Annotated in this window: 70 protein-coding genes and 2 pseudogenes (1 of these 72 cut by a window edge); 17 read left to right on the top strand and 55 right to left on the bottom strand. The window is 33.9% G+C overall.

From position 1 onward, the window contains the following. Positions 1 to 957 carry the 5' portion of a DUF445 family protein gene (locus Q5Y73_RS09785; protein WP_305991711.1) on the bottom strand. 210 nt of this gene lie to the left of the window's left edge, so only the first 957 of its 1,167 coding nucleotides appear in the window; it begins with the start codon at positions 955 to 957; its stop codon lies beyond the left edge, outside the window. Between the two features lie 125 nt (positions 958 to 1,082). Here Q5Y73_RS09785 and Q5Y73_RS09780 point away from each other — a divergent pair, with 125 nt between their 5' ends. The 5 genes from Q5Y73_RS09780 to Q5Y73_RS09760 are packed head-to-tail and all read left to right on the top strand — an operon-like array spanning position 1,083 to position 7,248. Further along, positions 1,083 to 2,450 (top strand): YheC/YheD family endospore coat-associated protein, encoded by a 1,368-nt coding sequence (locus Q5Y73_RS09780; RefSeq protein ID WP_305991710.1) that lies wholly within the window; start codon positions 1,083 to 1,085, stop codon positions 2,448 to 2,450. Positions 2,451 to 2,459: 9 nt separating this feature from the next. Further along, positions 2,460 to 3,596 (top strand): YheC/YheD family endospore coat-associated protein, encoded by a 1,137-nt coding sequence (locus Q5Y73_RS09775; protein WP_305991709.1) that lies wholly within the window; start codon positions 2,460 to 2,462, stop codon positions 3,594 to 3,596. A gap of 3 nt (positions 3,597 to 3,599) precedes the next feature. Next, the gene (locus tag Q5Y73_RS09770; protein WP_305991708.1) at positions 3,600 to 4,979 is read left to right on the top strand and encodes a YheC/YheD family endospore coat-associated protein; all 1,380 of its coding nucleotides are present in this window, start codon (positions 3,600 to 3,602) and stop codon (positions 4,977 to 4,979) included. Next, positions 4,976 to 6,154, top strand: a complete 1,179-nt coding sequence (locus tag Q5Y73_RS09765; protein WP_305991707.1) for a YheC/YheD family endospore coat-associated protein — start codon at positions 4,976 to 4,978, stop codon at positions 6,152 to 6,154. The genes Q5Y73_RS09770 and Q5Y73_RS09765 overlap by 4 nt, the downstream gene beginning before the upstream one ends. Beyond that, positions 6,151 to 7,248 (top strand): YheC/YheD family endospore coat-associated protein, encoded by a 1,098-nt coding sequence (locus tag Q5Y73_RS09760; RefSeq protein WP_305991706.1) that lies wholly within the window; start codon positions 6,151 to 6,153, stop codon positions 7,246 to 7,248. Before Q5Y73_RS09765 ends, Q5Y73_RS09760 begins: the two co-directional genes overlap by 4 nt. A 146-nt stretch (positions 7,249 to 7,394) precedes the next feature. On the opposite strand, the gene Q5Y73_RS09755 is transcribed toward Q5Y73_RS09760, so the two are convergent. Next, complete coding sequence (locus Q5Y73_RS09755) at positions 7,395 to 7,949, bottom strand: superoxide dismutase family protein (RefSeq protein ID WP_305991705.1); 555 nt, start codon at positions 7,947 to 7,949, stop codon at positions 7,395 to 7,397. Between the two features lie 156 nt (positions 7,950 to 8,105). On the opposite strand from Q5Y73_RS09755, the gene Q5Y73_RS09750 reads away from it, so the two are divergent. The 7 genes from Q5Y73_RS09750 (at position 8,106) to Q5Y73_RS09720 (ending at position 15,400) form a co-directional block, all read left to right on the top strand. Further along, positions 8,106 to 8,918, top strand: coding sequence for a polysaccharide deacetylase family protein (locus Q5Y73_RS09750; RefSeq protein WP_305991704.1), 813 nt, complete (start codon positions 8,106 to 8,108; stop codon positions 8,916 to 8,918). Between the two features lie 63 nt (positions 8,919 to 8,981). After that, positions 8,982 to 10,040, top strand: coding sequence for an oxidoreductase (locus tag Q5Y73_RS09745; RefSeq protein WP_305991703.1), 1,059 nt, complete (start codon positions 8,982 to 8,984; stop codon positions 10,038 to 10,040). A gap of 136 nt (positions 10,041 to 10,176) precedes the next feature. Then, on the top strand, positions 10,177 to 10,503 hold the full coding sequence (locus Q5Y73_RS09740; protein WP_305991702.1) for an ArsR/SmtB family transcription factor: 327 nt from the start codon (positions 10,177 to 10,179) through the stop codon (positions 10,501 to 10,503). 533 nt (positions 10,504 to 11,036) lie between these two features. Beyond that, complete coding sequence (locus Q5Y73_RS09735) at positions 11,037 to 11,849, top strand: COG1470 family protein (RefSeq protein ID WP_305991701.1); 813 nt, start codon at positions 11,037 to 11,039, stop codon at positions 11,847 to 11,849. Between the two features lie 29 nt (positions 11,850 to 11,878). Beyond that, the gene (locus Q5Y73_RS09730; RefSeq protein WP_305991700.1) at positions 11,879 to 13,021 is read left to right on the top strand and encodes a DUF5305 family protein; all 1,143 of its coding nucleotides are present in this window, start codon (positions 11,879 to 11,881) and stop codon (positions 13,019 to 13,021) included. Continuing rightward, positions 13,005 to 14,771, top strand: a complete 1,767-nt coding sequence (locus Q5Y73_RS09725; protein ID WP_305991699.1) for a sensor histidine kinase — start codon at positions 13,005 to 13,007, stop codon at positions 14,769 to 14,771. The genes Q5Y73_RS09730 and Q5Y73_RS09725 overlap by 17 nt, the downstream gene beginning before the upstream one ends. Then, a complete protein-coding gene (locus Q5Y73_RS09720; RefSeq protein WP_305991698.1) occupies positions 14,768 to 15,400 on the top strand; it encodes a response regulator in 633 nt (210 codons plus the stop codon). Before Q5Y73_RS09725 ends, Q5Y73_RS09720 begins: the two co-directional genes overlap by 4 nt. A 92-nt stretch (positions 15,401 to 15,492) precedes the next feature. Here Q5Y73_RS09720 and Q5Y73_RS09715 read toward each other — a convergent pair whose 3' ends face one another. The 5 genes from Q5Y73_RS09715 to Q5Y73_RS09695 form a co-directional block, all read right to left on the bottom strand. Further along, positions 15,493 to 16,083, bottom strand: coding sequence for a hypothetical protein (locus tag Q5Y73_RS09715; RefSeq protein WP_305991697.1), 591 nt, complete (start codon positions 16,081 to 16,083; stop codon positions 15,493 to 15,495). Between the two features lie 102 nt (positions 16,084 to 16,185). After that, positions 16,186 to 16,770, bottom strand: coding sequence for a hypothetical protein (locus Q5Y73_RS09710; RefSeq protein ID WP_305991696.1), 585 nt, complete (start codon positions 16,768 to 16,770; stop codon positions 16,186 to 16,188). A gap of 95 nt (positions 16,771 to 16,865) precedes the next feature. After that, entirely contained in the window at positions 16,866 to 17,441 is a 576-nt protein-coding gene (locus Q5Y73_RS09705) for a hypothetical protein (RefSeq protein WP_305991695.1), read from the bottom strand. A gap of 50 nt (positions 17,442 to 17,491) precedes the next feature. Then, on the bottom strand, positions 17,492 to 18,070 hold the full coding sequence (locus Q5Y73_RS09700; RefSeq protein WP_305991694.1) for a hypothetical protein: 579 nt from the start codon (positions 18,068 to 18,070) through the stop codon (positions 17,492 to 17,494). 165 nt (positions 18,071 to 18,235) lie between these two features. After that, complete coding sequence (locus tag Q5Y73_RS09695; protein WP_305991693.1) at positions 18,236 to 18,814, bottom strand: 7TM-DISM domain-containing protein; 579 nt, start codon at positions 18,812 to 18,814, stop codon at positions 18,236 to 18,238. Positions 18,815 to 19,132: 318 nt separating this feature from the next. Between Q5Y73_RS09695 and Q5Y73_RS09690 the strand changes: the two genes are divergently transcribed. Further along, positions 19,133 to 20,248: a signal peptidase I gene (locus Q5Y73_RS09690; RefSeq protein ID WP_305991692.1), complete on the top strand. Its 1,116-nt coding sequence runs from the start codon at positions 19,133 to 19,135 to the stop codon at positions 20,246 to 20,248. Between the two features lie 82 nt (positions 20,249 to 20,330). Here the strand turns inward: Q5Y73_RS09690 and Q5Y73_RS09685 are convergent, their stop codons facing one another. The 3 genes and pseudogenes from Q5Y73_RS09685 to Q5Y73_RS09675 form a co-directional block, all read right to left on the bottom strand. After that, on the bottom strand, positions 20,331 to 21,215 hold the full coding sequence (locus Q5Y73_RS09685; RefSeq protein WP_305991691.1) for a DUF1028 domain-containing protein: 885 nt from the start codon (positions 21,213 to 21,215) through the stop codon (positions 20,331 to 20,333). Positions 21,216 to 21,445: 230 nt separating this feature from the next. After that, positions 21,446 to 21,832 (bottom strand): annotated as a pseudogene (locus Q5Y73_RS09680) (manganese catalase family protein); the annotation flags it as partial. A gap of 26 nt (positions 21,833 to 21,858) precedes the next feature. Further along, positions 21,859 to 22,002, bottom strand: coding sequence for a hypothetical protein (locus Q5Y73_RS09675; RefSeq protein WP_305991690.1), 144 nt, complete (start codon positions 22,000 to 22,002; stop codon positions 21,859 to 21,861). A gap of 235 nt (positions 22,003 to 22,237) precedes the next feature. On the opposite strand from Q5Y73_RS09675, the gene Q5Y73_RS09670 reads away from it, so the two are divergent. Further along, the gene (locus Q5Y73_RS09670) at positions 22,238 to 22,450 is read left to right on the top strand and encodes a helix-turn-helix domain-containing protein (protein ID WP_305991689.1); all 213 of its coding nucleotides are present in this window, start codon (positions 22,238 to 22,240) and stop codon (positions 22,448 to 22,450) included. A gap of 308 nt (positions 22,451 to 22,758) precedes the next feature. On the opposite strand, the gene Q5Y73_RS09665 is transcribed toward Q5Y73_RS09670, so the two are convergent. Genes Q5Y73_RS09665 through Q5Y73_RS09650 form a run of 4 tightly spaced genes read right to left on the bottom strand, consistent with a single transcriptional unit; the run spans position 22,759 to position 24,482 of the window. Continuing rightward, complete coding sequence (locus tag Q5Y73_RS09665) at positions 22,759 to 23,190, bottom strand: LytTR family transcriptional regulator DNA-binding domain-containing protein (protein WP_305991688.1); 432 nt, start codon at positions 23,188 to 23,190, stop codon at positions 22,759 to 22,761. Between the two features lies 1 nt (position 23,191). After that, positions 23,192 to 23,320, bottom strand: a complete 129-nt coding sequence (locus Q5Y73_RS09660) for a hypothetical protein (protein ID WP_305991687.1) — start codon at positions 23,318 to 23,320, stop codon at positions 23,192 to 23,194. Then, a complete protein-coding gene (locus Q5Y73_RS09655) occupies positions 23,317 to 23,835 on the bottom strand; it encodes an accessory gene regulator B family protein (RefSeq protein ID WP_305991686.1) in 519 nt (172 codons plus the stop codon). Before Q5Y73_RS09655 ends, Q5Y73_RS09660 begins: the two co-directional genes overlap by 4 nt. Next, positions 23,832 to 24,482, bottom strand: a complete 651-nt coding sequence (locus Q5Y73_RS09650; protein ID WP_305991685.1) for a hypothetical protein — start codon at positions 24,480 to 24,482, stop codon at positions 23,832 to 23,834. The genes Q5Y73_RS09655 and Q5Y73_RS09650 overlap by 4 nt, the downstream gene beginning before the upstream one ends. Before the next feature lie 215 nt (positions 24,483 to 24,697). Between Q5Y73_RS09650 and Q5Y73_RS09645 the strand changes: the two genes are divergently transcribed. Further along, positions 24,698 to 25,138 carry a hypothetical protein gene (locus tag Q5Y73_RS09645; protein ID WP_305991684.1) on the top strand — a complete coding sequence of 147 codons (441 nt, stop codon included), beginning with the start codon at positions 24,698 to 24,700 and terminating at the stop codon, positions 25,136 to 25,138. A 37-nt stretch (positions 25,139 to 25,175) separates the two neighbouring features. Here the strand turns inward: Q5Y73_RS09645 and Q5Y73_RS09640 are convergent, their stop codons facing one another. The 5 genes from Q5Y73_RS09640 to Q5Y73_RS09620 are packed head-to-tail and all read right to left on the bottom strand — an operon-like array spanning position 25,176 to position 27,161. Beyond that, a complete protein-coding gene (locus tag Q5Y73_RS09640) occupies positions 25,176 to 25,634 on the bottom strand; it encodes a hypothetical protein (protein WP_305991683.1) in 459 nt (152 codons plus the stop codon). Continuing rightward, on the bottom strand, positions 25,627 to 25,908 hold the full coding sequence (locus tag Q5Y73_RS09635) for a hypothetical protein (RefSeq protein ID WP_305991682.1): 282 nt from the start codon (positions 25,906 to 25,908) through the stop codon (positions 25,627 to 25,629). Before Q5Y73_RS09635 ends, Q5Y73_RS09640 begins: the two co-directional genes overlap by 8 nt. A 48-nt stretch (positions 25,909 to 25,956) precedes the next feature. Further along, positions 25,957 to 26,103: a hypothetical protein gene (locus Q5Y73_RS09630; RefSeq protein ID WP_305991681.1), complete on the bottom strand. Its 147-nt coding sequence runs from the start codon at positions 26,101 to 26,103 to the stop codon at positions 25,957 to 25,959. A gap of 16 nt (positions 26,104 to 26,119) precedes the next feature. Continuing rightward, positions 26,120 to 26,338, bottom strand: a complete 219-nt coding sequence (locus Q5Y73_RS09625) for a hypothetical protein (RefSeq protein ID WP_305991680.1) — start codon at positions 26,336 to 26,338, stop codon at positions 26,120 to 26,122. Next, the gene (locus Q5Y73_RS09620) at positions 26,325 to 27,161 is read right to left on the bottom strand and encodes a ParM/StbA family protein (protein WP_305991679.1); all 837 of its coding nucleotides are present in this window, start codon (positions 27,159 to 27,161) and stop codon (positions 26,325 to 26,327) included. Before Q5Y73_RS09620 ends, Q5Y73_RS09625 begins: the two co-directional genes overlap by 14 nt. Before the next feature lie 193 nt (positions 27,162 to 27,354). On the opposite strand from Q5Y73_RS09620, the gene Q5Y73_RS09615 reads away from it, so the two are divergent. Beyond that, positions 27,355 to 27,579 (top strand): helix-turn-helix domain-containing protein, encoded by a 225-nt coding sequence (locus tag Q5Y73_RS09615; protein ID WP_305991678.1) that lies wholly within the window; start codon positions 27,355 to 27,357, stop codon positions 27,577 to 27,579. Between the two features lie 653 nt (positions 27,580 to 28,232). Next, a complete protein-coding gene (locus Q5Y73_RS09610; RefSeq protein WP_305991677.1) occupies positions 28,233 to 28,475 on the top strand; it encodes a DNA-binding protein in 243 nt (80 codons plus the stop codon). Positions 28,476 to 28,767: 292 nt separating this feature from the next. Here Q5Y73_RS09610 and Q5Y73_RS09605 read toward each other — a convergent pair whose 3' ends face one another. The 36 genes and pseudogenes from Q5Y73_RS09605 to Q5Y73_RS09430 form a co-directional block, all read right to left on the bottom strand. Next, complete coding sequence (locus Q5Y73_RS09605; RefSeq protein WP_305991676.1) at positions 28,768 to 29,007, bottom strand: hypothetical protein; 240 nt, start codon at positions 29,005 to 29,007, stop codon at positions 28,768 to 28,770. Positions 29,008 to 29,009: 2 nt separating this feature from the next. Continuing rightward, entirely contained in the window at positions 29,010 to 29,792 is a 783-nt protein-coding gene (locus Q5Y73_RS09600) for a peptidoglycan recognition protein family protein (protein WP_305991675.1), read from the bottom strand. Next, a complete protein-coding gene (locus tag Q5Y73_RS09595) occupies positions 29,792 to 30,196 on the bottom strand; it encodes a phage holin family protein (RefSeq protein WP_305991674.1) in 405 nt (134 codons plus the stop codon). The genes Q5Y73_RS09600 and Q5Y73_RS09595 overlap by 1 nt, the downstream gene beginning before the upstream one ends. Before the next feature lie 71 nt (positions 30,197 to 30,267). Then, entirely contained in the window at positions 30,268 to 30,561 is a 294-nt protein-coding gene (locus Q5Y73_RS09590) for a hypothetical protein (RefSeq protein ID WP_305991673.1), read from the bottom strand. 43 nt (positions 30,562 to 30,604) lie between these two features. Continuing rightward, complete coding sequence (locus Q5Y73_RS09585; RefSeq protein WP_305991672.1) at positions 30,605 to 33,004, bottom strand: phage tail protein; 2,400 nt, start codon at positions 33,002 to 33,004, stop codon at positions 30,605 to 30,607. Positions 33,005 to 33,052: 48 nt separating this feature from the next. After that, complete coding sequence (locus Q5Y73_RS09580; protein ID WP_305991671.1) at positions 33,053 to 33,190, bottom strand: XkdX family protein; 138 nt, start codon at positions 33,188 to 33,190, stop codon at positions 33,053 to 33,055. Continuing rightward, complete coding sequence (locus Q5Y73_RS09575) at positions 33,190 to 34,050, bottom strand: hypothetical protein (RefSeq protein ID WP_305991670.1); 861 nt, start codon at positions 34,048 to 34,050, stop codon at positions 33,190 to 33,192. Before Q5Y73_RS09575 ends, Q5Y73_RS09580 begins: the two co-directional genes overlap by 1 nt. A gap of 2 nt (positions 34,051 to 34,052) precedes the next feature. Continuing rightward, positions 34,053 to 39,179: a hypothetical protein gene (locus Q5Y73_RS09570; RefSeq protein WP_305991669.1), complete on the bottom strand. Its 5,127-nt coding sequence runs from the start codon at positions 39,177 to 39,179 to the stop codon at positions 34,053 to 34,055. Between the two features lie 12 nt (positions 39,180 to 39,191). Next, positions 39,192 to 40,013, bottom strand: coding sequence for a phage tail domain-containing protein (locus tag Q5Y73_RS09565; RefSeq protein WP_305991668.1), 822 nt, complete (start codon positions 40,011 to 40,013; stop codon positions 39,192 to 39,194). Further along, positions 40,013 to 43,597, bottom strand: a complete 3,585-nt coding sequence (locus Q5Y73_RS09560; RefSeq protein ID WP_305991667.1) for a hypothetical protein — start codon at positions 43,595 to 43,597, stop codon at positions 40,013 to 40,015. Before Q5Y73_RS09560 ends, Q5Y73_RS09565 begins: the two co-directional genes overlap by 1 nt. Further along, complete coding sequence (locus Q5Y73_RS09555) at positions 43,598 to 43,819, bottom strand: hypothetical protein (RefSeq protein WP_305991666.1); 222 nt, start codon at positions 43,817 to 43,819, stop codon at positions 43,598 to 43,600. Positions 43,820 to 43,860: 41 nt separating this feature from the next. Then, on the bottom strand, positions 43,861 to 44,286 hold the full coding sequence (locus Q5Y73_RS09550) for a hypothetical protein (protein WP_305991665.1): 426 nt from the start codon (positions 44,284 to 44,286) through the stop codon (positions 43,861 to 43,863). 50 nt (positions 44,287 to 44,336) lie between these two features. Then, positions 44,337 to 44,852 carry a hypothetical protein gene (locus Q5Y73_RS09545; RefSeq protein ID WP_305991664.1) on the bottom strand — a complete coding sequence of 172 codons (516 nt, stop codon included), beginning with the start codon at positions 44,850 to 44,852 and terminating at the stop codon, positions 44,337 to 44,339. 10 nt (positions 44,853 to 44,862) lie between these two features. After that, on the bottom strand, positions 44,863 to 45,237 hold the full coding sequence (locus Q5Y73_RS09540; RefSeq protein ID WP_305991663.1) for a minor capsid protein: 375 nt from the start codon (positions 45,235 to 45,237) through the stop codon (positions 44,863 to 44,865). Continuing rightward, positions 45,238 to 45,639 (bottom strand): HK97 gp10 family phage protein, encoded by a 402-nt coding sequence (locus Q5Y73_RS09535; RefSeq protein WP_305991662.1) that lies wholly within the window; start codon positions 45,637 to 45,639, stop codon positions 45,238 to 45,240. Beyond that, a complete protein-coding gene (locus Q5Y73_RS09530) occupies positions 45,639 to 45,950 on the bottom strand; it encodes a hypothetical protein (RefSeq protein WP_305991661.1) in 312 nt (103 codons plus the stop codon). Before Q5Y73_RS09530 ends, Q5Y73_RS09535 begins: the two co-directional genes overlap by 1 nt. Continuing rightward, entirely contained in the window at positions 45,947 to 46,483 is a 537-nt protein-coding gene (locus Q5Y73_RS09525) for a head-tail connector protein (RefSeq protein ID WP_305991660.1), read from the bottom strand. Before Q5Y73_RS09525 ends, Q5Y73_RS09530 begins: the two co-directional genes overlap by 4 nt. 11 nt (positions 46,484 to 46,494) lie before the next feature. After that, positions 46,495 to 46,758, bottom strand: a complete 264-nt coding sequence (locus Q5Y73_RS09520; protein WP_305991659.1) for a hypothetical protein — start codon at positions 46,756 to 46,758, stop codon at positions 46,495 to 46,497. Between the two features lie 80 nt (positions 46,759 to 46,838). Then, entirely contained in the window at positions 46,839 to 47,987 is a 1,149-nt protein-coding gene (locus Q5Y73_RS09515) for a phage major capsid protein (RefSeq protein ID WP_305991658.1), read from the bottom strand. 2 nt (positions 47,988 to 47,989) lie between these two features. Then, positions 47,990 to 48,715, bottom strand: a complete 726-nt coding sequence (locus tag Q5Y73_RS09510) for a head maturation protease, ClpP-related (RefSeq protein ID WP_371320190.1) — start codon at positions 48,713 to 48,715, stop codon at positions 47,990 to 47,992. Between the two features lie 22 nt (positions 48,716 to 48,737). Beyond that, a complete protein-coding gene (locus tag Q5Y73_RS09505; RefSeq protein WP_305991657.1) occupies positions 48,738 to 49,955 on the bottom strand; it encodes a phage portal protein in 1,218 nt (405 codons plus the stop codon). A gap of 15 nt (positions 49,956 to 49,970) precedes the next feature. Beyond that, on the bottom strand, positions 49,971 to 51,710 hold the full coding sequence (locus tag Q5Y73_RS09500) for a terminase large subunit (RefSeq protein WP_371320183.1): 1,740 nt from the start codon (positions 51,708 to 51,710) through the stop codon (positions 49,971 to 49,973). Next, positions 51,685 to 51,999 carry a P27 family phage terminase small subunit gene (locus tag Q5Y73_RS09495; protein ID WP_305991655.1) on the bottom strand — a complete coding sequence of 105 codons (315 nt, stop codon included), beginning with the start codon at positions 51,997 to 51,999 and terminating at the stop codon, positions 51,685 to 51,687. The genes Q5Y73_RS09500 and Q5Y73_RS09495 overlap by 26 nt, the downstream gene beginning before the upstream one ends. A 102-nt stretch (positions 52,000 to 52,101) precedes the next feature. Next, on the bottom strand, positions 52,102 to 52,236 hold the full coding sequence (locus Q5Y73_RS09490) for a hypothetical protein (protein WP_305991654.1): 135 nt from the start codon (positions 52,234 to 52,236) through the stop codon (positions 52,102 to 52,104). A gap of 3 nt (positions 52,237 to 52,239) precedes the next feature. After that, positions 52,240 to 52,515 carry an HNH endonuclease signature motif containing protein gene (locus Q5Y73_RS09485; RefSeq protein ID WP_305991932.1) on the bottom strand — a complete coding sequence of 92 codons (276 nt, stop codon included), beginning with the start codon at positions 52,513 to 52,515 and terminating at the stop codon, positions 52,240 to 52,242. Between the two features lie 45 nt (positions 52,516 to 52,560). After that, positions 52,561 to 52,782, bottom strand: a complete 222-nt coding sequence (locus tag Q5Y73_RS09480; RefSeq protein ID WP_305991653.1) for a hypothetical protein — start codon at positions 52,780 to 52,782, stop codon at positions 52,561 to 52,563. A 160-nt stretch (positions 52,783 to 52,942) separates the two neighbouring features. Next, complete coding sequence (locus Q5Y73_RS09475) at positions 52,943 to 53,077, bottom strand: hypothetical protein (RefSeq protein ID WP_305991652.1); 135 nt, start codon at positions 53,075 to 53,077, stop codon at positions 52,943 to 52,945. A 22-nt stretch (positions 53,078 to 53,099) separates the two neighbouring features. Next, on the bottom strand, positions 53,100 to 53,342 hold the full coding sequence (locus Q5Y73_RS09470) for a hypothetical protein (RefSeq protein WP_305991651.1): 243 nt from the start codon (positions 53,340 to 53,342) through the stop codon (positions 53,100 to 53,102). A gap of 51 nt (positions 53,343 to 53,393) precedes the next feature. Beyond that, positions 53,394 to 53,855, bottom strand: a complete 462-nt coding sequence (locus tag Q5Y73_RS09465; protein ID WP_305991650.1) for a hypothetical protein — start codon at positions 53,853 to 53,855, stop codon at positions 53,394 to 53,396. A 30-nt stretch (positions 53,856 to 53,885) separates the two neighbouring features. Further along, positions 53,886 to 54,119 carry a hypothetical protein gene (locus Q5Y73_RS09460; RefSeq protein ID WP_305991649.1) on the bottom strand — a complete coding sequence of 78 codons (234 nt, stop codon included), beginning with the start codon at positions 54,117 to 54,119 and terminating at the stop codon, positions 53,886 to 53,888. Further along, complete coding sequence (locus tag Q5Y73_RS09455; protein ID WP_305991648.1) at positions 54,112 to 54,261, bottom strand: hypothetical protein; 150 nt, start codon at positions 54,259 to 54,261, stop codon at positions 54,112 to 54,114. The genes Q5Y73_RS09460 and Q5Y73_RS09455 overlap by 8 nt, the downstream gene beginning before the upstream one ends. Positions 54,262 to 54,378: 117 nt before the next feature. After that, entirely contained in the window at positions 54,379 to 54,564 is a 186-nt protein-coding gene (locus Q5Y73_RS09450; RefSeq protein ID WP_305991647.1) for a hypothetical protein, read from the bottom strand. Positions 54,565 to 54,698: 134 nt separating this feature from the next. Then, positions 54,699 to 54,917 (bottom strand): hypothetical protein, encoded by a 219-nt coding sequence (locus Q5Y73_RS09445; protein WP_305991646.1) that lies wholly within the window; start codon positions 54,915 to 54,917, stop codon positions 54,699 to 54,701. A gap of 375 nt (positions 54,918 to 55,292) precedes the next feature. Beyond that, positions 55,293 to 55,754 (bottom strand): hypothetical protein, encoded by a 462-nt coding sequence (locus tag Q5Y73_RS09440; RefSeq protein ID WP_305991645.1) that lies wholly within the window; start codon positions 55,752 to 55,754, stop codon positions 55,293 to 55,295. Positions 55,755 to 55,952: 198 nt separating this feature from the next. Next, a complete protein-coding gene (locus tag Q5Y73_RS09435) occupies positions 55,953 to 56,423 on the bottom strand; it encodes a hypothetical protein (protein ID WP_305991644.1) in 471 nt (156 codons plus the stop codon). A gap of 22 nt (positions 56,424 to 56,445) precedes the next feature. After that, positions 56,446 to 56,665: pseudogene (locus Q5Y73_RS09430) on the bottom strand (hypothetical protein); the annotation flags it as partial.

The raw sequence follows: 56,665 nt of genomic DNA, 5'->3' as shown, positions 1-56,665 counted from the left end.
TGCCAATAAAAAATTTATCATAACAGGAATTTGCTCTGTAATCCATTGTTTATTTTTCTGTAATATGGGCTGCAAAGGTTTCTCCATCAACTTATCTAACCAATCTTCCCAACTTATAAGACCTGTCATTTTTTCTTTTACCCAGGTTAAATTGTCTTTTTCATTTGAAAATTGATCAATCCACTCAGAAAGATCTTTTTTCTCCCAATCACTAATTTTATGATATAGGAACTGATACAATGTATGGTTGACTGTCGGAGAATCTAGCTGTTCTAATACAACTCCCTTTACTTTTGCTGATATTTTTTGCCCATCCATAAATAAACCGGCTAATGACATCAATCCACCAGCTTGCTCCATAAACTGACTGGTTAATGTTTGCAGCATTCGATCGCCACGTTCTGTATGCAACTCTCTGCTGATTTCGATCAAAATATAATCTGCTGCTGTCTGAGCCCATTTTTCCTTTTGCTGCTCATTCCAACTGGGGATTAGATCTACAAATGTTTTGGATGACCACTGTTTCTCAATCCATAACCATTCAATTCCCTTATTAGCAAGTCCATTAATCCAATCCGCACTATTTTTCTTCCACTCCTCCACCTGTTCCTTAGACCAATACCGCAATGCTATATCCTCAAGATTCATCTCTTGCTCCAAAAAATGATGAAACCATTCACTGCATTTTAATTCTGCTCTTCCTTTAAATTCAGGGCTGCTTACCAGCTGGCTTAACCCTTCTGATGTAACAAGATAATCACCAACAACTCTTCCCAGAGAAGTAGCAATCTCACCCTTTCGTTTCGGAATTAAACCAGGAGTAAAAGGAAGCTTTTTTTGAAACAAATATATTGCTTTACGTGGATAAAAAAGCATTTTAATTGCCAAGTAATTCGTTAATCCACCAATACAAGCTCCAATAATCATACTAGCAAATAATAACATAAATACATCCATACTCTTCCCCCATTTTTCTACAAATCAGCATTAACCTACCTTCATTCAATCACCAAGGGTTCTATGTCCTCATATGATAACTTATATTCCTGTATCGAATCATTGGTGTCGGAAGGGGATTCATCATGATTAATAAGAACATCACAATTTATATACAGAATGAAACTTCATTGTTTTATGACCAATATTTAATTTTGCTCAGTGAGCCTATTATTAAAAAAGAAAAGATTCCAATAAATCAACAAATCAATCTTAAATTTGGCACAAAAGGTTTATTAGTAAAAGTGCTACCGTCTAAGCGAAACAATGCATTAATTATAAATGAGCTGCTAGCTAAAGAATTAGGCTTAAATCATAAATCTAAAGTAAGAGTCAAATATAGTCCTTTTACATTAACCATTGGTCCTTTTATCGGAGTATTACTAAATCAACACTCAAAACAATCACCATCCAGACCTTTTGGATCAAATACTTCTTTTTGTCAAGAGCTTTCTGAAGCAGGTAAACAACAAGGAGCAGTTGTATGTTTTTTTACACCAGAAGATATTATATTAGATTCAAATGAAATTAGTTGCATGGTTTATTTCAATGGTTGGAGTAAAAAAAAATTACCTTTTCCCAATATTATTTACAACCGCTTAAACAGTCGTAAAATTGAGAATAAATCAAGCGTACAACATTTTATAAAAGAAGTAAAATCCAAACAAAATGGTCAAGTATTTAATGAAAAGTATTTAAATAAAAATCAAGTATTCTCTGTGTTGTCAAAAGATGCATCCTTGCATAAATATTTACCTGAATCTCATTTATTAAAAAACTATTCCATGCTGCGCTCGATGTGCAACAAGTATAGAACTGTCTTCTTAAAGCCATCACTAAGCAGCTTAGGAAAAGGAATCATTCGTATTACGAGGCAATCTGATCACACTTATGTTTGCCATTTTACAAATGTAAATGGCACACATTCTGAAAAATTAAACAGTTTAAAAAAAGTATTCTCAAAAATATCAGGCAAATTAAAATCTAGAAAATATCAGATCCAAAGAGGAATATCTCCGATAACAGTAAACAATCGTCCTGTAGATTTTCGTGCGTTAGCACAAAAAAATTTGAATGGAGAATGGGAAGTTACTTCAGTTGTAGGACGCATTGCTAGTGATAATCAATTTGTTTCAAATATAGCACGTGGCGGAACTTTAAGTTCAGTAAAAGAAGCTTTAGTGAAATCCTCCCTACCAAATCATGAAATAAAACGTACACTCTACCAACTAAATCAAGCCGCGTTAAAAATAGCAGAAGGCTTAGATGCACAAATCTTACACCATTATGCAGAGTTAGGGATTGACTTAATCGTTGATCGCTATGGAAATGTATGGATGATTGAAGTGAATTCTAAGCCCTCAAAAAACGATAACACGTTTCTGAATGATAACAAAATCAGACCGTCTGTCAAAAAAACCATTCAATATGCTCATTATTTAACTTTTGAATGAGGTGATAAAGTGAATTCTCATACCATGGGGATTATGGTAACTGATCTAAATACAGCAACATCTAACAAAGACCAAACCTTTTACAAAAATCTATGCAAATTTGGTCAGAAGTTAAAAATCACTATATTTATTTTTGCAATAAATCAGATCAATTGGGAAGAAAATCTAGTTGTAGGCGCCATCTACACAAAAAACGAAAAATGGATAAAAAAATTTTATTCTATTCCTAGCCTTATTTATGATCGTTGTTTTTTTAAAACTAAAGAACAGTATTTATTATATCGCACGCAATTAAAAAAGCTATTCATGTTGCAAAAGGTTCAATTTCTGGGAAACCGTTTAATGGATAAATGGAGTGTGTTTCATGTTTTAAAATCAGAACCATTTATGAAAAAGTATTTACCTAAAACAGAGCTTTATCATAACCCTTGGAAGTTACAGCAAACGTTTCTTAATCAAAAACAGTTCATTCTAAAGCCTATTAGTGGAAGTCAAGGGAAGGGCATTCTCCACGTTGAAAAACAAATCCATATGAAAAACGATCAGGAAAAGTCATCTAATCAAGAAAGTTATGTAGTAAAAGGTCGTGACAAAAAAAACAATTGTATTAATATCACTTATAACGATTTTAGATCTTTTGTTAAACATATACAATCATTTATTCACAATCGCAAATACATTATTCAAGAGTATTTACATTTAAAAACAACTTCAAATACTACATTTGATATTCGAGCCTTAGTTCAGAAAAACGGAAGTGGAGAATGGCAATTTACTGGAATGGGAGTCAGATGTGGTCAGGATGGCAGTCTAACATCTAATCTTCATGGTGGAGGATTCGTTAAAGAAGTGCACCCATTTCTAATTAAAGAATATGGTGAAGAAAGTGCCTTTAATATGATTCAAGAGATCAATGAAATAAACAGGAAGTTACCACATATTTTAGAAAATCATTTTGGGCGTTTGAGTGAACTTGGGATTGATTTTGGTATAGACCTGTCGGGAAACATCTGGTTTCTCGAAGCCAATTCAAAGCCCGGAAGATCCATTTTTAATTCCTTTAAAGACAGTAGTCTAAAAAAAACATCAGTTCAGCTTCCCATATATTATGCTCAGTATTTGCTTAAACAACAACTAGGAGGGTAATTCATGAGTTTGACTACAGGCACGATTCATTTTACTGATAAAAAAGACACTTATATATCTAATTCTTTGATGCGAGAATTAAACATAGATGAAACAAAACCCATTAAGTTAAAACTTGGGGAAAAAAGAATTAAAACAAAAATTAAAAGAGTGAGAAAAAAAGGGAAACATTTGTTCATTCCAAAATCGATTCAACAAGCGCTCAAGTTACCAAGAAAAGGGCAAAGTTATATTTCTCTAAATCAAGATGACGAAATTGAGTTGGGTCCTTTAATCGGTATTTTATCCCTTATCCATCAACGTACTCTCCATTTACCATTTGGAAAACGAACTTATAGAATCAAAGAATATTTAAAAGGAGGTTCAAACAAAGCATTTTATTTTGCTTTCGGACTATCTGACATCAACTGGACGGATGAAACTGTTACTGCATATTTCATAGATTCTCGGAATCAATGGAAAAAGAAAGTCGTTCCTCTACCTGATGTAATTTACAATCAATTAAAAAGCCGAAGTTCCCACAAAACGAAGTCTATGCAAATGTTGCTGGATCATTTCAAAAAACATAACAAATCTATATTTAATTGGGGTTTTTTTGACAAAGGAGAAATGTATCAATTGTTAGATGGAACGTTAGAAGCGCAAAATCATTTACCTGAGACACATATCAGCACTTCATCTCAAGAAATAAAAAAAATGTTAGAAAAACATCAGTTTATATACCTAAAACCAACAAGAGGCAGTTTTGGTAGAGGAATTTCTCGAATTACTTATCATCCAAAGAATGGTTATTTTATAAGGTTTAGAAAAATAAATAAAAATCACTTGTTGCGTTTTACAAATTTTTCAAGTTTAATGAAGTTTATTAACCAAAGAAAAACACATAAAAATTATGTTATACAGCAAGGGATTCGTTTAATTGAAATAGATAAGCATCCTATCGATTTCCGCCTTCATTTGAATAAAAATGGACAAAATGAATGGGTCGTTGCTGGAGATGCTGCAAAAAAAGCTGGTAGAGGTAATGTAACTACACATGTGGAAATGGGTGGGCAAGTCATGAATTCTTTAGATACTCTTGAACAAGTATTCACTTCTTCCCAAAGCCAAGAAATATATGAAAATGCAAAACGAACAACGATTCAGTTGGCAGAAGCAATTGAACGTAAACTACCATATCTTGTTGGAGAACTTGGATTTGATATCGGAATTGATAAGCAAGGAAAAATTTGGATGATTGAGGTGAATTCAAAACCGGGACGTTCTATCTTTAAACATCCTTCATTAAAAACGCAAAGTTCAGATCAGCTTCGATACATCTTTGACTATTGCTTCTATTTAAGCAATCAGCGTAATACAAGAAGGGAAGTAAATAGAATATGAATAGAAAAAAACGAAAGTCATCCAAGGTTTCTCAAAATAAAATAAAACCAAAATCTATTATTGGTATTTTAACACTATCAAAAAAAAAGAGCGATTTTTTCGGTGCGAAACAAAACTTTATCGATATTATAGCTAAAGGTCGTCAATTCAATCAAGAGGTTTATGTCGTTACCACAAAAGATTTAAAATTAAATCAAAATAAAATCAATGGTTACTATTACGATGAAAATCAAAATCAATGGAACACAAAAAAAATACCAATACCAAGCGTTTTATATAATCGAATCTCTAATCGCAAACTCGAGTCTTTACCAGAAACAAAACGTTTAATTATAAATTGTTTAAACCATAAACACATTCATGTATTCAACCCCTTTTTTTTTAATAAATGGAGTTTATTTAAATGGTTAAGAAAATCAAAAAAAATAAAAGTATATGTCCCACTAACTCAAAAACTAATAGGGTTCAAGGAAATAAACAACTTGTTTAAAAAATTTGACACTTTATATATCAAACCTATTAAAGGCAAAGCTGGAAGTGGCATTATGAGAATTAAAAAAAATGTAGAAAGTGATTTTACCTACGAATTAAAAATACAAGGAAAAAAAACGATAGGTACCTATCAATTTAATACACTCCAAGAATTAAATAAAGAGATTAAAAAAAACATAATTGGCGGAGAGTACATCGTTCAACAAGGAATCGAATTAGCTACAAACCATGAGCATCCTTTCGATTTACGCGTTCTCGCTCAAAAAAATGGTAGTGGTATATGGAATATATCAGGAATTGGGGCAAGAGTTGCAGGGGAAAAAAGCATTACTACGCATGTACCAAGAGGGGGGAGAATTGATGATCCCCAAAAACTTTTAACCTCTTTTTTTGGTGTAGAGGAAGCAACTCAAATATTACAAAAAGTTAGAAACACAACCTTGAACATTTGTAAACAAATTGAAAAAGCGTCGACTTATCAATTAGGAGAAATGTCTATGGACTTAGGTATAGACAAGAATGGTGGCATTTGGTTTTTTGAGGCCAATTCAAAACCAATGAAATTTGATGAACCACAAATTAGAGATCAATCTCTTGTCAATATAATAAAATACAGTCAATATTTAATGAAACATAGAAAGAATACATCTACACGTAAACTTAAAAGGAGGAAGAGAAATTGAAAAACAAACCTTCTCTTGGTGTTATGACGATATATATCAACTCTAAAAAACAATTTGAGGAAAGGAGCTATTTAAAAAAATTATTGTTATATGGTAAGAAGCTGGGTTTGAATATTTTCGTATTTACACCAGAAAATGTAGATGTTAAAAATAATAAAATACATGCTTATTTTTATGATCAAAAAATAGCTAAATGGATTCGAAAATGGACTGATATTCCAGATATGATTTTTGATAGATGTAGATTTCAAGGATCACCACGTTTTAAACAGGTACAAAAATTTAGAAATAAATACCCTGATTTGATTTATTTAAACCGTCCACTTGCAAACAAATGGATTGTACATCAAAAGCTTTCAAAAAATAATAAAATTAAAAATGTACTACCTCAATGTACATTAGAAAATAAATTTGATGATGTGTTAAAATTTATGGATCAATCAAAAATAGCTTTTTATAAACCTATCAAGGGTACAGGTGGAACGGGTATTCTTAAAATAAAAAAACTGAATGATCATAAGTTCCTTATACAAGGAAGAAAACACAATCGAAAAATTATTCCATCCCAACAGGTAAATAAATCTCAACTAAAAATATTATGTAAAAGTTTAAATTCAATAAAAACCTACATGATTCAACAAGGCATTGATCTTAAATTAGATAATGGTCGAGTACATGATTATCGATTGCTAATTCAAAAGGACGAAGCTGGTCAATGGAATTTAACTGGTTGTGTTGGCAGAATGGGACCAAAAGGAAGTGTTACTTCAAATTTACATGGTGGCGGTTCGGCTCTTCCAGCTGATCAATTATTAAGTCATTGGTTTGAAAATGATCAAATTAATCGCATTAAACAAAATATGGAAGAAATCAGTCATGAAATTGTACATGAATTTGAATCTCAAGGTTATGAATTATGTGAACTTGCGTTGGACATAGCAGTGGATCATTCAGGTAAAATTTGGCTGTTAGAAGTGAATTCAAAACCAGGCAGGAAAGCATTTTCCAAAATTGGAGAAGATAAGACTTATACAAAAGCTATCGTTAAACCATTAGAATATGCACTTTGGCTATATGACAATAAGAACAATTAACTAAACATTGTTCAAAGGTGATAAATAATAGGTCATTCACTAAAGCAACTCGCCTATTTGGCGAGCCTTAAAGGCGATAAATTCTAAAAGAGCAAGTAAACATGAAGCAGAGGAACTGCTTCATGTTTTATTATTGATTTTTAGATTTACTTTATAGTTCCACAGGCTATTCTTGATCCAGAATTCCCGGATGGGTCTGATATATAATCATCGGAAAGTTGATGAATCACTATAGAAGTACCATCCTCATCTAATAATGAATGGTTTCCCTCTTCTTCTAAATTCACATGATCTACTATTAATGTTGAGTTTACCTCTCCATTTGAATCTGCCCATACATTTTTCATGTCGCCTGCGTGATAACCTTCAGGATGATTAAAACCATGTTTTTTATCAGCTGGATTAAAATGTCCACCTGCAGATTCAAATTCAGGTTTTTCACATACACCTACTTCATGAAAATGAAAACCATGCTCTCCAGGAGATAATCCATGTACATTAACTGTTAAACTAACTGCCCCATTCTCCTCCGCTAGAAGTGCTTTTCCAATTTGCTCACCTGCTTCATTTATAAATTCAACCGTTATAGGTTCACTTATCACATCTACACTTTCCATTTGATTTGATGAAACATACCAAGAAAGTAAAATGATCACTGAAAAGACCGATATAAGCATGATAATCTTACTTTTTCTAATCATATTAAATCACCTCTTTCTTCTAAACATAGTCTCCATTATCATCCAAAACCATACCTCCTTATCTTTGTATTAAGACAACAACAACTGGATAATAAAGTTAAAATAAACTCATAATAAAATGAAGTATTAAAATTAATAGAAAGGATATTGAGTACTGTGAATAAATTCACTAAAAAATGGGTTGCAAACATTTTCATTATATGGGGATTATCCATTCTAATCTGTATCTATCCAAATCAGCTAATGATTGAAGCATCAGAACAAAGCACTGCAAAGGATGGTGAACATCCAACTTTATTTACATACCCCCTACAAAAACAATACCCCGAAACTGTTGCATATTTTGGTACTGATAGCAAAAATGAAATTGTGCTTACATTTGATGATGGTCCAGATGAAAAATTCACCCCTCAAATTTTAGATGTATTAAAAAAACACAATGTAAAAGCAACTTTTTTCTTATTAGGAAAACAGGCTGAAAAACATCCTCAAATTGTAAAACGAATTCAAAAGGAAGGACATAATATTGGCAACCACACTTATAAACATTCAAACCTGCATATTAAAGGAAATAAGAAATTTCAAGAGGAAATCTTAAAAACTAGTCAAGTATTAAAACAAATTGTAGGATATGAGCCTAGGTTGTTTAGAGCACCGTTAGGAAAGTTAAATGGCAATTTAGTAGAGAGTTTAGGGGAATTGAATTATTTCGTTGTAGGTTGGTCAGTAGATTCTCATGATTGGACTACAAAATCCGTTTATCAAATCACCACAAATGTTGTCTCCTCTATCCATCCAGGCGCTATTATCCTAATGCATGGTGGTGATTATGGAGGTGTTGATTTAAGTTATAGCATTAAAGCTTTAGATCAAATTATTCCTCAATTAAAGGAAAAGGGAATGAATTTTGTTACAGTATCTGAATTGTTGCATATTAGCGACCAAAGAGAAGGTATCAGTCTGCCTTAGGACTTCACATTCTACTCCCAATACTTTAGAATATATGAAATACTTATTTACAGGGAGCAAAACATGGAGATTCATAAAAAGATTAATGTAGGATTAGTAGGTTTCGGTTTTTCGGGACAAATATTTCATGCCCCATTTATACATTGCCACTCTGGCTTTCATTTATCTAAAGTAGTTGAACGTTCACATCAGAATTCAAAAAAAATTTACCCTTATGTCGATGTTGTTCATCAGTTTGATTTATTACTTGATGACCCAACTATTGATTTAGTTATTATAGCGACTTCAAATGAGTTTCATTACAGCATGGCAAAAAAAGCATTGTTAGCAAAAAAGCATGTCATTGTTGAAAAACCTTTCACTGTAACATCCCATGAAGCAATAGATTTAATGAATGAAGCAAAAAAGAATAATTTGATATTAAGTGTATATCAGAACAGACGCTTCGACAGCGATTTTTTAACAGTTCAACATGTTGTCAACCAACATTTGATAGGCGAAATTGTAGAATACGAAGCTCATTATGATCGATATCGAAATGTATTAAAAGGTTCTTGGAAAGAAGAGAACAGACCTGGTTCGGGTATTCTTTATGATTTAGGGCCTCATTTAATTGATCAAGCTTTAACTTTGTTTGGTTTACCTGACTCCATCACTGCCGATGTATCTATGCAAAGATCGGTGTCAAAAACAACGGATTCCTTTGATATCCGATTAAACTATAAAAATCGAAGGGTTATTCTTAAAGCAGGAATGCTTGTTAGAGAACCAGGTCCTCGCTATGTCATACATGGTTCAAAGGGATCATTTGTTAAATACGGTATCGATCCTCAGGAAGAACAATTAAAAAGTGGGATGCTTCCTAGTGATGATGAATACGGAATAGAAAACTCTAAAATTTGGGGTACTATTAACACTGATATAAAGGGTCTTCATTTTAGAGGGCAGATCGAATCATCAAAGGGAAGTTATATGGAGTTTTACAACAATATACATGATGTAATTTGTAGGAAAAAAACACTTCTGGTAGACCCAAGTGATGTATTTAATAGTATTCGGATTATTGAGTTGGCTATTGAGAGCGCAAACAAAGAGAGTACGATTCCATTTTATTTTTCATAAAGTGAACTATATCCCGCTGAAAGTTAGATGACCTTATCAGGAAAAATCAGGCTGTAAGACTCCCTCTTGAAGATGGAGTCTACAGCTTGTTGATCGTGATAAGATCAAGTATAATTGATTTAAGAGGTGAAATATCATGTTAAAAGAACTTCCATTAATAGAAACTCAACTCGAAGCATCTTTTGAAAAATACGAGAAAAAGTTTAAAGCTTTAGCTGACAAAAAAAGGTTGCAGATCATGAACATACTTACAGAGCAAGGTTCTACCTGCGTATGTGATTTGGTTCCTATCGTAGGGATGCCACAATCAAAGCTGTCTTATCATTTAAAAATTCTTTTAGATGCAGATATCATTATAAAGGAAACGAAAGGTACTTGGAGTTATTACGAAATCAATATGAAAGAAGTCAATCATATATTATCTGAGGAATTATGCTGTTTATTTAAACCCGCAAACTCATGATTAAAATTTCCTAAGAAAAGCAACTTTGTCTATATTCTATGGAACTATTTTTATTACAACAGAAACTATATTTTCAAACAATATTCAACTCTAACTGGAGTCTATGCAGTACACATAACTTCAGTTTTTTTGCGTTTATCTGCTGTTATATCATGTTAAGCTCTTCATTTAATTTGTCTAATTATACTATTTCCTATCTTTTAACTGATTTTCAGGTATGATCCCCACTATATTTGACCATAATATAATTAATAAATTACCCATTGAAAACGAAAATTCTGTCCTTATGATTTTTTTTGTACAAATTTGTTTAAATAGATTTTCATTTTTCGAGTTTCAAATGGTATTTTTAGTAAAAAAAGATGAGATCATTACAATGTTCGGCAAAACAATATAAAAAAACAAAGAATATTTTTTTTAGATCATTAGTATAAATCGACAGACTTTTATAACTAGATTCTTTTATACTTACTAAGACAAAACATGATCCTAGTGTTTTATTTAAGAGATTGAAGAAAAGGAGTTCATTTTTGATGTTAAAAAAAGCACTTATATTCATACTGCTAGTTTTAGTATCCGTTTCGATCATTTCAATAGTTTCAAGTTATACAAAAGCTGAGGTAGATAATCAGGCATCATTTACAATCACGAATTCAGAAAACAGTCTTATTACAGTACCTAATTTAATAGAAAAAACCATCAATCCTGATGAAGACAAAGAGTTTAAAATCAAAGTTACAAATCATACAGATCAAACCATTAATTTTAATGATATAGACCCTGTTAAAACAGGAAATATTGAAATCTCTTTGAAAGACAAAAGCATACAATCTGGAAAGACAAAAAAACTAGAATTTTCTATTGATGTTACTGGTGAAGTAGCTGATGGTGAAGAATTTAATATTGAATTTCCCATTGAAGCCACCTGGTCAAATGGTGAAGCCAAGTTTATAACAACGATTGATCTTAAGATAGAAAAACCAGAAAAAGAGGAAAACGATGAAAATCAAGGTGATGAACAAGGGAATGAAAACGATGACAATCAGAATGATGTTGAACAAGGGAATGACAATTATAATGAACAAGGTGATGAACAAGGGAACGACAATGATAACCAGCTAGATGATGAGCAAGGGAACGACAATGATAACGATAAAAAAGATGATGATCAAGACAACGACGATGATAAAGATAAAAAAGATGATGACAAAGACAATGACAATGATAACGATAAAAAAGATGATGATCAAGACAATAACGATGAAAAAGATAAAAAAGATGATGACAAAGAAAATGACAATGATAACGATAAAAAAGATGATGATCAAGACAATAACGATGAATAAGTACTAAATTCTTATCGGGGAGAGTTGTAATGAATATTATCATCCATAAATTTAAAAACTTTCATTTTTTTCATTCTATTAAATTTAAAATCATTTTATTCGTCCTAGGATTCATTTCTATCATTTTTACAGTTTATAGCTTTTTACAACCTACTACTATTGTAGAAGAATCTATTGACAATAAAATCGTTCAATCTACAAGTTTTGAATATAAAGCAAACATTATTCCTAACATTTTATATCCTGATGGCGGAACTATAGATCCCGGAATTACAATTTTACCAAAAATCACTGAATCCATCCTAATACATATTAAATCGAGTGTATCAGTCAACCAACCAGTTGAAATCGATCATAATAATCAGGTCAAATTAGTCATAAAAGCTAAAGAATTATGGCAGAAGGAAATCCCTTTAACTTCAATTGGACAAGCATCATTAACAGAAACACCTGAAAATGAGACGCTTTTATTAAATGACGAATATAAAATAGACCTTGAAAGCATCATTTCATTTATAGAAAGTGTTGAGGAAGAAACAGGCATCAGTGTTAGCAGTTATCAATTAAACATCGTGCCTAATCTAAGTGGAGTAATTAACTACAATAGCAACGAAATTCCTTTAAACTCAGAAGCATATATTAATTTTGAATATACAACAAACAACATTAAGTTCGTCGAAAGCAATGAAGTTCTTGAAGAGGAAACACTTATAAACAAAACAGTTATTCCTCAGTATTTTCAGCTCATAAGTTTAAATATTCCTTATCCTTTGTTGCGAGTTTTCTTTTCGGTCTTATCCTTCGGTATTATCTTATACTTTCTTCTTTACATACAGAATAAACTCAAACATAGGAGAAAATCGATTTCCGAGGCCACAAAGATTGATAAAAAGTATACAAAACGGTTTATCAATGTAAAAGAAAAAGTGAACACATTAAATAAATCTATGCTAAAAATTGAATCTATGAAAGCACTCATGCAAATTGTTGATGAAAAAGATCTTCCTATTTTCCGATTTCATGATGGTATTAAAAATACTACGATGTACTTTTTGATAGATGATCAATACATATACAGCTATGATGCAAACAACTATATAGGTTATAACAAAGATAATAATGCAAAATACTCTACCAAGGGACAGGAATTTTCTTATGTACCAAAAACTTAACCCCCCTTTACATGATAAGCTGAATTTTTCTAATTCAGAAGGTTTAAAGAGTAACTACGGCACTGAGCGAATCTTGATCGTTTATCGTTATCTATCTTTATTTTTTACATCTATATTTTACTTAATTGGTACGCCTAAATCACCCATGCTGCTTAAATTAGGAGTGATTATTTCACTGTCCATCGCGGCTTTGATGATTACAAAACTATTACTTTTATATCAAGATAATAAACCTTTCATTAGATCAATGGTTTTAATAGAATCGTTTGGAATTGTCCTTATTTTAATTCCAACACAAGGTGTTGAAAGTTCATTTATCTGGTATGCTTTGAACCCTGTTATGGTTGCAGCTAGTTATTTATCACCTTTGTTTTGTTGGTTTACCTTAATGATGTATATGTGTGCTTCAACTTTAATTACCTTTAACTTTTTTAACAGTCTAGGTCTTAAAATCACAAATTTAATTATCGAAAATTCTTATCTTTATCTAGTTCTTATTCTCAGTACGATTGCAGTTCAATTATTTTCAAATTTCACTAGAGAGCTGCATGATCAAGCTATTCTATTAAAAAAACAACGTCAAAAGTTAATTTTCACAAATCAAAAATTACAAAAAGCCAATCAAAAAACAAATGAAGCCATTAAACATGTCATGTCTTTATATCAAATTGTAGAAAGTTTTACTTCACAAAAAAACCTAAACAATTTTTTGAAAGTAGTTACTGATTATACTGTTAAATTAACTAAAACACCTTGTTCATTTATCATTACCAAACAAATTGATACGGAAGAATTTTCATTTGAAATAAGGGGGAATGAATCAAAAAAGTATAAAGGTCAAATTCAAATTATTCATGAGATCCAATCAAACTGGAATAAGCACCAAAAAAATACTAATATGGTTGAAGTTACTCTATTAAAACGAAAGTTTTCTATTATTTCCATTCAATCATCAAAACATGAAGTTTTAATTGGGATTGAAAATCAAAACATCGTTCATGATGATTTAACCCCATATCAACGTGAATTGGTCTTTCTATCCAAATTATGCAAAGTAGTACTTGAACGTATACATCTTGAAGAAGTTACTTATCAATTGCTTATTTCTGGGGAACAAAACCGCATTGCTAACGAAATACATGACAATATTTCTCAAAGGTTGTTCAGCATCGTATATGCACTTCATGCCTTGAGCAAAAATTTGGACAAAATGAGTACTGAACAAATCAAAAAAGATTTTCAATTCATTATTCAGTCTACGAATGAAGCAAACAAAGAATTAAGATCTACCATTTATAATCTAAGTTCCAAAAAAAGAGGAGAAAATTTATTTGAAGCAAAGATTAAAACCTATTTAGAAGCTTTAGAAAAATTAAACCATATTGAAGTCGATTATCACTTTTTCGGAGACGAGCAAACCATCCCTGTATACATTAAAAATATAATATACAGATTAATTTGTGAATCTACTGGTAATGCGACCAGACATGGTTTATGCAGTAAACTGGGAGTTTATATCCATATCAATCAGCAAATCTATATTGAAATTAAAGATAATGGTAAAGGATTTAAAATCATCGGTAATCATTCCAATAAAAACGCTGGTATTGGAATTTACAATATGAAATCTCTGGTTCATTCATTAGGAGGAACCATTGATTTCCAAAGTCAAATTAACCAAGGAACACAAATTCAAATTACCATCCCTCAAATTCAAAAGTTAATCAATCAGGAGGTAAGCGGTGAATGAAGGTTATAATTATTGATGACCATCCATTGGTTAGAAGTGGATTATCCACAATACTATCTTTAAATGATTCCTTTGAGTGTTTAGGAGAGGCATCCGATATTATTACTTCTCTACAATTAATTAGGCAAACCAATCCAGATGTTGCTTTAGTAGACTTAAAATTAGGAAATGAAGATGGACTCGATCTTATTGGGAAGGCGCGTGATCTAGGTATACAATGTAAATTTATCGTTCTCACTTCTTCTGCAAATCAAGAAGACATTCATCGAGCCAAAGAAAGCAATGTTGACGGTTATATCCTGAAGGAGGCACTACCTGAGGAACTGTTTCATGCTATGCAAATCGTGATTCAAGGAAGAAAGTACTACGATCCAAATATATTTGAATTAATGCTTACAGACCACGATACAGACCATACATTTGATGATCTTACACCTAAAGAATTAGAAGTTTTAAAGGAGCTTGGCAAAGGATTGTCTAACCAAGAAATAGCGTCAAAATTGTTTGTGACTGAATACACAGTAAAAAAACACGTAAGCCAAGTCCTAGCAAAACTTGAACTATCTGATCGAACAAATGCAGCTCTATATGCTAATTCAAAAGGTTTAGTTACTTATGCAGTGCATTAGTAGATAACAAAAGAAAAAATAATAGTTTTCATTACATTTAAAAAGTGATCCGAGTTGATAAACTCGGATCACTTTTTATAACTATTTATATATTAATTTGTAACCGCTTCTGCACTTACTAGAATTTGAAATTCTCTCAGCCCATCCCAGTTTCCAGATTCTCCACGACGTTGGTCACGAGGATGATCCTGGATAATTTTTACATCAATAGAATTAACATCACCTGGTTGTACATTCTCAATCATAACAAAAGAATCTGTTCTACGATTATCTATTTTCTTCCACTCACCATTCACATTCACTGCGATTTCCATATTCGCATCAGCTAAGTCAGGAATACGTTGAATAAAAGAAGGTGAAAAGTCAATTTTTAAATTCACTGTATTTTCAGAATTATTTCTAACTTTAAATAAATCTAACCACGTATATTCACTATTTGGTTGTAACCCATAATCCCCAAAATACCCTTTGTCAAAATTAATTGTCAGTACTTCTGCTCCATCGTTTCTTTCATCATAATCAGTTGCGGCATGATTACCTTTCATAATTGCTAATAAGGCACTATCTGTATTTTCGATTGTAAAATTAGCATCATTTTTCACTGTTGCACTGCTAAATGCCATCGCTGCCATTACACTTGATACTGCTAAAACTGAAGCGATTAATAATATGATTTTTTTCATTGTTTTTCTCCTCCATTTTTTAAAATCTACGAATTATTACGCTTAAAAAAGTCTCCTGAGAGGTTTTAACTCAGGAGACTTTGATCATTAAAATATAATATATTACTCTACTTCAGCTTTAACAACGATTTGGAATTCTTTAATAGCATCATCGATGTTATTATCAGATTCACCATCTTGGTCTCCATGATCTTGTACAATTTTCACATCAACATCAAAGGATTCACCAGAACCAAGAGTTCCAAATTCAAAAACATCACTAGCGCCATCAACAATCTGCCAGTCCATGTTCTCTCCTAGTTTAGCCATTAACTCCATTCTTGCATCTGCTAAATCTGCTTGACCATTTTCAGAAGGTGAAAAATCAATAGATACTTTTACTGGATTTTCTGAGTTATTAGTTACTTCGAATAATTCATTCCAAGTATATTCACTATTTGGCTGTAGACCATAGTCACCATTATTCCCTCTATCAAAGTCAATAGATAATACTTCTGCACCGTCATTAGCTTCATCATGACTTACTGCTGCATGATCTTCGTTTCCAGAAATAGCTAGTAAAGCTCCACTTGTATCTACGATTGAAAAATTTGCGTCATTTTTCACTGTAGCACTACTAAATGCCATTGCTGCCATTACGCTAGATACTGCTAATAAAGATGCGATTACTAATAAAGCTTTTTTCATTTTAATATCCTCCTAGGAAATTACCATTTTTAATTTTATAAACATAACTTTATTTTAGTGAAATCTACCATACACTTAAGTATGGTACGTAGTTGTTATTCCTGCTGAGTTTCTGCACTTACAACAATTTGGAACTCTTTAATAGAATCCGGATTCCCGTCAGATGCTCCATCTTGGTCAGGATGGTTCTGGATAATTTGTACATCAATGTTTTCCATTTCTCCTGGAGCTACTCCATTAATTTTTAGTTCGTTAGTTCCATCAATTGCAACCCACCCGTTGCCTGTATTCACTTTCACTTCTAATCTAGCATCTGCTAAATCAGGTCCATCTCCTGTAGGTGCAAAGTCAATTGTCAAATCTACTGGGTTTTCTGAGTTATTCGTAATAGAGAATAAATCTAACCAAGTATACTCACTGTTTGGCTGTAAACCAAATTCTTGTCCGTCTTTCCCTTTATCAAAGTCAATAACTAAAACTTCTGCACCATCGTTTGCTTCTTCATAGTATGCTGCTTCATGATCTCCTGCTTTCATAGCTAATAATGACTCACTTGTATTTTGAATTGTAAAGTTCGCGTCATTTTTTACTGTTGCACTACTAAATGCCATTGCTGCCATTACACTTGATACTGCCAATAAAGAAGCGATTACTAATAAAGCTTTTTTCATATTAGATTCCTCCTAGGAAATTACCATTTTTATTTTTTATTTCTTAATAATTAATTCGACTCTGCACTAACTACAATCTGGAAGTTTCTTAAACCATTATCATCTCCAGATTCACCCTCTGTTTGTTCATCATGATTTTGAATGATTCTCACATCAATAGATTTAGAAGTTCCAGGATCAACATTAGGAATTGTAATAGAGTTGTCAGATCCATCTATTTGTTTCCAATTCCCGTCAATATTCACTGCGATTTCTACATCCGCATCTGTAAGATCTCTATCGTCTTCACTTTCTGAAGGTTCAAAATCAATTGTTAAATCTACTGAATTTTCGGAATTATTTGTCACTTTGAATAAATCTATCCAAGTATACTCACTATTTGGCTGTAGACCATATTCTTGTCCATCTTTCCCTTTATCAAAGTCAATAACTAAAACTTCTGCACCATCATTTCTTTCTTCATATCCAGCTGCTTGATGCTCTCCTGCTTCAATAGCAAGTAATGCTCCACTTGTATCCACGATTGAGAAATTAGCATCATTTTTTACTGTTGCGCTACTAAAAGCCATTGCTGCCATTACACTCGATACTGCTAATAAAGATGCGACTACTAATAAAGCTTTTTTCATTTTTTTCCTCCTATGAAATTTCCCATTAATATTTTTTCTTTATTTATTATAGGTAGTGACTATTATGTATAATCTTCCACCTTATAACCGATTTTTAGGTATTCTATAGAACTAGAGATGTTCTACTTTAGTAGAATTTAAATGTACTCAAAAGAGTAACATTGTCTATCTTTCCCTTGTACTTACCACAATCTCAAAATCTTGCTCTCCAAAAAATCCACCATCATGACCTTCACCTTGTACAATTTTTACATCTAAGGATCGTGAATCACCGGGATTGATATGATTAATGTACAGTTTAGAATTATTTGAGTGAGGATCACCGTTATCTCCTGAATCAATCCTCTTCCATTCTCCAGAATCCGATTTCACATACAGATCCGCATCCTTTAAGTAGGTGTAACCATTTGGAAAAAATCCAATGACGAAATCCAACTGGTTTTCAGAGTTATTCGTAACTTCAAATAAATCTTCCCAAATGTATTCACTATTAGGTTGTAAGCCAAAGTCACCTTCATGTCCTCTATCAAAATCAATTTTCAGTACTCGTGCGCCATCATTAGCTTCCTCATAATAAGCAGCATTGTGCCCTCCTTCACCTGTTGAAACAGCTAATAATGCTTCATCTGTATTTGTAATTGTGAAGTTTGCATCATTTTTCACTGTAGCACTGCTAAAGGCCATTGCCGCCATCACACTCGATACTGCTAAAAGTGATGCGATCACTAATATTGCTTTTTTCATATATTTCTCCTCCCTTCGTAAATGTTGTAGTTTGTTTTGTACCGCAGCTGCTAATAATAGTATAGACAGACCCAACATATTCCACGCCCCTCATTAGAATAGCTTTTGAGTATCTAATCGTATAAAAAAAGATTACACTTTCGTATGAGTCCATATTGTCCTATAGAGTGCAGTATCTTGATGTCGTCATACTATAAAATAGATAAATACTTTATCTATAACCCACAAAAATGAAAAGGGCCATGAGCCAAAAATGACGTAGGAAAGTTATACTTTCCTACTTTTAGAAAGTAATATTCAATAAGGAGGAAATTGATCGTGAAATGGATCTCACGTTTTGTTTATCTTGTACTTGGAATTATGATTACATTTACTCTATTTTCTGCTATTGGTTCAGCTATATTAAAACAACCAGTTTTGCTAGCAGTTATACGCTCTAATAGCATGTATCCTTTAATGGAAAGAGGGGATATGGTATTAGTAAAAAGAGTGAGGGAAGAGGATTCAGTTGAAATCGGAGATATTACCATCTTTAAAGCTGAAAAAGGTGCCCTTGCTTCTAAGGGATGGGTCATTCATAGATTAATAGAAGGAAATAGTGAAGAAGGATATATTACACAAGGGGATGCAAATGAAAGAACAGACCAGCAGGATGGTTCTACTCTAATTGAAAGGGATTGGATTGTTAACGAAACTATAAAAATAGGTGAAAAACCAATAGTTATTCCTTATGTTGGCTACCTTCCTCTATGGATTGAGGAGTTGAACTTTGAAAGCTCCAACTTGCAGCTTATCGCTGTAGGTTTAACTGTTTATGTTGTATTAAATGAAATCTTTAACCGAAGAAAGAAAAGAAAATCTAAGAAACCTAGTAAATTAGATGTTCCCCTTCTATATTTTATTAGTGGTCTAACTATTGCTGTCATGATGTTGACTACAATGGTTATGTCTAGTAAGTTTATGACGTTTAACTATAACGTGTCTGATCAAAGTAAAGGGATACTAATGGGAAGTAGTGTTGGAGTATTAAAGGTTGGAGATGAGCATACGAAAGATTTAGTAGATTTAAACAATGGAGGATTTTTTCCTCTCTTTGTATCCGTCACAAGCAAAGATGATCAATTTGAACTCAGTCATTCTTATTTTCATTTAAACCCAGGGGATGAGGTAGACACAAAAGTCACAATTCGAGCGCAAAACCCAGGAAAGTATAATTCCAAAATTCACATTGGTGTGTTCTATCCCTTTTTACCCTTAAGTCTAATCCATAAATTAGCTAATATTAGTTACTGGCTGGCTTTGGTCACCGTTTCTTTAGTACCAGGTCTCCCCGTGATGTTATTTCCACTTGTTAATGCTCGGCTTCGCAGAAAAACAATCCGAGGTGTGAATGAAAAAGTAAGAGATTTCAAAAGAAATTTAAGTTTTCAATAAACAATATGAGAAAGGTCATGAATCAGTTTGTCATGACCTTTCAAAGTATAAAAATTGATTAACAACATTCTTTTTTTCCTTCTTAATTCTTTAGTTGTCCCACTTTACTTTTCATAAACTCCAATACTTCTTTATCTATTTTCCCATTACCTAAATCACGCTCTTCAAAATTTTCTGTATGTATAAAGGTTTTAAATGCTTGATTCAACTGAACATCGCTCACTTCTTTAGAAGATAAATAATTTAATTTGGATAATAAAGAAGTAAGCTCTTCTTTTATCTTCCCTTTGATCTCTAAAATATGATTCGCTTTCGTTTTAGAAAAATATAACTGCTGCAATTTATGTAAACGAATGAGTTCTTTGATTGGTTCCGGATGATCATCCACACGCAGGTCAATATATCTGTCATTAAAACCCGCATATCCCCCTTTTTCTTTCACAACCAACAATGCTGCAGACTGCTTTCCTCGGCTATCCCCTCCTGCATTTTGCCCTGCATCTAAAGCAGTTAAAAGTCGTTCAGAAAGTTCACCTTCACTGTTATTGAAAGTTTCTACCATCATTTCCACTGTTTTTTCATTTACAAGAATATTTCCTTGTACAGCAACATTTGGACCAGCAAATCCTCCAGCCCAATCATAACAATCGTCCCCAGTAAAAGTAGCCGCATTACCATTAGCATCTACAATCCCTGCTTGTCTAGACCCACGTTCTTCATCGTCTGAAACTAATAAGTCTAATGTTTCTTGTGCACTTTTCCCACTTGCCATCAAATCCAAACCTTTAGGTCCATAAGAGGTATTAGCAAAAGATTGAGTTGCAATTGCACCAACTCCAGCCTTTGCCCATGGAACTACCGCTCCAACCCCTAAAAATTTTGATTGAACAGCAATGCCCAACTCCTTAGTTTTTGGATCAAAACCAACAATTGAAAAAGTAGCAACGATTTGATCTTTATTTTTCATATATAAAACCTCATTTCATCATCTTATTCTTTAGATTTCTACAACAATCTTTTGTCCCACATTTATACTTTCTATACTTATATCATAACGATTATGACAAGTAAAATGTGAAATTATTGATATCACAATGTGATCATAAGTTATGAAACATGAAAACTGCACCTCCGGATGTTTCTATTGGGGTGCAGTTCGTAAAGAAATCATGCCAACAACATTTTACATGTACTGTACTAAAACACTTGTTTTCTATCTCTCTCAAATTTCAAAATATCTACAGCTTCACGAAATCGCTGTGAATGAATTACTTCTCGTTCTCTTAAAAATTTCAAGCTATCTTGTAAATCCACATCATCAGTTAAGTCAATTAACCACTGATAAGTAGCTCTAGCTTTTTCTTCTGCCGCAATATCCTCGTATAAATCGGCAATCGGATCTCCTTTTGCTTGAATATAGGTTGCCGTAAATGGATTCCCAGAGGCATCGGTATAAAAAATGGCATGATCGTGTGCTACATAATGAGGAGCTAACCCTGCATCTTCTAATTGTTTAGGTGTACAATCTTTTGTTAACTTATAGAACATAGTAGCAATCATCTCTAAGTGCGCAAACTCTTTTGTACACTAATTTTATCAGTGTTGTTTTTTTATTCTACTTTTTTTGTGTAAGGTGATTGATTAATTTCTTTAATTTTTTCTAGAATAATTGCTTTAGTTACGTCTGGATAATTTCCTGCAATGATAATTTTGTCTATATCTACTTTTTCGACTATAACCTTTTTTTCTGCCATTCACAAATTCTCCTTTAATGTTTATTATGTTATTTCCATGATACACCAATCACGAACAAAAATCGAACATAAGTTCTTATGTGATTACGTTTTCAGTATAAAGCAGATCGTTTGTTCCCTGTGTACAATACCTAGAGGGAATAGATATAATACAAGTATGTTTGTTTTTCTTTTTTCCCCTAAATTATTGTTGGTGCAATAGCTAGGGGCACAGTTTTATTACAAGGAGTAACCTATGGCTCTTCGTTTCGGAAGGAGCCGCTTACCTGAACTCATAAAAGCTAATCGTACAACTCAGAGAGAGTTAGGGAAACGATTAGGATTTTCAGAATCTTTTGTCTCACAAATCATCAGCGGTAAGGCAACTCTATCACTGATAAAAGCAAAAGAAGCTTCTATGATTTTGAACTGTTCAATCGATGACCTTTACGAATGGGAACTTGAATAGGTAAGCGGTATTGAGTAGAAATTCTACTCATCCTTCCAAACGTGAACTTAATCCATCACTTAAGTTTTTTTCTTTCCTCTATACATCTCCCTCCCTCATCATATCATTAACTTTTTCTCAACTCTTTTTCAATTTTCAAAGAACACCTTTCTTACAATATTCTACAATGTTTTGGGTTTTTCTAGTAAGATATTAATATAATACCATACGAAATTTGTCGATAAGAAGAAAAAGTAGGGACCCTCGATTTTTCTTTACATTGACTTTATATTCATATATAATATGCACCAAAAAAAAGACTATCCTTTTTAATGTGATAGTCTTTTTCTTTTCTTTTTTATTCTGTCTCTATTTTTTAATATTTCTAAAAAAAATTTAGAATTAATTTCATTAACCAAATGGTCGAGTTCTTCATAATTAACTAAATAGTCTACTGATATAGCAGCAGTTGATTCCATGTTCTTAAAATGGACATTCAAATCCTCATCAATATGTTCTATCGTTTCTATATTAACCAAGTTGGAATTATCCAAGCGCCTAAACCCATATTTCTCTAGCCATTTCTGAGCAGTTTCTAGAGTGAATATTCCATAATATTCTCCTGTTATAAGATGAAATATTAGTTTTTTTCCTTCCCTGGTAACATATCTGATTTCCCTAATATCCACCTCTATAATTTCTATTTCCTCACCTTTTTTCCTTGTTCTTGTGTTATACCTTGGTGTTAGTGGGAATTTCAATTTATTTCACCAGCTTTTTAGGTCTTTTAGGGTTTCCAAAAAAACCTTTCTCAAACTTTTTATCACTTGCTTTTGAAGTTTTGTTTACAAGTAGATTCGAAACTAATCTTGCTATATCTTTTTTTCTCATTCGAACCCCTCCCTTCTAAATGATAGTAATGTGACAGCTTGTATAAAGATAGCTTTTGTAATGACCTCAATGTTCAACAGCATTGATACAAAAACAATTATAATAGCAATAAATTTGTAAGTTTTTTTCCGTTTATTGCTGATGCTTATAGTGTGAAAATTAGGCGAAAACAATATAACAATTATTAAACTGATAATATTCAACTCTAAAATTATTTTCCCTAGACTCAAGTGTGGTAATGATGACAACAACAAAGTTGAAAAGAATACACATCCAGTCAATGAGGTTAAATGTAGTCCACCTGACACTTTTCGTAATAACCAAAATGAAAACAAACCTAGTAACGTCAAATAAAAAGTTCCAGTTATATAACCAATCCCTAATGTGAAAAACACAATTAATACACTTGTTAAGTAAATAGATAGGTAATACTGTAGTGTTTCAACATCTTCTGTTTCTTCTACATTGGCTGTGTGGATCACCCTCGCAATCCTTAAAGATATTAATTCTATCATTCCCATTCACGATTTCGCGAAACATAATAAATTAGTACAAATAAAGGAATTACTATAAAAGACCAAAAAAAGTTATTAGTATAAAAAACAATAAACAAAGTAGCTGACACTATTAATATTGAAATCCACGTGATTACTATTAATTTATAATCTGTCTTATCTTTTATATAAAACGTATGAGGTGGAACTAACCAGAAGCTAAATCCTAATCTTTTTCGATACATAACATAGGCTAATACAAAGCATGAAATTTGGCTTGCTATTTGAATGAGATATATTTCTACTCCTTCTGTTGCATGTGCATGAGGCAGTTGTACTATATCTGCTAACTTTAATATAAGTATGATAATGATTTGATTAACCATAAATGCGAGATACCCGAAAACCGCAACCACTAAAGCTCGACTAGGTTTTATTTGTATAACTACAATAAAAAATATTATATACAATAGTAATTGAATCCCCATATCAATAAATGGGAATGAAAGGACTACTCGCAGAATAAATGAAGCCATCGATGCCATAGTAGCTAATATTAACATCTCTGCTATGTAATCTTTATAGGGCCATCTAAAAAATCTAAATGCAAGTAAAGTGATGCAAATTGAGTCAACAACACCTAAGGTTATGTATAGAAATATGTCCATTTTTTCCCCCAATCAATCTTATCTATATATATATTAAAATAATATCATCCAACAAATGTTTTGACCATACATATTTTGTCATAATTTGTCGAATTAAGTAGGTAAAATATTACAATGATTTTCCCATTTTTTACTACATTAAATTTGTTACATATGATGTTATAATTTTATCAATGTACTGTGAGAAAGTAAGTTTAGTAAAGAAAGGGGTTTCAATGACACAACAACTTAGAACACTCTTAACTTCATCTAGTAATATATCTATAAAAAGTGTAGTTGCGATTAAATATCCATATTGGAGAAAGCCTTTGATCATGTTACCTAGAGAATTCAATATGAATAGAAAGTCAATCACCATGAATATGATTCAAACATTTTTGGATAATGGCAAATTATCCATTAGGGATATAATGCAGATGACTTATCAAGAAATAAATGATAAACAAGACGTTGTTTCAATTAATCACTTCTTGGATGTATTTGAAAAGATAGTTGTATTACCACCTGAATCTTTTTCTGAGGATGATTATTACACTGTAAAAGACTTATGTTATATTCTTATATCGTCAGAGGAAAATATAGTTAGACGACTTGAAAGAGGAGAGTTTAAAGGATCGTTTATCACTAAAGATGGACAATGGTTAAAACCTAAATGAACTAAACCCAATCAATAATGACTGGGTTTTTATATTGCTATTTTACTTTAATAACATCACCTTGTTTAAGTGAACCGTTAAGAGCTTGATTGACTAAATTATTATCAAAGAATTGAACTATATTACCACTAGAATCGTATGCTTGGATTGCTCCTTTGTATACACTTATAATCTCATATTGATTTTCAATTGTTGAAACTGCTGCTGGATCACGTACTACAAAGTAATAAAATGCTGTAAATATAGCTACACCCCAAAACAACTTTTTAAAATTAAATTCTTCTTCGTATTCTTCTTCATCATCTTCGATTTCATCTTCATAAAATCGTTTAGATGGCTTGATTTTATAGTAGCAATACCTACAAGGGTTATAAACCGATCCTTTCCCTTTGCACACATCACATTTGCTCCCATTTGCAATACCATCTTTGCAATCTTCCTCTGGACATGGATCTATCATTTTTTGTGTATTGTTACATACTTTACATCTACCCAACTCCCCCACCTCCTAATAATTCTCTTTTTCCAGTTTGATGATCTAGGTATGGTGTGACTCTATAAAATTCATTAACGTTATATTTATCCTGTACGCTTCTCACAAATTGCGGATCGTTCAAAGCTGTAGTAATAATAAATTCAGCTAGTGAAGTGTGCCTTTGGTCACATGAAATTGATAATCTTTTTAGGTTTATGAAATCAAAATTGGAAAGGGAAACATTAACCCTATTTACCTTTTTCCCCCCTACTCCCCTACTGTCTTTTTTAAACATCGTTTTGCTCCCTCCTTAGTAATTTCAAAATTTGAAGGTGTTACAATGTTACAGTGTTACAGTAACCTCTTGGATAGGGGAGAGGTTTGGTGATTCAATCAATTTGAGTAGTTCCGTATACCCTTCATCTGTCAAATACACTGGTTTACCATCCTTTTGTATTTCTTCTAACAACCTTACTAATTGATGTTTCATTTTACATTCCTCCCAATTATAAGAATCCCATTAAAATACTTTTATCGTTGTTCTCCTCATATGTAGTAACTTCTTGTTGTTTTGGTTGATGGAAATGTATTGCATTCCCTTCCATATCACGTTGTATCAACCTTTTAACATAACCACTGAAATTAGTAAATTTCTTTGCATGTTCATTTAATTCTTTTTCATATGGATCAGCTAAATTGAATGACATACTTTTAACTTTTCGCATAAGCACCCCTCGCTAAATGATAAAATCCTACTGCATTTGCATAGACCGGATGAAGCATTCTAGTTGATGCCCCAGCTTTATATGTTGGGTTTATAACATTTACATTCCTGTAATACTTTTCAAACTCAGGTTGCAACTCTCTAGCAATACCTCCCGCAAGATATAATTCATCTTTAGAGTCCCACTTTTTTAAAGTCTCTGCTGCAATCGCTCTCGCAATAGCTTCATTACTACTTGATAAATTAGTGTTCATTCCAAAAGGTAAAGTGTCAGAATCCCTATCAATATATTTTCTGTCTTTTATAGTTGCTAAATTTACAGTTGAACTTCCTATGTCGATAATTCTTATTTTCCCTTGTTTTGGAATACACCAAAATGAGGCACTCCCTTCTGCAGCTACTTCTACATTCATTAAAACAAATGATTTTGACTCCCCATTGACTTGAATTATTTGCCTTCCAAGTAACATTTCTTTTATTTTCTGTTTTTCATCCCTTTGATGTTTTTTAATTGGTTGACCAGTAACCAGATATACTTTTTCTTTATCCGAACAGTAACGATGTAATGCTAATAAAACTCTCAATTTTCCATCTTCATGAGCCTTTGTGTCTCCCATCATAGAACCACCAAATTCACTTTCATTACGTGCCAAACTTCCTGCAAACCCTTTCCTCCCCTTATATTCAAAAATCATGTCATCATCACCAAACGATTGTTCAAGCCTCCTCTCTCTGTACTCTCCAATGTCGCTAAAAAATTTCATTGCTCCTTTTTCTCCGAACACTTTTACTTCATGGTTTCCTGCATCAATACCTAAAATCAAATCTCATCACCTCTTCTGTAATACTGAGGTAATAAACTCTCTGATTTTTCAAAGATATTTATTACTTGGTTAATACTTATGTACTGCTGCTTGTCCAAGTTGCCAAAAATTTTGGGCAAACTAGTATATTTTTTTTGAAGGTTGTCCAAAATGCTTGATAAGAAGAAAAACAATTAAAAGGGAGTTTTAAGAAATGTGGGGATTAGGTAAGTATCGGACAAAGTTTGGTAAGTGGCTTGATTCATCGCCATACAGTCAAATTGAATTTGCTAAAATCTCAAAAGTGAGTAGAGAAACAGTAAGTAAAATATGTGCCAATGATGATTACATTCCTGGTACTTCAATTAAAAAGAAGGTAATGAGAGTAGTTAATGTATCTGATCCGAATAAAAAGCCATATCATTTTTGGGATTTATGAAAGGGGAAATGTATGTGTAAAAAGAAGCTTAGTAAGAAACAAGACTTTTGCAATTTGTAAAATATTAGAAATTTGATATACTAGTATTGTACTGCATACCACCGACAAAACTAGTATGCTGTTTATGGAAAATGGTTTCACTAGGGATGAAGCCGAACCACTGACTTTTTAAGTTAGTGGTTTTTTCTTTGTCAAAATCAACCTGAAATTATTCCATTTTCTATTCCATCGGACATTATTCTCAAATAACTATTGTTAATTATAAATAGATGTGTTATAATAGTATTATCAAGAGGAAAGGAGGATAGACGGTGGTTGAACTTATAAAAGATATAGTTATAATCATCGCATCGGTGCTCGGTACATACAAGATTATACTAGACATAAAAGAGCACAAAAAGAAAAAGCGCCCCTGAGCAGAGAGACGCTTAACCCACAGGGGAGGGAAACCTCCCCACCTAATATAAGTATATCACAACCGCCTAAAATTATGAAAAAATTCAATTCTACTGATGTATTGTTCTTTATCTTGTTTATCACCGTATTAAGCAGCATAGATTTCACTAGATGGTTAGACTACATTGTCGTATCTACGGTTGGTTTATGGATCATCACATCAGGCTATAAACTGTATCTAATGAGGAAGTGACATATTGAAATACGAATTTAATTCAGAGGAAGAACTACTTGAATTTGTGAAGGATAACTTTCTATATGTAAATGAAGCTGCAGAGTTTTTGGGATGTACTAATCAGGCAATAAATCAATCAGTCAAGAATGGGAAACTTAACCCGGTCAAATCAAGTAGATCGGGTTCCCTATTTTTTAGGAAGCACTTGGAGGAACGAAAAAAGGAATTAGAGGAGTTAAGGAAGAAATACCGTCCTTATGAATGAGGATGGTATTTCTTCCACTTGCAAAAAACAGCATTATATTGTAATAAAATTGCATCCTTATAAAGAGGTTGAAATTCCTATTCAAACAAATAAAACAAAGCTCCTCCTTATATGGAGAAGCTTTTCCGTAGGTGTAAGAAAATAAACGCTTAGAAGTGATCTCACTTTTATTATATTAGGTCATTTTACACATTGACACTGAAAATAGCGGATTTATTTTGTTTTTTCATCTATAAGGTGAATCATAATCCCATTTTCCCCACCAGCTACCTAAAGCCAGTGGGGAACAAACTTACTTCTGTACTATATTCTTAGCACCACTCCATAATCCACTAGCGGCTAAACCCATAACAATACCAACTAAAATAGCTTGTTTTGGATCAGATGGAGCTACATAAACAATACCAGTAACTACACCTAAGATTAAGGATAATACTGGTTGATACTTAACACTTAAACCTATTTGTTTTGCTAACTGAACTAATGCGACTATAATCGGTACAATTGCAATATCGTATACTTGAAAATCCATAATTAATTTCCACCTTCCAATGTTTTATTTGATAATCGATCTAACAAAACGAAAATTAACCAAGGTAAGTCATTCAAAACCTCTTGAGGCTTGTCCTTCACTTTTTCTTTCCATTTATCAACTTCATCAATCAAGTCTTTTTCATTTAAGTTTTCAATAGATTGGTGAGCCATTTCTATTTGCCATTGTTTTAATTTCATGATTACTTCCTCCTTCGGTAAACAATCATAGTATTCTTTGACTACATCTTGTAATAACTGGTTATATGATTTCCCCATTTTAGATAAGGCGTTTTGTGGGTCTGTTTTCCTTTGAGGGTCTAAAATATGGTGTCCTATTATACTAGTAGTCGGATCTAGTCCAAATTTGTTGCAAATAAAAGCTAATACCCACACATAGCGTTTATATGACTCTTCATTATTTATACCCCCTCTTAGATGTGAGTAACAAAGTTCCACTCCTGCAGCTATATCATTTGCATCATCCCCAAACAATTGATTGTCTAAAGGTTTCTCATATAGCACATGCCATGCTTTTTCTGGTGTTCCAGTTAACAACGGAATACATTCATATATCCCTGTATCATCTACAAAAATATGTGCAGAAGCACTCATGACGTTGTTGGTATTCTCGTAATAAGAAATGTTTTGTAATGCTGTTGATCCGTCATTTCCTGTATCATGAGCAACAATAAACCCCACTTTCGGCATCTTGATTCCTGATCTTCTTTTTGTGCTACTAGTGAGGTATTTTTTATGAATTGAATATTTATTTTTAAAAGTCACTATTTTTCCTCCTTTCCACTCTTGTTTTTAAAAATCTCAACTGCATTCATTAGAATGGACGGAACAGGTATCCCTATCCGTCCAGCATTTTCAACTATAGAAAGTAGCTCATTTCCTAAATATAAAAAGATAGCAGCATCACGTATTAAATGTTGATCCCCTATTGCCCTATCTGTTAGATGTGCAGCTGCAACCATAATAAATATCATGATCTTTCTAGCAATTCCTTTAAATCCTTTTTTACTTTTTAGTCCCCCTTCAAGTCCTCCTGCTATAAGACCAGATAAAAAATCAATCAATACAAAAATAACTAAAACTTCAAGTAATGTATCTAATCCCCCAAACAAATAAGAACCTATAGAGCCAAGAGTTGCTATTATAGTTTTAAATATTGTACTCTCCACTTTTTCATCCACCCCCAAATAAAAAACACCCCTCAATTTGAGAAGTGTTTTAATATTTAATTTTTTATAATTTAAACCCAATCGATAACAACAAAATCTTTGCATCTTGAACAATTCATATTTTTTGCACGTGAAAGAACATTATTTCTCTCCCCACAAACTGAACACTGATAATTTCCTGCTGTTGTTGGAATTGCAAAAGGAACAAATGAGCAAAAGAAACCTATAATACCTAATGGAAAGAAAAGAAAAAGAAAAATAAATGAACCTAGTAAACAAACTGCACAAAAAAATAACTTTATAAATGTAGGTAAAAGTGTATTTTGCTTGTAAACTTCAATTCTATTAATGCTTTTAGCTTCCAAATAACACACCTTCCTTTTTTAGCTATATTATAGCATATTTTTACTATAAAGCATGCCAAGTTATTTTTAAATCAAAGTTTTCTGTGCTTGATGAAGAACGATTGTAAAACGTAAGTTTCAATGATATAGTCTCTGGTTCTTCAGGGTGCGGCATTAAGTCAGCATCATATAAATACGTGTAACTTTTACCGAACACTTTCGAATCAAGGATATACTGTGTATAGTTATCCTGCCTCCTTCCAGTGACTTGTCCAGCGTTTCCGCTTGAATCAACGTAAGTACCCCATATAGAACGCCCTAGATTATCTGCGTTATTTGCCGCCTTCCGTCCTATGACTAAATTAGCACCATACGAATAATTATCAAACTCTGAACCATCAGTTCTAGTGATTGATACACTAGCGCTTCTTTTTCCTTTTCCAAGATTTATATAATATGTCTGATAGTTTGAAGTGTTCACATTAATAATCTCGCTACCATAAGGAGTTCCACCAAAAGCTAATTCGTTGTCACTTGCTCTAATAAGCCTTTCATCCCTATACCTATTATCATGGTATATGCGTTCTTTGAATGCGGGACTTCCATCTGAATTATATGTTTTTTCAATACTTAGATCACCGTCAGGAGATTCAAAACCATATCCTACTAGCATATACCCTAATCTAAGAGAACCGTCAGGAGGATTTGATGGGTATTCCAATCCACCGCCACTGGTTCCCTCTGATTCATATTTAATTTCTAAATCAGAATTAACGTATAGCTTTCTATACTCCCAACCATCAAAATCATACATGCCACAACCAAATAATTGATTATCAAACCTTTTCCCCTGTATAACATGTTTAGATTGATTAGGCATAATAACAGCCATATCTGAAACAACAACATCAGCTCTTGGTCTTACGAATTTACTAAATGTAAGTCCTGAACGTATTCTAGTCAATCTCAGTGTATGGCTTGAATCAAATATGCTTTGCCAGTAAATTTTTGCTCCAGTCAGTTTATTTCCATTCTTCCCCGTCCACGTAACAAAAAAATTCTCTGTCAGTCTACCAATAATCCCTCCACTAAATACACGATCATGTGGTTCAATATAGAAATCTTCATCGATTGGTATTCTAATGAAATAATCCTTTCCACTATAAGACTCAGGTAATCCACTTGTATCTGCCAGAGTTAAGATTTCATCATTAAACACGTTGTTATTAGTAGATGTTACTGTGGTAGTAATTACAGGTTCCTGACTCCTGTTTTCTATGCTAATTGTTCCACCTTGGATAATACCAAAGCCTGCAATTTCCTCTAAATTTAAACCTTCTTCATTAACCACAACTTGACCATATTTATCTTTGATATAGATTTCGCCATTATCAACTTTCTTCTTTGTCTCTGAGTATTCAACATTCCTTTTATCCGAATATTCCTCAAAACTTCCCTGTCTTTTTTTCAAACTCACATAGTCATCAATGGTGCTCTCTACGAATGATGATAAAGTGATATACCCAAGCTTAGGTGCAAATGGATAACGGACATATTCAACAACTCTCGCCCCTATGGTTTGTAAATTAAGTGGTAAATGAGTGAGTGTCAATTCATCCCCTAACTCGATGTCCTCACCTTCATATCCTTGCTTGGCTAGTTCAACAAAATCAACTTGATATGAAACTTGGATCGTGTCATGTTTCCTTAAATACTTCGCCCCTTCTTCTAGCAACTCTACTGGATCGGTAATATCGTTTAACTTAACGCTTGCTATTTTTGGTTTACGGTACAAACCGATATTAGGTGAATCAATGTACTTCAGACCGTTATTTTCACTCTCAATCGTTAATCCATCTTGACCATAAATATAGAGTCTTGTAATGACATCGTTTGAAGATGATGGACTCCTAAGAGCTTTCAGATTTTTGCCATATCGGATTTCAACCCCTTTATTTATCCCTTTTTTACCTAAATAAACATTCCGATTATTAAACCATAGATCACAGTCCCATTTTTCACGAATGTTTTGTAACGCCTTTAAAACGGATATTTCAGAGATTTCAATATCTTTTGATCCAGATACGTCAACATGACTAAGAGTAAACTCAGAATCTAGTAATATTTCTTCAGCTGCTTCTTGGCAAGTGCCGGGTATTAACTCAATTGTTCGGTCAATGTATTCATCAAGCATCTCGATATATACATGTGTACATTGCACTTGATATCTAGTTGATTGATTAGATGATGGCTCAATACTTTTTATAATGTATTTTTTACTTTCACAAGTGATATACCCTTCATGTTCAAGATGGTTTGTTTCATCATCATCTAGTGGGATTTCAAAAGAAAGAAGCACCTCTTGATTAAGGCGCTCCCTCACTTCTACATTTATTGCTTTTGTTAAGTAACCTAAAGGCTTCTCTTGTCTATCAAGCACAATTAAGTATTTATCACTATCCATTTACTCACCTCACTTTTTATCCCATAAATTCTGTGTTTTATTGGATGATTACTCAACGTATTCTTCTCCAGTAATCTCTAAAAACTCAGTTTCAGTAATCCTCTCAAACTGTACATAAAGCTTCACTTGTTGGATTGTCGCCCAACCTTTCTCAAAGTACATTTTTACTCGTTCAAAGTTAGTCATTATAGCCCTCCTTGCATCAATCTAATATCAAGTTCAACAATCTGCTGTCCTAGTGTTTGATTCAAACTTTCTACCTGCATAATTTGAATGTCCTTTTCCACGATCTGCTCACCTAAAATATCAGTTTCACTTTTTGGTACAGGTCTTGATTGAATTTCAAATATGTCATTTTCATCAAACTCAGTCATATGAGTTTTAAAGCTTACTACTTCTGGAACCTGTTTTTCTTCAAAGGCAAGTTCTAGTTCTTCTGTCCATTCTTCATGATCCTCTATAATTTCAAGGGGTGGTTGATCTTCATAGGTTGTAGTAATTTCCTCAAATGTTTTGTAATAGAGTTGGTTTCCTGCTTCATCCGACTTATGGACTTCGACTTGTTGGGTTGTAAACATAGGAATCATTTGACCAGTAGGTACTTGCCCCCAATAGAGGGAATTTCCATCCTCATCTGTTTTGTGAATCTCTTCGTATTCTTCGGTTTCTTCATTATAGATTCGATCAATTACTGGATCCTCGGTGACTTCAACAGTTTCACCTCTAACCGTCTTTTCATATGTTTTTTGGTTGCCATCATCGTCAAGTTTAGGTATTTGAACCGTTTGAATCGTCATAACTGGATCGTCTGTAATTTCAGTAGTTTCTATTGTTTTTGTGAATGTTTCATTGATTTCTATTTGCGGTTGAGGAAGGAGATATAACGTATTACCTTCATCGTCAAACTTCTGATGCTGTTCGTTATGATGGATTGTTTTCGTTGCACCTTCGGTATAAACATTTTCGACTGCATATTCAAAAGGCTGTGGACTCCTATTCAGAGCCACAACCTTTTTAGTTGATCTGCTTATGATTACTTTATCCAACTTTACACCTCCTTGATTAAGATGTTGCCTTTAACTTTGTAATCTGCTGTATCAGATTCTGAGCTTGATGCCCCTGTTATAACAATTGTATCGGTTCTATAATTTGTTTTAATACGAAGATAGATTTCCCCTTCTATATTAACTAGTCCATATAGTACCCCCAAATGCGGAATAGCAGATGCCAAATCTTCAGTGTATACAGATGGTAAGTCTTTGGTTGTATCTCCTATGAAAGCATTGTTTGATAATCTATATGAATTTATAATAGGTAGCATTACAGTAGGCATAAGACCACTTGTTCCAGATGTCGGACTAGTTAATTTAATGATTTCATTCAAAAATAAATGATCGCTAATATCACTGCCTTTAGGTAAGTAGGTAGTTATTATATTCCCATTATCAGAGAAGTTTATTTCATCTTCTACATATAAGCCTGTACCTCTATTAGTCACTAGTACAAAGTCTGAAGTAGCTAATACTTTCCCCTCTTTAGTATCTAACCCTACATACGGAACATACTCATACCAAAGAGCCACATTGTCGGTCACGCCTGTTCTGTGGCTTGTAATCGGATATTCCATTTTAATTTCTTTGGTTTCCTTACGGACTTTGATTACATTAGCTTTTTGATAGTCCACTTCCTCAGATAGTTCAACATCTAGTTTGATATAGTCGGTGTATACGATGCTGTCATTATCTGCTGATGCTGGGTGAGTGCTATGGACTAAGATGTAAACTTTTTGATTGTTGGTAATTTTACGATATACATTGTAAAAACTAGATCCATCATCATCCACTCTATTAAGACTTTGTGAAATTGTAGACGGTAAATTATCTGAATTAGTTTTGTTAGTTCCTACCCACCATTCCTCAGCTATACTATCCCAAATACTCATTGTTAACCCATAAGTTAATCCATCATTATCACCTTCACCACTGGCAACCGATAAAACGGTGATTTTACGGAGTAATTCTTTTAGGTTGCTAAGTGATAGATTATCTTTTGATAAATCAAACTCAGCAATCAAGCACATTGTTTCACCAGTTATATTTGTTGACTTTGACAATAGTACACCGTTTTGCTTGCCTATGTTGTCATAGTCAAATTGTGATACTTCATCAGCATCTGAAAAGTCTTGTGGTGTAAGCGTTGATATGTCTGCTACACTTTTTGAGTATAACTTGTGAGGTATCGTTTGGTTATCCCTAATTGTTTTACCGAGATAGTTTAACGTCTGTTTAGATTTTCGTCCTGGTGTCCATGTTGGGTTAGGATTGATGCCTTTTTCTAGTTTTAGGTTTTTGAGGTACATAGTTGTTGATTGTTTTTCTCGTCCTAAAATATCAAACCTAAGTCTAGTTGTATCATTTGGACTCAACGCTGAAAATACGTACTGTGTCCATTCAGCGTTTAAATCGTACATGTCTCCATTATAACTGCTAATGTGTGAATCGTTGTAAAAAGCAAGTGCTAAGTTAACTTTTGTTGAATCCCCTTTAAGCCATACAGATGCTGTGTAATACGTGTTTGGTTCAACCTTATAGTAGTCCGTTTGTGTTCCCCCATAACTAAGCGTATCATTAGTTTCAACTTTCAATATTCCAAGTGAGTCAATGGTAATATTCTGAGCATAATTTGTAGAGAATCCATCCAAATCCACAGGAAACGCTTGATTCTGAGTCAATAAATTCTCACTCAACACTGGAAACGGTTCTTCAGGAACTAACACATCATATCCAAGTTCTGATACATCAATTTGTAATTCTAACTCTACGTAATCAGTGTAAATGGTGCTTGGGGTTACTCCGTCACTTGGATCAGTGTAGGCTAGGAAGTGGACAAAACCGTTTTGATCTATAGCATTAGATATTTTATTTGTTGAATTAGTTTCCACAATACCTATATTGAGCATAGAAACTATACTGGATGAATGTGTCGCTAAAGCTGAATTATAATCGTTTGTATCCGTTCTGAACATTTTTAGGTTTGCTGTATTACCGTTAGGATTTTCACCATAGCCGTACCATTCTATACTGAATTTATAAATTCCATCCTTTGCCCTCTGCACCTTATCCTCAATCGTCACGCAACCTTCAAAAAATCCTTCACCTAGTTTATCTTGGATGGCTCGGAGGATGTTGAAGGAGAACAGTTGTTGTGGAATTTCCCCATCTGAAGAATATTGTGTATTTGCTGTATTTGAATTTAGTTGTAATAAGTTATTATACCCTGCCCAACTATCGTTAGTAGGCATTTCAGCAGTAAATTGATCGGGAGATTTAAGGTGAATTTCACCACCTCTATATGCTTTATGAGGATTTAAGTCTGTATCGCCTTGATTTTTCCCCTCAAAATTAGCCCTAATCGTCACAATCCCATCATCATCATTTTTAACTAACTTCTGTCCATTCACTTCACCTTGTAAAACTTGTGTTGGTACATGTTCAATTCCTTGTCCTCCTGCATAGTTAACACTGTACTCAATCAAAATATCTGCTGTGTTGTCCGCTGGTACTGTGTCTATGGTGTATGTTGCTTCACTTGTTGCTAAATCTGACCATGTTCCGTTTATTCCGTCAGCTTTGACGTTTGGTGTTGATGTGTCTGCTGTGGTTTCTATTATATAAGTTCTATCAGAAGAACTAAGCCATCCGATTAACGAAGAACTAATTGTTACTGTATTTGTATTAGAATCAATAGAAACAATGCTTACATCTGCACTAGGAGTAGACCACCCAAAAGTATAAGCTTTTATCTTATCTCCAACAGTTAATTTACTGACATCATCGACAATTATTGTTGTGTTAGAAGGTGTTTCTAAGAGTTTTGCTAAAGCAGTATCTTCATCTATCACACCACTCACTATCCCATCTTTGCATTTAACCGTAATCGTATCTCCTGCTGTCCAAACACCTTCAACGCTTTGCATAACCTCAATATGAGGTAAATGCTCGTTGGATAAAACTTCTATTTTATCCGACACTTTTTGAGAGGTTTGAGCATCGGAAAGGGTACGTTTTTGGTCTGTTAGATCAAAACGTGTGTTAGTATCTTGATTTGCGTAATCGTATGGTAGATACCATTTGCCACTTGGAACAAATATTGGATTAGGTTGATTACCTTTTGTAATTTGAATATCCCAAAATTCAACGAAGTCATCACGATTAGATGAAGATTGTTTGAATAGAACATATAAATAGTCACTTACCGCTGTAAATGTATAGCTCCATTCAGAAGGAACCTGTTTATTGGCATACAAATTGTTATTTAAGTCAGTAGGTTCATTGTGTAAGCTTATTTTAGGAGTTCTTCCATTATGGTTGCTTTTTGCCGAAAATGTGTATTCCTTTCCTGCTGTTATTGGAATTTTAAATCCTCTTCCATAATAACTTTGATCGTTATTCCAAACCCTCAATCTTCCATCAATCCACGTATTTTCTAAATTACTTCCTGAACCAAAGCTAGTATTACCATAGTTAACATCGGTCATTGGTGGTGCTAAATTCTCAACCACATAAGGATAACTATCTTGCTGTACCTCAGCATAACTCGGTGCTTTCTGCAATCCAAAATACTCTTTAACCATCTCAACATTCCCGTTTTCCCCACTCAATAAACGGTTAAATTCTTCGTTCATGACTTTATTGTAATCTACACCTATTAAGCTAACTTTGTGTCTTAGGTCTATGATGTCACGTTGATCTATGATGTTGTAATATAAGTTGTCTGGACGATCTGGTATCGTATTAAAGTTATCAGTAAGAGTTGGTGACCCTGCTGTGTATGTTCCTTCATTTACGAATACAGTTACATCAGAACCGTTTATTTCTAATATCGTAAAAAAGGTTTTGTCCCCATCCCTAAAATTTAACTTATCTCCAACTTTCAATTTCTCTACATTCGTATGAACTATAATTGTTTGTGTGTCCCCTGTGTCATATTCTCCATATTGTACTGAAAAACGCACATACTCCCTAGCCCCATTCACATTCTCAACGCTATATCCACCGCTGCTTCGACGTTTTATACGAAACATAGGGATAGCATAGACATAACCGTCTGCTGTTTGGAGTAGGCCTTTTGATTCTTGTGTCCCATCACCCGCAACGTATATGCCTTTATCTACTGCAAGAGCATTTTTTCCTGTATTACCTGTTATTTCTGAATCGTGGGGAGTGTAAAAATAGTTATAGTAATCCGCATTAAAATTTACCACACTTGAATTTGATCCCTGCACTAGAACAGTTGTATTGTATCTTCCAAGACCTGATGGATAAGTCTTAAAATCCACCCCTGCAACCGTTCTAATTCTCCAACTCAATTCATACTGATTTTCAAACCAAGCTTCTAAAAATATAAGATCATCCCTTGATCCCTCTGTTGGTGCTTCTTCTAGTTCTATGACTGTATCTTTTGGGATCTTAATTTCATAACCATTTACGTAAGCAACCTCATCCTTTAAAATCTTAATTTTATTTGGTTCGCTTAAATCAAAATCGCTTAAATTCAAGAAACCTGAGTGAGTTGAGTTTCTCACTATTTCGGCTTTTGCATGAGCAATAGCAGGGATTTGTGCATCATGTTCAATCGTTTTTTGATGGATTTCACGAGATAGATTTCCTGCTGTCTCTCTGACTTGATTATCTGCCCCAAGTCTTAAATCAACAACTTCTGTATTATCATTTCCACCTTGAGCTATAACGTTGTCTGTTTGTGTTTTTAGCCACTCTAAAGCTTTTTTTACATCATCGGCTCCTGTTACTGAACCGCTATACTCAATATCTTCTGCTTTATGAGCTGTTGTGCTGTTTTCGTGATTTTCTAATCTTTCAGTCAACTTTTCATCTAATTCAGTTTGATCAGCTGCTGCTTTTTGTTCAACTTCGGTCATGCGTTCATTTAAGCTTGATTGTTGGTTTTCAATAGATTGATTTATTTCTGATTCAAAACTGCTTTGACTAATAGTAAGGCGGTTATCAAGTTCGGTTTGTTTGTTATCTGCTTCTTGTTTATCACCTTCATGTTGGTTTTTCAAATTTTTTATATCTTGATCCACTTGTTCAAAGTTTTCATTGATATCTTCAGCAAATTGAATGTTCAACTTATTACTGATTGTTTTATATGCCAAGTTATCCCCTCCTTAATAAAGGTAAGTGTGCCTAAAAATAAAAGAAACCTCACAATTGAGTGAAGTTCCTGTAATAGTTATGCTATTGTCACCCTCGATCAGTTTCGGATAAGTTCCGCTAAAATCATAAAATGCATTTTGATCATTAAACTTGATTCTTTTCTTTTTACAATCAATTTCTAAAGTACCATTGAGAGTTCCAGACCAATGTAACCCCTGCGCTGTTGTATCATTTGTAAGTGTGATTTCACTACCTGTTCCTGATATCTTTATAACTGGATCAACCTCATGATTCCCTGCATGGAATACATCAAAGGTGTTAGAATCGATAACATCAAAGATATAACTCTCAGGACTCATATCTAGTCGATAATTCATGCCTAACATATACCCATCGTTTAGGTCTATTTCTTCCATCGTATCTGTCACACTCTCGGCAAATGGGAAAGGTGCTTTAAATGGGACGGTGAACTCTCCCATCTGTGCTAGTTTCTCAATCGGTATGTTTCCGTTAACCTTCACCATCCACCGTTTTCCTCCTGCTCGATCCAATACAAGAGGCTGCAAACCGATTTTTATATTCATGACTTTGGCTATGTTTTGGAGAGCAACTTGATATAATACTTCATCCGTTTCAACTAATATAAATGTTAATTCAATTAATCTAGCTCCGTATTTAGTTTCTAAATCAATAACTCCTTCAAGTCCTGGTATTTCTTCCTCAGTCGATTTGATCTCTGGTAATAGTGGGATATTAGCTTTGGTTAGCTTTAAACCTAAGTTTTTAAAGGGAACGCCTCCAATCGTTCCCCCTCCGTTTTCGTAGTATCTCATTATCTATCACCACCTGCTTTTAACCGTTGTGCTGCAAGTTGTTGTTCGTTGAAATAGGTTTGTATGTCTGCTTGATCCTCTAGTTTTACATCACCGTCGTGTCTTATTAGAGAATCATAATAGTTGTTAACCGTCTTTGATGCTTGTTTATCTCCAAGTGTGTTCACTAATTGTGATACTTGTTTTGGCTGTAGAATCGTTTCACCCTGTTCGATTATAGCGTGCAATTCGTTAGGCAATAATCTATCGCCAAATCTAAAATTTTGAATACCGCCAATACCTCCAGTATGATACTTCTTACCACCACCCTTTTTAGGGTTTGTTCGTGGATTTCGCGGAGTATCTCGAACTGGACCGTATTTATCCTCGTAATGGTCCCAATCATCATCGTCTTTACTACTTGATGGTTTAGAAGGAGTATCTTCTAAGTCTCTAAGAGTATCATTATATTCTTTTACAAAATCCTCTAAATCATCTAAGATGTTTTTATTACCGTCTGCATATATATCTAGCCTGTCGTCCTGCAAATCAACTTCACCGTTTTTGATATCATCCACATAACGTAAAAAAGCATCTTCTAAATCATCATAATGACGTTCAACATCTCTACGTTGATCATCTAGGCTATCGAGTTTTTCATCACGTTCTAATCTAAGGAGTCGCTTTTCTTCATCTAGGTCAAGCTTTCTCAACTGTTCCTTTAAATCAGCATATTTCTCCATACCTTCTTTAGATGTAGATTGTGAATATTTCTCTATTTCATCAACAAGGTTCTTTCTCTCATATTCGTATTCTTCCTCGTCCATTTCGTTAAAGACTTCATCATAATAATCGTTGATTTTGTCTCTTTTACGATCAATGGCATCCAGTTCAGCTTGCTCTTGTTTTCGGATGTTTCGTAAGACTTGATCCGTTGAATCTTCTATTGTTTTTACACGTTCTCTCTCGACTTCTTCGGCTTCTCTTATGCGTTCATCGTTAATCTCTTGCTCTACCCTAAACAGTTCTCTCTCGGCTTGTTCACGTTCCTCTGTTCCTTGTTCGTATCGTTCCATCACACGTTGCCATGCTGCAAGTTGTTCATCAAGAGATAAGCGTTTAAAATAAGTTTCACGTTCAATCCATTGGACTGAGTTTCTAAAACTTTCTTCATACGATTCATCTTTTAGTCGTTTAATTTCAAGATCAATCATTCTCTCATCATCTATATTTTCACTGAGGTATTTCGCATGGTTAGTCTTTAATTTTTCCAGTGCTTCGATCTGCTGTTCTTCCGTTTGATTATACATTTCAGAAACGTACCTAGTCGTAGAAAGTGAAGATTGAAAGTTACTAGCTCTGAGATCTGCTTCAATTTCACTTTGGGATTTACCTGCTGTTTTCTTAGTTTCCTTTTTATCTTCTTCAGGTAGTTTTAAATAATCCTCTGAATTAATGGAATATATAGTCTTATCAATTTCAGCTAAAGCATTTAAAACTTCATCTTTCTCAGCTTTTAACTTTTGCTGTTGTATGAGAATATTATCTCGATCTTCGGGTGATAATTGATCTTGTTGTAATCCTAAGACTAGGTTCAATCCATCACTAGTAGTAGGCTGAGATTCTAAAAGAAGCTGATTAGCAAATATTTGCTTGCGGATTAACTTCAATTTTTCATTAGTCGTGGTTCTCATTACTTCTAGCTCATTTAGTAGTCCTTCGCTTTTCTTTTTGAACATAGTTTCCTCAGCATCAACCAATTCATCAATAGCGTCTTTATTGGTGATGTGTAGTTTTCCCTCTTCATCTAATTGAGCCAAAAGCGTTGGATACTCATCTTTAAGTTGTTCAACAACGCTTCTAAGTTCCTGTTTCTGATCTGAGGAAAGGCTCTCTTTTTCGGTTAGTTCATCATATGTAGAGATTAGATTCTTCATTTCATCCACGTGACGTGCTTGTGAAGCTGTTTGTTGAATCTCTGCACCCTTTAGCTCTAGTATCGCATGAACAGAATCCTCTACTGCCTTAGTTAACCTCTCAACCGTTTTCTGTGCTTCATCGGGAGTGTCAATTCCTAACTCAGATAAGAGTCCATCTAATTCCTCTATTTGCTCATAAGCATCACCTATGACTTCTAAATTTCTTTGGTCGATCAACTTAGATTCTTCTTTAGCAATTTCAGATTCTAATCCTGCTCGTTCTTCCAGTAATTTATTTATGGTTTCTATGTCCTCTTGCATAGCTTTAACATTTTGAGCAGAGTTATTTAAAGGTGATTCCTTTAACTTTTGATTAAGCTCCTCTTGACTCTTAGCAAATTTCCAAACTGATTCACTAGTATCATCTGCTGCAGATTTATAAGCTAATGTTCCTGCTGTTATTCCAAGAAATGATATTGCTGCAATCGTCCACCCTATTGGCCCCATAGCAATGTTCAATGATATAAATGCTGCTCTAAGTATAGCCACTACAGTTACCAATCCTGTTAAAGCTGCTGTTAATGCTGTTACGGTTACAACCCCTGCTGTTAATGAAGCTATAGTTGCTTTATTTTCACTTGTCCATTCTGAAAAGGATTTGATTATTGGTTTTAATGTTTCCATGATGTCTTGTAAAACAGGCATATAGGCTTCGCCCAACTCTGCCCTAGCCATTGCTAGTGATTGATTAAATGTTGCCTGTGATCCGGCATAACCTTCCATAGCTTTATCTGCATTCCCTGCAAATAACGCCCCATCCTCTAGCATTCCGTTATATGCCGCTTGAGCTTTTTCTGCATCGGTTAATGTGGCTGCCGACTTTCCTATAGTCTTTGCATACCTATCATACATAACACTTAGATTTGTTGTTATCCCTGCTGCATCTGTCAACGTACTGTTACCACTTTTAATACCTCGAATTGCTTGCACTACTGCTTCACCCCATGCAAAATGGGATTCTCTATTATAGGCAGCAGCATCACTAAGAGCATTAATTAAGTTAATAGATTCATCTAATGTATAGCCTGTTGCAAGGGCTGTTTTAAGAGCGTCAGATGCTTCTTGTACACTCATAAATCCTCTAGCAACCAAATCATCCATAGCATTTGTTACGGTATCTGTATCATGGTTAAGAGCCTTACTTACTTCAATTAAACCTTCGTAACTGACAGCTAATTGTGCTGCTTCATTGGATAAGGTGTTTATTACCCTCAACATCCCTTGTAATGCATATCCAGTCCCCATTGCTGCTAATGCTGTTTCTAACCCTCTGAAACGTTCTTCTGTTTTCTTTGTCTCTTTTTGCGTGTCCATGATTTCACGCTTAACTTTTTCTATTTGTTTACTGTCTGCCCCAACTCTTCTTAGTTGAGCTTCAACAAGTTTTAATTGCTTTTCAAGAATTTGAGGGTTTGTTGTTCTTAATTCTGTTTGGATTTTGCGAACTTCTCGACCACCTAAACCAACGTCCATTAAAGATTTAGAAAGCTGTTGAAAATCTCTTCTAGACTTCTTCACTTCCTCAGACATTGTTTTCATTTCTGTCTTGGACTTTTCAATACCAGTTTTAAAATTCTGTGCATCCAATTCTAGTTTTGCTTTTATCGCTCCAACGTCTGTTGCCATTTACCCACCCCCAAACTTTTGCTTAAATCTATCAAAAGCAGATCTGTCAAAATCTTGTTGTTCTTCTATCTCATTTATGCCTGCCGTTTCATTCAAACTTTGTATAAATCGTTCTGCATTTTGTTTTTCCATATATGGAATTGAATTAATTTTTATTTGTTTCATTGTATTTACTGCTTCTTGTTTTTCTAAGTGCAATAAAATGTGGTGTAAATCGATCATATAGTAATCATCTTCTAGTTGCTTTTGGGTAATATTCAACCTTACTGTACAGTAGTGGAGCCATTCATCAAGTGTGATTTGCCGCCCTCGGTTTCCTGCTTCTCTTGCTTCATACTTCCTAGGACGGCTCGGAAGTTTTTTACACTTTCCTGTAAATCGTTTTTCTTTATCGTTTTATAAATAAATGTACTTAGTTCGTTTATATCTGCATTCTCCTCAATGTACTCAACATCTAAGCCTGTGATTACTGCCACCATTCCAACTATTTCATCAATAGCCATTCCTGTACCAACTATCAAAGTAGAAGAAAAATCTTTTGTGTCTTTCACCGCCAAAATATTTAATATGATTTGCGGTAATGCTTGGATATTATCAAAAAGCAACTTCCACTTTGCGATCGTAAGCTTTGGTATTTCAACATTCTTGTTTCCTAGCTTCACTGTGTCTTTTTTGAAATTGAATTTCACTTTATTACCTCCCCATTAAAAAAAGATGGGGATTTCTCCCCACCTCGTTATTAAACTGCTGTTGGATCACCAAAACCTACAAGTTTTCCGTCTGCATCCGGATAACCCTTGAATGTTACATCTGTAATTTGTTCATTATTATAATCGTATGTGTAATTTAGTTTAGCTCTAGGTGCAGCATTATAAATCGTAATGGTATCATCAGTTGTTGCTTTTTCGGATAATGGTTCAATCGTAACTGTATTCGCATAATCTAACAAACTAACTACTTTATTTGCATACACATCAACCCTAGCATCACCCACTTTTTCAGATCCTGGTATAACTAATAGTAAGGCATCCAAATCTCTCCTAGTCATCGGAACTTCGGCCATCACATTTCTTCCTATTACAATCTCATCAATAGGTGTATCGCCTGTTTGAGTAACCTTTATTTCTTTAGTTGTCTCTTCATAGGTAAACTTCACTGGACCTGCAGTTTTATCAATCACAAATGGTGTGTCGCCTCCAATATCAAATGTGACCTTACATGGTCCAATATGGACAGTATCTTTATCTGTTGGCATATTACCCCTCCTAAATTAATGTTAAAGTAAAATTGACCGAATATAACGGTCTATGGTTTTCATCTGTACCAATTGGAAAAGGTATCGACTGATCTGCTAAACAGATAACAATTCGATACCCCTCTATTTCAAATTCTTTTCTTTGATGGAAAAACTGATATATTTCATTTGCTTTTTGCTCTGTCTCTTTCCCTTCATTTTTCCCTCCTCTCACAATCGCTTGAAAAGATGGTCTTTTAAAACTTGTCCATTTGCTAGGAGTAAAACCACCTTCAAACCTCAAAAAAGCTGAAGAATCAGGAGAATTTGAGGGAAAATCATTCACAAAATAATTATAAGTAACTTCGTTTTCAAGGTACTCAGTAAGGGATTCTATAGAAAACATTTAGCTTGTCTCCCTCCTTATCTCAGATGCAACGTCATTCATGTACTTTGCATATTTCGCTTTAAGTGGACGAGATAAAAATTTAGGACTCGTTCCAGATGTGGTTGGATTCTTAAATTTACCCATTTCATGCAATTTAAGAGCATAATTATATTTCCAACCTGACTTTGTTTTAGATGTAGCTGTATAAACAACTTCACCTGTTACTGTATCCCCTCTTACATAAACCTCAACCTTTGCAGACATACGTAAATCCCCTGACTTCTTAGGCGCTAGTTTTTTGGATTCCTTCAACAAGTCATCTGCTGCCTTTTGCATCCCTTCTATAGCTCTTTCTTGAATGTTTTTCTTTGTTAAATCCAACCCTTTGAAAAGATTTGTGGTATCTATTTGTAAATCCATTACACATACACCACTGTCATTCGGACTCTTGAACTACTTTTTATAGTACTAATCTTTTCAGGGGTGCTTTTTTGTTTGTCTCCATTTTGGTCTGCCCATTCAATTTCATCATGGGTTTTTATACCTACTTGACCATGAAATAGAATTTCCGCTATAGAAGTGACTTCCTCACCATGATCATTTGTGATGACTTTCTTTTCTTCTTCTATTCTGCAGCTATATGTTTTTGTAGTAGGATCTACTGGATTCCCCCATTTATCAGCATGATTTGATTCATTTACAGTACATTTTTGATTAAATATATGTCTCATCTAACTGCCCTCCCTATATATGGCCCAATTAAAGCTAACACTACAGGAGGTAGATCATTAGTATCACCTTGCATGAAGGTTACAGAATATTGATTTCCAATACGCTCAGAAGCCTTTCCCCATTCTTCTGTATACAATACTTTTGCTTGAAATAAGCAGGCTTGTTCTAAGGATTTAGGGATATTATCCGCATAACCGGCATTATATTTAATTTCAATATTTCTCTGACCTTTAGGCCAACAAGATTCTCTAAACAATATCCCTTCTTCGTTTATTAAATCGTAATCGTTTACCTCTTCTTCATCCAATTTCACGTATTCTACGTTAGTAATGGGGTAATTTTTTGTAAATAAATGATCCCAGTCAGATCCACTATGTTTTTCATTATGCTCTTGTAGTTTAAATTTCCTACTACAACGTTTTTCTATAATTTCAGATGCAGCAGATAACAAAATTGATAGTTCTTCGTCTTGGCTTATATCACTTTCAGGAATCATTAATATTTTTTTGAGGCGTTCAATACTAGCTAACATATACTATCACCTCAGTCATTTTCTCTAGTTATTTCCTCAAAACGAGCCTGAGCTTCTTTTTTTCCCTTCACTTTTTCACCGTTAGGCAGTTCATACATACCACCTCCAACGTGTTTAGGGCCAACAGTTTCTGTTTTTTCTTCTGTTTTGATGTAACCAAGTTTTTCAAGTTCTTCAATTCTTTCTTTTTTCTCAGATGTAAAGGTGTCACCCTTTTTAAAAACATTTGTGGAATACTTATCTCTAAAATCTTTAATTACTTTACTTTCAAACATCTTGCGCCCTCCTTTATTCAAAAGAAAAAGGTGAGAAATTAATCACATTCTCACCTTTATTGATTACATATTATTTTTTATTAAGCTTCAGGAACTTCAGGAACTACTTTAGCAATACGGAATGCTGTTTTAAGCTTAATTTGATGATCAAACCACGCAGTAACAACAAAGCTTTCAATACCTGTTTTTACATCTTTATCCCTGTCGTAAAGAACATCTAAATCATAATTGAAATGAGAGTAACTAAAATCACCTACAATTGGGTTTACAGCGGAATCACAAAATACAACTGGTTTACCAAGAACTTGTTCAGGTTGAGCTGCGAATAATGTAGAACTTCCATTTGATAGCTCTTTAATAATGTTTTTATAATCTTGATAACGCATAACTATCCTTGCATTTTCACGATAATCTTCATGTAAATCAGCAATTGCATCTGTTATAGCATCATACATGTTACTTGCTGATTTTTCAGTAATCCCTACTTTATAGAATGACATATGTTCCTCTCCTGCTTTTGGAGTTGTTGCAAAAGCAACTTTCTTTTCTTTGGCAGCTACTCCTGATTGTAAACCCATTTCAACTGTTGATACTAAATTAGCATCAGATCCATTAAGAACTGTTTCAGAAACACCTGCAAACACCTTAAACTTCTTACGACCAAAAGAAACAGTATCCCCATCTACTTCCAATTCCTTAGCTGTAGCTTTGTCGCTAATAAAATCATCATCATCTAGTGTAAAATTCATTTTTGGAATTTCTAAATTTGGGATCTGAGTAATGTTTGATAATCCACGCAATTGATTTTTAACAAATGGTTCTACTAGAATTTCATTTGAAACCGTTTTTGGCAAGAATTTATTTCCGCCAGTTGTATCGTCATCTCCAAGTGCTTGGAAAATATCTTTTGACACTGCTTGCTTACTCATAGTGGCACGAATTATTTCCGCCTTTGCTTGCATCTTACGCTGAGAAGGTTCCGTCGCATCAATAGGATTAGAAGCATTTTTAGCAGCTATTTTCGCTTTTTCTTCAGCTTCTAATGTATCGTGCTGTTCCTTAATGACATCAAAACGCATTTTTAAATCTTCTTTTGATTTTTGTAACGTCTGAATATCCTCAGATGTTGCAGCTGGATCCACTGCCTTTTGTGCTAATTCTGTTTCTACTTTTTGTAACTGTTGACCAATTGTGTTTAAATTTTGCTTCAATTCATATAATGTTTTCATTATTAAATTCCCCCTAAAATCGTTTTAATATATTCTGAATTAGCTTTCGCTTCTTCTGCTATTCTTTTACGTTCAGCCATTTCCGAATCTGAAAATGTTGATTTTTTCTTTTGTTTTAACTGTTTCGGAACATTTTTATAATGCATGAATAGTTCATCACTAATTGATGCTGCCATTTGGTTTTCTTCTTCAATTACGTCACACAGACCATACTGGAAAGCTTCATCAGCAGAAAGCCATGTTTCTTCATCTAGCATTTCTTGAAGTTTTTCATCGGTCAGTTTATCCCCTGATTTTTGTAAGTAGGTTTGTTTGCTAGAGTTACCAATGCGGTCAAGATCATCTGCTTGTTTCCTAAATTCTTTTGCATTACCACTCGCAATAGTCCAAGGGTTATGGATCATAAGCATCGAATTTTTAGGCATATAGATTGTATTTCCAGCCATCGCTATAACACTTGCAATTGAAGCAGCTAACGCATCAACATACACATTCACTTTCGCATTATGTCTTTTTAACATGTTATAAATCGCTATACCCTCAAATACACTCCCTCCCGGTGAATTAATGTATAAATTAATAACATCTACTTCTCCGATTTCGTCTAAGTCATCTTTAAATGAATTAGACGAAACATCTTCTGGGAACCAATCTTCCCACACCCACCTAACAATGTCCCCATAAATAAAAATATCTGCTGAACTTGTATCGTTAGCAGACATCTTCATTTCCCAAAATTTCTTTGGAACATTATTCTTTTGTTTCTCCGTCAATCTTCTCACCCCCTTTACGTTGAGTAGGGTCCATCTCCAAAGGATACATATCCCCACTAACCCATAATTCATCTGCTTTACCTCCACGTGGGGGTAAGTCTTCCCATTTCCTTACTTCATCTCTACTAAGCCACCCATTACGTAAACCATTATGATATAAGGCGGTTCTTGCGGCTGTGTCACCTCTCAATAAAGCACCTACATTAAATTTGAAGTAATATCCACTTCCCCTTTCTTGTTCATTTAGTAATTTACGATCAAATTCTTGTTCATACTGTCTTACAATAGGCATTAATGTGAGTTGCACAAATACACGCATTAATTGTTCACTACTGGAATAACTTTGGCCCTCTGTATCATTTAAAAAAGTAACTGGAACATTATAGACATTAGCCACACGAGAACGTGTAATTTTTTCTGATGTAAATGTATCTGCAGGAATGTATTTTCTTTGAATTTCTTTAATCTCAACACCTGGTTCTTGAAATAAAACACCACCATTGTCCTTGTAAAACCTTTTAAAATCTTCAATAACCCTCTTACGCTGTTCTTGATCCACCGTCCTATCGTATTTCAAGATAAAAGAGTGTGCTGCACTTGTCATTTCATTCAAACTAAACTCACGTACCGCCTTATCGTAATCACTCGTGTTGATTAGAACCTTAATGGGGTTTATTCCTGTTAAATTCCCTGATCCGACAATATGCTTTAAATGTAAGATATCTAAATTATGAAAATAATAGGTTCCATTATCACCTATCACCTTATACCACAACTCTCCACTATCTTTATCGAATAAAGGTTCTACATACGTTGAGATAAGTGGTGTAATACGCGATACTTGCCCTCTTATATCTCGTTCAATAAGTGCATAGGCATTTCCAGTTTCATTTCTCATTGTTTCTATATTTCTAATCAATTCAAATGAAGTCATGTAAGCGTTAGGGGTATTAATCAAAACATCTGATGATGGATTCATGACTGTGTCGTAATTTTGATGTAGCTTTAAAGGTAATGAAGCCATACTGTTTGATAATCTCGAGACAACACTAAAAATAGTTTCATTTGTTGCTAGTTTTGTGTTATCTGTACCCCAAAAAGAACGACCAAACCAACTAGAAAAGTCAAACCCCTTACCTTTCCACCCTGCGACAGCCCCCTTTATGGCACTTCTAAATCTTTTTTTCCATCTCAATCCCTCACCTCCTTCTTAATTCATTAGATCTTTCATAGATACTACGTTTATATCTCCACTTCCCTTAGGTTCTACCATTAATTTCATGACTTCAGAGTGAGAATTTAATACAGCAGCAAATCCATCTATTTTCCTGTAACGATTTTGTTTAGTTGGCAACCAATTTCGGTTTCTATCCTCAACCAATTTGACGTTGTTGATATACCATCTAAGCATTCTATTGTTATTAAAGATAACTTTTCCGTCTAAAAATAATTCTTTTATATCCTTTAGTGCCGGACTAAGAGTTAAGGCCCCTTGTCTAACTACTTCCATTGCAAAACCATAAGCATCCAAGTCTTTTACTAGTCGGTAAGCTTTAGCAGGATCATAAGTTATTTTTTGTATATGAAAATACTTGGACTTTTCAACGAACCAATCATATATATCTTCTTTAGTGATATACTCACCTTTGGATATAGTTAAAAGACCTTCATTTTGCCATTCTAAGTAGGGGATTTTCTCATTATTAAGTTCCACTTTCTTTTCAGGAACCCAAGAATGAGAAAGCACAAAAACCTCACCTGTATCTAAGAGAGGGATTTCTAGGCATGCACTTGTAAAATCTTCAGTTTCGGATAAATCAAACCCTCCAACTGCTGTCATACCTTTCAACTGTTCAACATCAAGATTTTTATTGTTTTTTTTAAGTGTGGAAAAATCTAAGAATGACATTTCATCTGATTTCACAAATATATTGAATCTTTTAACAATCATATCTGATTTTTCTTTAGGCACATTCTTTCTCTTGTTCCAAGCGTCAATAAGTTTTTGTAAATCAAATGTCACACCTAAGTTTGGGTTTGCTTTGTACCACATTTCAGGGTTATCAATTTCTTTTTCACTATCTAATTCTGCAATATAATAAAATGTTCTTTCATCGTTAATTACTCCCTCTAAAACATCTGTGGCCATTTCGTAATAATCAACTAATGGTCCATCAAGTTGATATCCTGCAGTGGTTATATAAAGTAATAATGGTTGTTCCCTAGCATCTATTGAGTTTTTTATGATATTAATCAGATCGTATTCTTTGTACTCATGGATTTCATCAAATAAAGCCATGTGAGTATTTAAACCATCTAATTTTTCTGAATCCGATGCTTGGGGTTCAATTATGGAGTTAGTTTGTTCATATTCTATAATGTCTCTCAACGCTTTTATTCTTTTCTTTAATTTGGGAGAGGCCTTTATCATCTTTTTACATTCATCAAAGATAGTTTTTCTTGCTTGTTTCATACTGTTGGCTAAAACATAGATATCAGCCCCTCTTTCTCCATCCTTTGTACACCCATATATTGATAATCCTGAAGCCAATCCTGATTTCCCATTTTTACGAGCAACAAAAATAAGGCCCTCAGTAAAGCGCCTTAACCCTGTGTCTTTATGAACCCACCCATATAAATTACCAATAATGAAATGCTGCCAAGGTTGCATAATCATTTGCTTAAACTTCCCTTTAGACGGTTTGCAAAAAGTCTCGATAAACTTAATGGGCCTATGCCCTTTTTCTACATCAAAAACATAAGGAAAATCATCATTCCCTTGCCTTTTTAAGTCATTCAAGTGCCTTCTACAAGCTAAAACCACCTTATTTGATGCTATGATTATTCCCTTTACTACTTGTTCAGCATACCAATTGGTTAGGAGTGTCTCAGACGGTTTTCCTAAAATAGAAACACTAAAACTATTAGAAGTTGTCGAATCCGTCATCATCCTCGTTCACCACTTTCTTACGCTGTGCAGGAGTTAGGCCAAGAGACTTCAAAAGGTTATTCAAAGTTTGCACCGTCTTAGTCAGTTCAATGGAAAGGGGGTTTTTTATAAGGTTGGGAAAACCTGCTTTATTCGTGTGTTCATACATCAAATCACCATTCTTTACTTCCTTTTGCAACCTCCTATAAAACTGATGCGTTTCAATATAAAGTTTAATTAACTCCTCGTCTGATTCCTCATAAGAGTCACCTAAATATTCACGTATTTTCTTAGCAGTGGGTACAGCCATATTTGCGTTACCCCCCTTTCATGAAAAATTCTTCTGCGGTGTGAACGAATGTGCGGGTCCGGTCTCTGGATATCTTACTCTTAACTTTATGGGTAGGGGGGGCTATCCACTCAGATTTATCACCTTTTCTATAGCTGCATCCCTACACTCTTCCTTATTACAATAAGCTTCCCAATTTTGTGGTTGTTCTTGTTCTAGTTCATCACCACAGTTTGTACACTTAGCTTTCATTGTCACCCCTCATACCTCCTCAACATTGGCTTTCACTTCTATCACCTTAATTCTTCTTGATCTTATTTCTGCTCTATCTTTTAATTTCTTTCCTTCCCCTTTCTCAGGGTGAAGTTGGTTATGACATGTTGCACAAACACTCTCTAAGTTATTAGGATCTAATGCTAACTCTGGATAATCTTCTAACTCTTTGATGTGATGTACTATGTTTGCTTGTGTGAGTCTATCCATTCTTAAACACCTTTGACATAAGTAACTATCTCTTTGTAATACAAATAACCGCATAGACTTCCATGCAGCACTTTTATAAAATGGTTTTGTTGTTTTCATTTATTTATCGAACTCACAACCAATTAGATCTATCACACCTATGTTCCCATCACTACAATGATGTGAGGATATCATATTCACCGCTGTATCACCCCATTCCTTTGGAAACTGTGCGCCAATAGTAAGATAGACAACCGCTAATGTACCATCAGGTACATGTGAATCTTTAACTACCTTGCCACATCTTCTACACTTATAATCTAACGAAGCTCCTTTGCTCATAATATCCCCTCCATTTCATGCTTCTTTTTTCTATTCTTTTTTATCTGGATGAACACTCATAACTGGCCCTTTACATTTAGGACACTTTATTCCATCCCGTATCTTATGATTTGTTTCTTCATAACCGCATGCTTTATCAATACAATAGTGTGTCATTAGTTTACTCTTCATTTGCTTCTTCAGCGTAACCATCTTTTATTAGAATTAACTCTTCTTCCTTATCTAAAGAAATTTTCTTGCCAATAGGCACTTCTTCCCCATTAATTCTCATAGGCCATAAACATATAACATCCATCAATAATACCTCCTATTAATTTCTAACTTCTTTTGTTTTCACTTACTGGTAGCAACCTAAAATAGTCTTCAATATTAATAACACCCTCCGCATCTACCGCACCAACATACACTCTTCTTTTCTTAGAGTCCGTTGTGAAATACTCCTCAGTCTCTTCATACAATGTAGCCTTGAATTCTTCTCCTTCTTTTACTTCGGCTACAACTCCGTTGACGTTATTGGTCACAGTAAAACTCTCTACAGATTTAACGTAAATATGTTTCATCTTTCATCATCCTTTCTTATAATCGATATCACTCAGTATCTTGAGATACCGTTATATACTACTCTTCACCAAAACACCTTCATCCACCAACTCAAATAAATACGCTTCTTCAATTAGGTATTCAAATAGTTCGTCATACATTAAACCAACCCAAGACATTCCTGTATCTGAATCCTTTTGATCAAGTAAATGTGCTTTTATGAATTTATGAAACCTTTCTTTATCTTCAACTTTATATCTATACTCTGTTTGTTCTTCATCATCATCAACATGATAATTACCCTCATACCCTTCAAAGGCTATTGCAATACCTTCTTCATCTAATGCAATCTGTTCTAACTCCTCTATTTTCTTTTGTTGGTATTCTACAGTAAGCATTAACCACTTATAACTATCTACTAATTCAGAACTTAACATTTCATTATCTCTCATATAAATTAATCGATCATAAAAGTCATATAGTTTTTCATTCGTCATTCTTATCAACCTTTCTTTTTTTATTGTTTTAGACATAATAAAAAGCACTACTGTAAGTGCTTGAAGTTAAACATTATATTCAATCTCATCCAATCCCTTTTCTACTCTCCACTCGTTATATTCTTTTACTGCAACCTTTATTCTCTTGTTAGCCCATTTCAGTTGTATTTTATTCTGTCTTACAATCTCGCTAGATGTCTCAATGTTAGTCTTAATTTGTTTTTTATAAGCTTCCTGTTCCTTTAACCATGATTCCATTTGCTTGATGTATATATCATCTTGTTTTGTTAACTTAGCCATTAATACGTGTCCTCCTCTCTCTCACCCTTTTCCCCAAAGACACTTTACCTTCTTTAATCTCTTTGCTTATTCTGTTATGTTCCTTTCTCGCTTCTTCCGATTCCCCGACTAATTGTTTAAACTCTTTAGTAAAAGCATCCATTCTCATTCACTCCTATATTGATCTCCCATGCCTACGCTCTTTCCTGTTCCTTGCATGTGGTGTAGCCATATGTGTTGTACTTCTAATGAATCTGTTCCATAGTTTCTTGAGCATCTACTATACCTCCTCATTATGTTCATTAGAAATGTAGCAAACCTCATCTAAATTAATCAAAACGTTTCCTAATGCTAGTTTGTTTTTACCTTCAACACACCAATCATTTTTCAGTTCTTCAAATTCTTCATCATTCAACTCAACACCTACAAATCTCCCGTTAGTAAACCAAAATTTATATTTAGTCATTTTTTCTTCCTCATTCCTTTCAACCACCATTTACTCACCCCATATAATACTTATATTTAATTTGCTATTTGGAATAATATAAAAGCAAGTTGTTTGTATTAGTCCCTGTTGAGAGTAATCTTAATAGGGACTTCTTAACGAATAATCTCACTAACCTTTAAAAAGAATAATGCATCAGCTTCAAACTCTTCTCCAATCCTATTGTTATCTTGATCTACTTCCACTACAGTAACATCAACTTCATATCCTCCATAATGATTAACCTCAATTACCTCATAACTCTTATCACTGAGTTCAGATTCTAGAAAGTCACCATTTTCAACATGAAATCCACACAAATCCTTCATATGCATAAACTCTCACACCTCCTATAAAATACAAATAACGGTGATTATTAACGCTCACCGCTAGCGCTCCCGATCTGTTCCTTAATCGCTGGAATCACAATAGAGTAGAAAGGAGGTCCGATCAACACACAACCTTTAATTTAACTCTCAAAGGTAGTCATGAGAATGTGTTGTCTTAGGCAGGAACAGAGTGTATATCAATAATGAGTTGTTAGTTTGCTTATCATCCTTGGCTCCCCACCCCAATAGCCATATAAAATACATTTGATTGTTTATCAATCATTTAACTGGATGATTATTTTTCCCAACAAAAAAAAGACGTATCTCTACGTCCTTTCTGTTATCCGTTTAAATATAAGATCTTATTTTCAAACTATAGTTCTATAACGTGAATACTGTGGCTTTAAGACTTCGTGAACCTGCAAAAATGACTAAAGTCTGACCTGCAGTTCTAGTACATACAAGTTCATACGTATTGATCCCAGTATGTGGATTTTCATCTAATACAGGAAAATTAGGGAAGTTTGTATGTCTTCCATTTGCAACTGCAGTGATATAGTCCATTTCATCATTAAGCGATGCAATGATTTGGTTATCGTCTCGGATAACTTGATATGTTACAGCAAATTCTATAGCGCTACCTGGCGGAAAAGTTGGTAGTACAGCAATTTGAACCATTGAATCGAGTGATACTTGTGTTTTCAGTGGGTTTTTCACACAAAAATTAATAGTTGCAACGGGTGTAGCTATACTAGAGGGAAGTACAATTGTGCCTTCCCCTCCATACGGATCATCAACTGAAACCGTATCAGCCACAACAAAAGGACCTTTATCTAATCCCATAAAATCGCCTCCCAACTCATTAAATTAAAATATCATTTCACATTATCTTATGAAAATTCTAATCAATTTGCTTGGACTCTTATCTATGGGCTGTAATGTAAAAAAGAGCGCTTATGTGCGCCCTTCCTTTATATCTCATAATATAATATTACCATGGTTTAACCGTCAGTTGACCGTCTAATTACCGTCAATTTACCGTCAATATTTCCACTCTCTTTCTAATACTCCCCAAAGTTTTAATGTGTTAGTGACTGAAACTAATCCTTCTATCAATCTCCGATCAAATGTCTTTGAACTAACAGTGTAAGGCATGAAATTCATAGCTTCTTTGTAGCTGTACCCTCTTAGGTGTCTATAGTACATTGCTTTCCGTTCTTCTTCGTCTATAATCAAGGCTACTGCTCTTTCTATAGCTTCTGAAAGTATTTTATATTCCAAGTATATCAACCTTCTCTTCTCATCAAACACTACAGTGTTAGCGGTCTTATTTGAATAGTATTCCTCATTACTTTCCTTCTTTGCTGTTTCTCCTTCAACATCTGTTTGGTACATGTCAGAAGCATGTTTTTCAAAGTCCTTCATCAAACTTTTCATATCAGGGTATTTTTTTAAGTAAAATTTCGTTTGTTCTTTATCTTGTTCAGTGATACTTGGAAATAACTCTATCATTTTCCCACCCCCAAATGAGCGCTTATTCTTTTGATTTCTCCTTTTCTCGAAGTCCTTTTTCAAACCTTTCATTAACCCAACCCGATAACTCTTCAAAACGAAATCCTCGACTACAATTCGGACATGTAGGTATCATTCGTTCACCATGTCTTTTACGATAACTCCGTTCTAACTCTTTGAATACGACCATATGTGGTTTATAGTTTTCTATTTGTTTTCGTTGTTCTAATAGGTGCTCGGTT

The sequence above is a fragment of the Chengkuizengella axinellae genome, assembly GCF_030730905.1.
Taxonomy (GTDB): Bacteria; Bacillota; Bacilli; order Paenibacillales; family KCTC-33759; genus Chengkuizengella; species Chengkuizengella axinellae.
Note: the sequence above shows the minus strand (reverse complement) of the source record. Positions and strands in the feature narration are given on the sequence as shown.

Bases quoted from the DNA above. Each gene is read 5' to 3' on its own strand.
- Q5Y73_RS09485 (WP_305991932.1), bottom strand. From the start codon at position 52,515: ATGCGGTTATTTGTATTACAAAGAGATAGTTACTTATGTCAAAGGTGT.
- Q5Y73_RS09555 (WP_305991666.1), bottom strand. From the start codon at position 43,819: ATGATCGATTTACACCACATTTTATTGCACTTAGAAAAACAAGAAGCA.
- Q5Y73_RS09495 (WP_305991655.1), bottom strand. From the start codon at position 51,999: ATGGCTGTACCCACTGCTAAGAAAATACGTGAATATTTAGGTGACTCT.
- Q5Y73_RS09450 (WP_305991647.1), bottom strand. From the start codon at position 54,564: ATGACTAAATATAAATTTTGGTTTACTAACGGGAGATTTGTAGGTGTT.
- Q5Y73_RS09615 (WP_305991678.1), top strand. From the start codon at position 27,355: ATGTGGGGATTAGGTAAGTATCGGACAAAGTTTGGTAAGTGGCTTGAT.
- Q5Y73_RS09780 (WP_305991710.1), top strand. From the start codon at position 1,083: ATGATTAATAAGAACATCACAATTTATATACAGAATGAAACTTCATTG.
- Q5Y73_RS09735 (WP_305991701.1), top strand. From the start codon at position 11,037: ATGTTAAAAAAAGCACTTATATTCATACTGCTAGTTTTAGTATCCGTT.
- Q5Y73_RS09765 (WP_305991707.1), top strand. From the start codon at position 4,976: ATGAATAGAAAAAAACGAAAGTCATCCAAGGTTTCTCAAAATAAAATA.
- Q5Y73_RS09530 (WP_305991661.1), bottom strand. From the start codon at position 45,950: ATGAGACATATATTTAATCAAAAATGTACTGTAAATGAATCAAATCAT.
- Q5Y73_RS09770 (WP_305991708.1), top strand. From the start codon at position 3,600: ATGAGTTTGACTACAGGCACGATTCATTTTACTGATAAAAAAGACACT.
- Q5Y73_RS09580 (WP_305991671.1), bottom strand. From the start codon at position 33,190: ATGACTAACTTTGAACGAGTAAAAATGTACTTTGAGAAAGGTTGGGCG.
- Q5Y73_RS09725 (WP_305991699.1), top strand. From the start codon at position 13,005: ATGTACCAAAAACTTAACCCCCCTTTACATGATAAGCTGAATTTTTCT.
- Q5Y73_RS09650 (WP_305991685.1), bottom strand. From the start codon at position 24,482: ATGGACATATTTCTATACATAACCTTAGGTGTTGTTGACTCAATTTGC.
- Q5Y73_RS09480 (WP_305991653.1), bottom strand. From the start codon at position 52,782: ATGAGCAAAGGAGCTTCGTTAGATTATAAGTGTAGAAGATGTGGCAAG.
- Q5Y73_RS09670 (WP_305991689.1), top strand. From the start codon at position 22,238: ATGGCTCTTCGTTTCGGAAGGAGCCGCTTACCTGAACTCATAAAAGCT.
- Q5Y73_RS09510 (WP_371320190.1), bottom strand. From the start codon at position 48,715: ATGAAGATGTCTGCTAACGATACAAGTTCAGCAGATATTTTTATTTAT.
- Q5Y73_RS09710 (WP_305991696.1), bottom strand. From the start codon at position 16,770: ATGAAAAAAGCTTTATTAGTAATCGCATCTTTATTAGCAGTATCTAGC.
- Q5Y73_RS09745 (WP_305991703.1), top strand. From the start codon at position 8,982: ATGGAGATTCATAAAAAGATTAATGTAGGATTAGTAGGTTTCGGTTTT.
- Q5Y73_RS09520 (WP_305991659.1), bottom strand. From the start codon at position 46,758: ATGTTTGAAAGTAAAGTAATTAAAGATTTTAGAGATAAGTATTCCACA.
- Q5Y73_RS09730 (WP_305991700.1), top strand. From the start codon at position 11,879: ATGAATATTATCATCCATAAATTTAAAAACTTTCATTTTTTTCATTCT.
- Q5Y73_RS09635 (WP_305991682.1), bottom strand. From the start codon at position 25,908: ATGTTTAAAAAAGACAGTAGGGGAGTAGGGGGGAAAAAGGTAAATAGG.
- Q5Y73_RS09565 (WP_305991668.1), bottom strand. From the start codon at position 40,013: ATGAGATACTACGAAAACGGAGGGGGAACGATTGGAGGCGTTCCCTTT.
- Q5Y73_RS09655 (WP_305991686.1), bottom strand. From the start codon at position 23,835: ATGATAGAATTAATATCTTTAAGGATTGCGAGGGTGATCCACACAGCC.
- Q5Y73_RS09630 (WP_305991681.1), bottom strand. From the start codon at position 26,103: ATGAAACATCAATTAGTAAGGTTGTTAGAAGAAATACAAAAGGATGGT.
- Q5Y73_RS09470 (WP_305991651.1), bottom strand. From the start codon at position 53,342: ATGAAACATATTTACGTTAAATCTGTAGAGAGTTTTACTGTGACCAAT.
- Q5Y73_RS09720 (WP_305991698.1), top strand. From the start codon at position 14,768: ATGAAGGTTATAATTATTGATGACCATCCATTGGTTAGAAGTGGATTA.
- Q5Y73_RS09675 (WP_305991690.1), bottom strand. From the start codon at position 22,002: ATGGCAGAAAAAAAGGTTATAGTCGAAAAAGTAGATATAGACAAAATT.
- Q5Y73_RS09705 (WP_305991695.1), bottom strand. From the start codon at position 17,441: ATGAAAAAAGCTTTATTAGTAATCGCTTCTTTATTGGCAGTATCAAGT.
- Q5Y73_RS09715 (WP_305991697.1), bottom strand. From the start codon at position 16,083: ATGAAAAAAATCATATTATTAATCGCTTCAGTTTTAGCAGTATCAAGT.
- Q5Y73_RS09740 (WP_305991702.1), top strand. From the start codon at position 10,177: ATGTTAAAAGAACTTCCATTAATAGAAACTCAACTCGAAGCATCTTTT.
- Q5Y73_RS09605 (WP_305991676.1), bottom strand. From the start codon at position 29,007: ATGGATTTTCAAGTATACGATATTGCAATTGTACCGATTATAGTCGCA.
- Q5Y73_RS09545 (WP_305991664.1), bottom strand. From the start codon at position 44,852: ATGCCAACAGATAAAGATACTGTCCATATTGGACCATGTAAGGTCACA.
- Q5Y73_RS09435 (WP_305991644.1), bottom strand. From the start codon at position 56,423: ATGATAGAGTTATTTCCAAGTATCACTGAACAAGATAAAGAACAAACG.
- Q5Y73_RS09685 (WP_305991691.1), bottom strand. From the start codon at position 21,215: ATGAAAAATAAAGATCAAATCGTTGCTACTTTTTCAATTGTTGGTTTT.
- Q5Y73_RS09500 (WP_371320183.1), bottom strand. From the start codon at position 51,710: ATGATGACGGATTCGACAACTTCTAATAGTTTTAGTGTTTCTATTTTA.
- Q5Y73_RS09625 (WP_305991680.1), bottom strand. From the start codon at position 26,338: ATGCGAAAAGTTAAAAGTATGTCATTCAATTTAGCTGATCCATATGAA.
- Q5Y73_RS09465 (WP_305991650.1), bottom strand. From the start codon at position 53,855: ATGTCTAAAACAATAAAAAAAGAAAGGTTGATAAGAATGACGAATGAA.
- Q5Y73_RS09440 (WP_305991645.1), bottom strand. From the start codon at position 55,754: ATGGGATTAGATAAAGGTCCTTTTGTTGTGGCTGATACGGTTTCAGTT.
- Q5Y73_RS09445 (WP_305991646.1), bottom strand. From the start codon at position 54,917: ATGCATATGAAGGATTTGTGTGGATTTCATGTTGAAAATGGTGACTTT.
- Q5Y73_RS09540 (WP_305991663.1), bottom strand. From the start codon at position 45,237: ATGTTTTCTATAGAATCCCTTACTGAGTACCTTGAAAACGAAGTTACT.
- Q5Y73_RS09700 (WP_305991694.1), bottom strand. From the start codon at position 18,070: ATGAAAAAAGCTTTATTAGTAGTCGCATCTTTATTAGCAGTATCGAGT.
- Q5Y73_RS09535 (WP_305991662.1), bottom strand. From the start codon at position 45,639: ATGGATTTACAAATAGATACCACAAATCTTTTCAAAGGGTTGGATTTA.
- Q5Y73_RS09645 (WP_305991684.1), top strand. From the start codon at position 24,698: ATGACACAACAACTTAGAACACTCTTAACTTCATCTAGTAATATATCT.
- Q5Y73_RS09695 (WP_305991693.1), bottom strand. From the start codon at position 18,814: ATGAAAAAAGCAATATTAGTGATCGCATCACTTTTAGCAGTATCGAGT.
- Q5Y73_RS09585 (WP_305991672.1), bottom strand. From the start codon at position 33,004: ATGGATAGTGATAAATACTTAATTGTGCTTGATAGACAAGAGAAGCCT.
- Q5Y73_RS09560 (WP_305991667.1), bottom strand. From the start codon at position 43,597: ATGGCAACAGACGTTGGAGCGATAAAAGCAAAACTAGAATTGGATGCA.
- Q5Y73_RS09660 (WP_305991687.1), bottom strand. From the start codon at position 23,320: ATGAGAAAAAAAGATATAGCAAGATTAGTTTCGAATCTACTTGTAAAC.
- Q5Y73_RS09460 (WP_305991649.1), bottom strand. From the start codon at position 54,119: ATGGCTAAGTTAACAAAACAAGATGATATATACATCAAGCAAATGGAA.
- Q5Y73_RS09475 (WP_305991652.1), bottom strand. From the start codon at position 53,077: ATGGATGTTATATGTTTATGGCCTATGAGAATTAATGGGGAAGAAGTG.
- Q5Y73_RS09525 (WP_305991660.1), bottom strand. From the start codon at position 46,483: ATGTTAGCTAGTATTGAACGCCTCAAAAAAATATTAATGATTCCTGAA.
- Q5Y73_RS09755 (WP_305991705.1), bottom strand. From the start codon at position 7,949: ATGATTAGAAAAAGTAAGATTATCATGCTTATATCGGTCTTTTCAGTG.
- Q5Y73_RS09515 (WP_305991658.1), bottom strand. From the start codon at position 47,987: ATGAAAACATTATATGAATTGAAGCAAAATTTAAACACAATTGGTCAA.
- Q5Y73_RS09455 (WP_305991648.1), bottom strand. From the start codon at position 54,261: ATGGATGCTTTTACTAAAGAGTTTAAACAATTAGTCGGGGAATCGGAA.